Origin of the sequence: Nonomuraea sp. NPDC050663, assembly GCF_044456985.1 — a bacterium.
Classification (GTDB): Bacteria; Actinomycetota; Actinomycetes; order Streptosporangiales; family Streptosporangiaceae; genus Nonomuraea.
In genome coordinates this window covers 56,190-110,485 of sequence record NZ_JBITGL010000001.1, presented here as the reverse complement: position 1 = coordinate 110,485, position 54,296 = coordinate 56,190, and the positions used below count along the sequence as shown (strand labels likewise).

Annotated in this window: 60 protein-coding genes and 1 tRNA gene (2 of these 61 cut by a window edge); 29 read left to right on the top strand and 32 right to left on the bottom strand. The window is 70.1% G+C overall.

The genetic code is table 11. From position 1 onward, the window contains the following. The 5 genes in view from ACIBH1_RS00575 to ACIBH1_RS00555 are tightly spaced (at most 31 nt apart) and all read left to right on the top strand, a layout consistent with a single transcriptional unit that may run on beyond the window. Positions 1–213 carry the 3' portion of a peptidoglycan-binding protein gene (locus ACIBH1_RS00575; protein WP_397311423.1) on the top strand. The gene continues 1,404 nt to the left of window position 1, outside the view, so only the last 213 of its 1,617 coding nucleotides appear in the window; its start codon lies beyond the left edge, outside the window; its stop codon occupies positions 211–213. After that, positions 206–871: an ABC transporter ATP-binding protein gene (locus ACIBH1_RS00570; protein WP_397311422.1), complete on the top strand. Its 666-nt coding sequence runs from the start codon at positions 206–208 to the stop codon at positions 869–871. Before ACIBH1_RS00575 ends, ACIBH1_RS00570 begins: the two co-directional genes overlap by 8 nt. After that, the gene (locus ACIBH1_RS00565) at positions 871–2,040 is read left to right on the top strand and encodes an ABC transporter permease (RefSeq protein ID WP_397311421.1); all 1,170 of its coding nucleotides are present in this window, start codon (positions 871–873) and stop codon (positions 2,038–2,040) included. The genes ACIBH1_RS00570 and ACIBH1_RS00565 overlap by 1 nt, the downstream gene beginning before the upstream one ends. 11 nt (positions 2,041–2,051) lie before the next feature. Then, entirely contained in the window at positions 2,052–2,666 is a 615-nt protein-coding gene (locus ACIBH1_RS00560; protein ID WP_397311419.1) for a GNAT family N-acetyltransferase, read from the top strand. 31 nt (positions 2,667–2,697) lie between these two features. After that, complete coding sequence (locus ACIBH1_RS00555; RefSeq protein WP_397311418.1) at positions 2,698–3,750, top strand: DNA alkylation repair protein; 1,053 nt, start codon at positions 2,698–2,700, stop codon at positions 3,748–3,750. 2 nt (positions 3,751–3,752) lie between these two features. Here the strand turns inward: ACIBH1_RS00555 and ACIBH1_RS00550 are convergent, their stop codons facing one another. Further along, positions 3,753–5,606: a GTP-binding protein gene (locus ACIBH1_RS00550; RefSeq protein ID WP_397311417.1), complete on the bottom strand. Its 1,854-nt coding sequence runs from the start codon at positions 5,604–5,606 to the stop codon at positions 3,753–3,755. A gap of 147 nt (positions 5,607–5,753) precedes the next feature. Here ACIBH1_RS00550 and proS point away from each other — a divergent pair, with 147 nt between their 5' ends. From proS to ACIBH1_RS00535, 3 genes are all read left to right on the top strand, one after another. Further along, entirely contained in the window at positions 5,754–7,166 is a 1,413-nt protein-coding gene (proS, locus tag ACIBH1_RS00545) for a proline--tRNA ligase (protein ID WP_397311416.1), read from the top strand. A gap of 220 nt (positions 7,167–7,386) precedes the next feature. After that, the gene (locus ACIBH1_RS00540; protein WP_397311415.1) at positions 7,387–8,601 is read left to right on the top strand and encodes a threonine/serine exporter family protein; all 1,215 of its coding nucleotides are present in this window, start codon (positions 7,387–7,389) and stop codon (positions 8,599–8,601) included. An 81-nt stretch (positions 8,602–8,682) separates the two neighbouring features. After that, the gene (locus ACIBH1_RS00535) at positions 8,683–10,599 is read left to right on the top strand and encodes a glycosyl hydrolase family 18 protein (protein WP_397311414.1); all 1,917 of its coding nucleotides are present in this window, start codon (positions 8,683–8,685) and stop codon (positions 10,597–10,599) included. Between the two features lie 256 nt (positions 10,600–10,855). On the opposite strand, the gene ACIBH1_RS00530 is transcribed toward ACIBH1_RS00535, so the two are convergent. Both ACIBH1_RS00530 and ACIBH1_RS00525 read right to left on the bottom strand, forming a co-directional pair. After that, positions 10,856–11,395: a GNAT family N-acetyltransferase gene (locus ACIBH1_RS00530; protein WP_397311413.1), complete on the bottom strand. Its 540-nt coding sequence runs from the start codon at positions 11,393–11,395 to the stop codon at positions 10,856–10,858. Positions 11,396–11,845: 450 nt separating this feature from the next. Further along, positions 11,846–12,463: a DUF6461 domain-containing protein gene (locus ACIBH1_RS00525; protein ID WP_397311412.1), complete on the bottom strand. Its 618-nt coding sequence runs from the start codon at positions 12,461–12,463 to the stop codon at positions 11,846–11,848. A gap of 425 nt (positions 12,464–12,888) precedes the next feature. Here ACIBH1_RS00525 and ACIBH1_RS00520 point away from each other — a divergent pair, with 425 nt between their 5' ends. Continuing rightward, positions 12,889–13,938, top strand: coding sequence for an ankyrin repeat domain-containing protein (locus ACIBH1_RS00520; RefSeq protein WP_397311411.1), 1,050 nt, complete (start codon positions 12,889–12,891; stop codon positions 13,936–13,938). An 847-nt stretch (positions 13,939–14,785) separates the two neighbouring features. Here ACIBH1_RS00520 and ACIBH1_RS00515 read toward each other — a convergent pair. From ACIBH1_RS00515 to ACIBH1_RS00495, 5 genes are all read right to left on the bottom strand, one after another. Continuing rightward, positions 14,786–14,857 carry a hypothetical protein gene (locus ACIBH1_RS00515; RefSeq protein ID WP_397312170.1) on the bottom strand — a complete coding sequence of 24 codons (72 nt, stop codon included), beginning with the start codon at positions 14,855–14,857 and terminating at the stop codon, positions 14,786–14,788. Between the two features lie 197 nt (positions 14,858–15,054). Further along, positions 15,055–15,127: transfer RNA gene (locus ACIBH1_RS00510), tRNA-Thr, on the bottom strand. Between the two features lie 21 nt (positions 15,128–15,148). Next, positions 15,149–16,081, bottom strand: a complete 933-nt coding sequence (gene rlmB, locus ACIBH1_RS00505) for a 23S rRNA (guanosine(2251)-2'-O)-methyltransferase RlmB (RefSeq protein ID WP_397311410.1) — start codon at positions 16,079–16,081, stop codon at positions 15,149–15,151. A gap of 10 nt (positions 16,082–16,091) precedes the next feature. Next, complete coding sequence (gene cysS / locus ACIBH1_RS00500; RefSeq protein ID WP_397311409.1) at positions 16,092–17,486, bottom strand: cysteine--tRNA ligase; 1,395 nt, start codon at positions 17,484–17,486, stop codon at positions 16,092–16,094. Positions 17,487–17,529: 43 nt separating this feature from the next. Further along, positions 17,530–17,916, bottom strand: coding sequence for a PPOX class F420-dependent oxidoreductase (locus ACIBH1_RS00495; protein WP_397311408.1), 387 nt, complete (start codon positions 17,914–17,916; stop codon positions 17,530–17,532). Positions 17,917–17,971: 55 nt separating this feature from the next. Here ACIBH1_RS00495 and ACIBH1_RS00490 point away from each other — a divergent pair, with 55 nt between their 5' ends. After that, positions 17,972–19,525: a DUF2637 domain-containing protein gene (locus tag ACIBH1_RS00490; RefSeq protein ID WP_397311407.1), complete on the top strand. Its 1,554-nt coding sequence runs from the start codon at positions 17,972–17,974 to the stop codon at positions 19,523–19,525. Positions 19,526–19,589: 64 nt separating this feature from the next. Here the strand turns inward: ACIBH1_RS00490 and ACIBH1_RS00485 are convergent, their stop codons facing one another. The 4 genes from ACIBH1_RS00485 to ACIBH1_RS00470 all read right to left on the bottom strand — a co-directional run bounded on the left by ACIBH1_RS00485 (position 19,590) and on the right by ACIBH1_RS00470 (position 21,422). After that, positions 19,590–19,865: a GlsB/YeaQ/YmgE family stress response membrane protein gene (locus ACIBH1_RS00485; RefSeq protein ID WP_181615765.1), complete on the bottom strand. Its 276-nt coding sequence runs from the start codon at positions 19,863–19,865 to the stop codon at positions 19,590–19,592. A 93-nt stretch (positions 19,866–19,958) separates the two neighbouring features. Next, positions 19,959–20,231, bottom strand: coding sequence for a GlsB/YeaQ/YmgE family stress response membrane protein (locus ACIBH1_RS00480; protein WP_397311406.1), 273 nt, complete (start codon positions 20,229–20,231; stop codon positions 19,959–19,961). Between the two features lie 220 nt (positions 20,232–20,451). Next, entirely contained in the window at positions 20,452–20,922 is a 471-nt protein-coding gene (ispF, locus tag ACIBH1_RS00475) for a 2-C-methyl-D-erythritol 2,4-cyclodiphosphate synthase (protein ID WP_397311405.1), read from the bottom strand. A 17-nt stretch (positions 20,923–20,939) separates the two neighbouring features. Further along, positions 20,940–21,422: a CarD family transcriptional regulator gene (locus ACIBH1_RS00470; protein WP_181615762.1), complete on the bottom strand. Its 483-nt coding sequence runs from the start codon at positions 21,420–21,422 to the stop codon at positions 20,940–20,942. A gap of 235 nt (positions 21,423–21,657) precedes the next feature. Between ACIBH1_RS00470 and ACIBH1_RS00465 the strand changes: the two genes are divergently transcribed. After that, positions 21,658–22,254, top strand: a complete 597-nt coding sequence (locus ACIBH1_RS00465) for a copper chaperone PCu(A)C (RefSeq protein ID WP_397311404.1) — start codon at positions 21,658–21,660, stop codon at positions 22,252–22,254. A gap of 134 nt (positions 22,255–22,388) precedes the next feature. On the opposite strand, the gene ACIBH1_RS00460 is transcribed toward ACIBH1_RS00465, so the two are convergent. Together ACIBH1_RS00460 and ACIBH1_RS00455 are read right to left on the bottom strand one after the other, a co-directional pair. Continuing rightward, a complete protein-coding gene (locus ACIBH1_RS00460) occupies positions 22,389–23,078 on the bottom strand; it encodes a response regulator (RefSeq protein WP_397311403.1) in 690 nt (229 codons plus the stop codon). Beyond that, positions 23,075–24,247 (bottom strand): sensor histidine kinase, encoded by a 1,173-nt coding sequence (locus ACIBH1_RS00455; protein WP_397311402.1) that lies wholly within the window; start codon positions 24,245–24,247, stop codon positions 23,075–23,077. The genes ACIBH1_RS00460 and ACIBH1_RS00455 overlap by 4 nt, the downstream gene beginning before the upstream one ends. 113 nt (positions 24,248–24,360) lie before the next feature. On the opposite strand from ACIBH1_RS00455, the gene phoU reads away from it, so the two are divergent. Both phoU and ACIBH1_RS00445 read left to right on the top strand, forming a co-directional pair. Next, positions 24,361–25,005 carry a phosphate signaling complex protein PhoU gene (phoU, locus tag ACIBH1_RS00450; protein WP_397311401.1) on the top strand — a complete coding sequence of 215 codons (645 nt, stop codon included), beginning with the start codon at positions 24,361–24,363 and terminating at the stop codon, positions 25,003–25,005. Between the two features lie 46 nt (positions 25,006–25,051). Further along, positions 25,052–25,573, top strand: coding sequence for a peptidoglycan-binding protein (locus ACIBH1_RS00445; RefSeq protein WP_397311400.1), 522 nt, complete (start codon positions 25,052–25,054; stop codon positions 25,571–25,573). 39 nt (positions 25,574–25,612) lie between these two features. On the opposite strand, the gene ACIBH1_RS00440 is transcribed toward ACIBH1_RS00445, so the two are convergent. Genes ACIBH1_RS00440 through mshA form a run of 4 tightly spaced genes read right to left on the bottom strand, consistent with a single transcriptional unit; the run spans position 25,613 to position 28,614 of the window. Next, the gene (locus ACIBH1_RS00440) at positions 25,613–26,134 is read right to left on the bottom strand and encodes a GNAT family N-acetyltransferase (RefSeq protein WP_397311398.1); all 522 of its coding nucleotides are present in this window, start codon (positions 26,132–26,134) and stop codon (positions 25,613–25,615) included. After that, positions 26,134–26,877 (bottom strand): phosphoglyceromutase, encoded by a 744-nt coding sequence (locus ACIBH1_RS00435; protein WP_397311397.1) that lies wholly within the window; start codon positions 26,875–26,877, stop codon positions 26,134–26,136. Before ACIBH1_RS00435 ends, ACIBH1_RS00440 begins: the two co-directional genes overlap by 1 nt. Positions 26,878–26,887: 10 nt before the next feature. Further along, on the bottom strand, positions 26,888–27,349 hold the full coding sequence (locus ACIBH1_RS00430; protein ID WP_397311396.1) for a YbjN domain-containing protein: 462 nt from the start codon (positions 27,347–27,349) through the stop codon (positions 26,888–26,890). After that, the gene (mshA, locus tag ACIBH1_RS00425) at positions 27,346–28,614 is read right to left on the bottom strand and encodes a D-inositol-3-phosphate glycosyltransferase (protein WP_397311395.1); all 1,269 of its coding nucleotides are present in this window, start codon (positions 28,612–28,614) and stop codon (positions 27,346–27,348) included. Before mshA ends, ACIBH1_RS00430 begins: the two co-directional genes overlap by 4 nt. Positions 28,615–28,686: 72 nt before the next feature. On the opposite strand from mshA, the gene ACIBH1_RS00420 reads away from it, so the two are divergent. The 8 genes from ACIBH1_RS00420 (at position 28,687) to ACIBH1_RS00385 (ending at position 34,225) form a co-directional block, all read left to right on the top strand. Then, positions 28,687–29,427 carry an SDR family NAD(P)-dependent oxidoreductase gene (locus tag ACIBH1_RS00420; RefSeq protein ID WP_397311394.1) on the top strand — a complete coding sequence of 247 codons (741 nt, stop codon included), beginning with the start codon at positions 28,687–28,689 and terminating at the stop codon, positions 29,425–29,427. 4 nt (positions 29,428–29,431) lie between these two features. After that, a complete protein-coding gene (locus ACIBH1_RS00415) occupies positions 29,432–30,208 on the top strand; it encodes a class I SAM-dependent methyltransferase (protein ID WP_397311393.1) in 777 nt (258 codons plus the stop codon). Further along, entirely contained in the window at positions 30,187–31,509 is a 1,323-nt protein-coding gene (locus tag ACIBH1_RS00410) for a serine/threonine-protein kinase (protein WP_397311391.1), read from the top strand. Before ACIBH1_RS00415 ends, ACIBH1_RS00410 begins: the two co-directional genes overlap by 22 nt. Before the next feature lie 53 nt (positions 31,510–31,562). After that, a complete protein-coding gene (locus ACIBH1_RS00405; protein ID WP_181615753.1) occupies positions 31,563–31,919 on the top strand; it encodes a BlaI/MecI/CopY family transcriptional regulator in 357 nt (118 codons plus the stop codon). Continuing rightward, complete coding sequence (locus tag ACIBH1_RS00400; protein WP_397311389.1) at positions 31,916–32,818, top strand: M56 family metallopeptidase; 903 nt, start codon at positions 31,916–31,918, stop codon at positions 32,816–32,818. The genes ACIBH1_RS00405 and ACIBH1_RS00400 overlap by 4 nt, the downstream gene beginning before the upstream one ends. Positions 32,819–32,882: 64 nt before the next feature. After that, positions 32,883–33,341 (top strand): helix-turn-helix domain-containing protein, encoded by a 459-nt coding sequence (locus ACIBH1_RS00395; RefSeq protein ID WP_397311387.1) that lies wholly within the window; start codon positions 32,883–32,885, stop codon positions 33,339–33,341. A gap of 3 nt (positions 33,342–33,344) precedes the next feature. Beyond that, entirely contained in the window at positions 33,345–33,770 is a 426-nt protein-coding gene (locus ACIBH1_RS00390) for a hypothetical protein (RefSeq protein ID WP_397311386.1), read from the top strand. A gap of 86 nt (positions 33,771–33,856) precedes the next feature. Beyond that, positions 33,857–34,225: a DUF2516 family protein gene (locus tag ACIBH1_RS00385; protein ID WP_397311385.1), complete on the top strand. Its 369-nt coding sequence runs from the start codon at positions 33,857–33,859 to the stop codon at positions 34,223–34,225. 4 nt (positions 34,226–34,229) lie between these two features. Here the strand turns inward: ACIBH1_RS00385 and ACIBH1_RS00380 are convergent, their stop codons facing one another. Continuing rightward, positions 34,230–34,907, bottom strand: coding sequence for an SGNH/GDSL hydrolase family protein (locus ACIBH1_RS00380; RefSeq protein WP_397311384.1), 678 nt, complete (start codon positions 34,905–34,907; stop codon positions 34,230–34,232). A 29-nt stretch (positions 34,908–34,936) separates the two neighbouring features. Here ACIBH1_RS00380 and ACIBH1_RS00375 point away from each other — a divergent pair, with 29 nt between their 5' ends. From ACIBH1_RS00375 to ACIBH1_RS00360, 4 genes are all read left to right on the top strand, one after another. Continuing rightward, positions 34,937–35,671, top strand: coding sequence for an alanyl-tRNA editing protein (locus ACIBH1_RS00375; RefSeq protein WP_397311382.1), 735 nt, complete (start codon positions 34,937–34,939; stop codon positions 35,669–35,671). 202 nt (positions 35,672–35,873) lie between these two features. Then, entirely contained in the window at positions 35,874–36,047 is a 174-nt protein-coding gene (locus ACIBH1_RS00370; protein ID WP_397311380.1) for a hypothetical protein, read from the top strand. A gap of 105 nt (positions 36,048–36,152) precedes the next feature. Beyond that, positions 36,153–37,166 (top strand): winged helix DNA-binding domain-containing protein, encoded by a 1,014-nt coding sequence (locus ACIBH1_RS00365; RefSeq protein ID WP_397311379.1) that lies wholly within the window; start codon positions 36,153–36,155, stop codon positions 37,164–37,166. A gap of 70 nt (positions 37,167–37,236) precedes the next feature. Beyond that, positions 37,237–38,811 (top strand): DUF2207 domain-containing protein, encoded by a 1,575-nt coding sequence (locus ACIBH1_RS00360; RefSeq protein WP_397311378.1) that lies wholly within the window; start codon positions 37,237–37,239, stop codon positions 38,809–38,811. Here ACIBH1_RS00360 and ACIBH1_RS00355 read toward each other — a convergent pair. Next, positions 38,808–39,428 (bottom strand): response regulator, encoded by a 621-nt coding sequence (locus ACIBH1_RS00355; protein ID WP_397311377.1) that lies wholly within the window; start codon positions 39,426–39,428, stop codon positions 38,808–38,810. The two genes, ACIBH1_RS00360 and ACIBH1_RS00355, sit on opposite strands and share 4 nt — an antisense overlap. After that, a complete protein-coding gene (locus tag ACIBH1_RS00350) occupies positions 39,425–40,465 on the bottom strand; it encodes a sensor histidine kinase (RefSeq protein WP_397311375.1) in 1,041 nt (346 codons plus the stop codon). Before ACIBH1_RS00350 ends, ACIBH1_RS00355 begins: the two co-directional genes overlap by 4 nt. Positions 40,466–40,641: 176 nt before the next feature. Between ACIBH1_RS00350 and ACIBH1_RS00345 the strand changes: the two genes are divergently transcribed. Further along, the gene (locus ACIBH1_RS00345; RefSeq protein ID WP_397311374.1) at positions 40,642–41,142 is read left to right on the top strand and encodes a heme-binding protein; all 501 of its coding nucleotides are present in this window, start codon (positions 40,642–40,644) and stop codon (positions 41,140–41,142) included. Positions 41,143–41,318: 176 nt separating this feature from the next. Then, complete coding sequence (locus ACIBH1_RS00340) at positions 41,319–41,903, top strand: ankyrin repeat domain-containing protein (RefSeq protein WP_397311372.1); 585 nt, start codon at positions 41,319–41,321, stop codon at positions 41,901–41,903. Between the two features lie 135 nt (positions 41,904–42,038). On the opposite strand, the gene ACIBH1_RS00335 is transcribed toward ACIBH1_RS00340, so the two are convergent. Further along, positions 42,039–42,953 (bottom strand): asparaginase, encoded by a 915-nt coding sequence (locus tag ACIBH1_RS00335; RefSeq protein ID WP_397311370.1) that lies wholly within the window; start codon positions 42,951–42,953, stop codon positions 42,039–42,041. Between the two features lie 50 nt (positions 42,954–43,003). Between ACIBH1_RS00335 and dtd the strand changes: the two genes are divergently transcribed. Then, a complete protein-coding gene (dtd, locus tag ACIBH1_RS00330) occupies positions 43,004–43,429 on the top strand; it encodes a D-aminoacyl-tRNA deacylase (RefSeq protein ID WP_397311369.1) in 426 nt (141 codons plus the stop codon). Between the two features lie 71 nt (positions 43,430–43,500). On the opposite strand, the gene ACIBH1_RS00325 is transcribed toward dtd, so the two are convergent. The 4 genes from ACIBH1_RS00325 to ACIBH1_RS00310 form a co-directional block, all read right to left on the bottom strand. Continuing rightward, on the bottom strand, positions 43,501–44,439 hold the full coding sequence (locus ACIBH1_RS00325) for a YgfZ/GcvT domain-containing protein (protein WP_397311368.1): 939 nt from the start codon (positions 44,437–44,439) through the stop codon (positions 43,501–43,503). 10 nt (positions 44,440–44,449) lie between these two features. After that, positions 44,450–44,863: a Fur family transcriptional regulator gene (locus ACIBH1_RS00320; RefSeq protein ID WP_397311367.1), complete on the bottom strand. Its 414-nt coding sequence runs from the start codon at positions 44,861–44,863 to the stop codon at positions 44,450–44,452. Between the two features lie 273 nt (positions 44,864–45,136). Continuing rightward, on the bottom strand, positions 45,137–45,430 hold the full coding sequence (locus ACIBH1_RS00315; RefSeq protein ID WP_397311366.1) for a DUF2470 domain-containing protein: 294 nt from the start codon (positions 45,428–45,430) through the stop codon (positions 45,137–45,139). Next, positions 45,427–45,906 carry an FABP family protein gene (locus ACIBH1_RS00310; protein ID WP_397311364.1) on the bottom strand — a complete coding sequence of 160 codons (480 nt, stop codon included), beginning with the start codon at positions 45,904–45,906 and terminating at the stop codon, positions 45,427–45,429. Before ACIBH1_RS00310 ends, ACIBH1_RS00315 begins: the two co-directional genes overlap by 4 nt. 45 nt (positions 45,907–45,951) lie before the next feature. Here ACIBH1_RS00310 and ACIBH1_RS00305 point away from each other — a divergent pair, with 45 nt between their 5' ends. Next, complete coding sequence (locus ACIBH1_RS00305) at positions 45,952–46,314, top strand: DsrE family protein (protein WP_181615733.1); 363 nt, start codon at positions 45,952–45,954, stop codon at positions 46,312–46,314. A 76-nt stretch (positions 46,315–46,390) separates the two neighbouring features. On the opposite strand, the gene ACIBH1_RS00300 is transcribed toward ACIBH1_RS00305, so the two are convergent. The 6 genes from ACIBH1_RS00300 to ACIBH1_RS00275 form a co-directional block, all read right to left on the bottom strand. Then, positions 46,391–47,230: a PHP domain-containing protein gene (locus tag ACIBH1_RS00300; protein WP_397311362.1), complete on the bottom strand. Its 840-nt coding sequence runs from the start codon at positions 47,228–47,230 to the stop codon at positions 46,391–46,393. 34 nt (positions 47,231–47,264) lie between these two features. Beyond that, positions 47,265–47,981 carry a type 1 glutamine amidotransferase gene (locus tag ACIBH1_RS00295; protein WP_397311361.1) on the bottom strand — a complete coding sequence of 239 codons (717 nt, stop codon included), beginning with the start codon at positions 47,979–47,981 and terminating at the stop codon, positions 47,265–47,267. Next, positions 47,971–49,248, bottom strand: coding sequence for a MurT ligase domain-containing protein (locus tag ACIBH1_RS00290; protein WP_397311360.1), 1,278 nt, complete (start codon positions 49,246–49,248; stop codon positions 47,971–47,973). The genes ACIBH1_RS00295 and ACIBH1_RS00290 overlap by 11 nt, the downstream gene beginning before the upstream one ends. 39 nt (positions 49,249–49,287) lie before the next feature. Beyond that, positions 49,288–49,884 (bottom strand): thermonuclease family protein, encoded by a 597-nt coding sequence (locus ACIBH1_RS00285; RefSeq protein ID WP_397311359.1) that lies wholly within the window; start codon positions 49,882–49,884, stop codon positions 49,288–49,290. A gap of 10 nt (positions 49,885–49,894) precedes the next feature. Continuing rightward, on the bottom strand, positions 49,895–52,771 hold the full coding sequence (locus ACIBH1_RS00280; RefSeq protein ID WP_397311357.1) for an ATP-binding protein: 2,877 nt from the start codon (positions 52,769–52,771) through the stop codon (positions 49,895–49,897). Positions 52,772–52,832: 61 nt separating this feature from the next. Further along, positions 52,833–54,296: the 3' portion of a hypothetical protein gene (locus ACIBH1_RS00275; protein WP_397311356.1), read on the bottom strand. The gene runs 462 nt beyond the window's last position; only the last 1,464 of its 1,926 coding nucleotides appear in the window; its start codon lies off the right edge, out of view; it ends in the stop codon at positions 52,833–52,835.

The window sequence follows — 54,296 nt, the reverse complement described above, 5'->3', positions numbered from 1 at the left end:
CGGATCTCGGTGGGCGCCACCGACGGCGAGGTGCTGACCGTGCCGATCGCGGCCATCATCACCGGCGCCGACGGCAAGGCGCGCGTCCGCGTGCAGCGCTCGCCGGGCGAGGTCGAGGAGGTCGAGGTGCGCACCGGCCTGGCCGCCGACGGCGAGGTCGAGGTCGACGGCGCGCTGAACGAGGGCGACCTGGTGGTGGTCGGTCATGGGTGAGCCGGTCATCGCGCTCGACGACGTCAACCGCTCGTTCGGGCCCGTCGTGGCGCTCTCGTCGGTGTCGATGCGCGTCGACGCGGGCGACTACATGGCGATCGTGGGGCCCTCGGGCTCCGGCAAGTCGACCCTGCTGAACATCCTCGGGCTGCTCGACCGGCCCAGCTCCGGTTCCTACCTGCTCGACGGCGTGGAGACCACGTCGCTGAAGGACGGCGACAGGACCAGGCTGCGCGGCAGGCGCATCGGCTTCGTCTTCCAGTCGTTCCACCTGCTGGCGCACCGGACGGTCGCGGAGAACGTCATGCTCGCCGAGGTGTACGGGAGACGTTCGCGCTCCGGGCGGCGCGAGCGTGCCGTACAGGCGCTGCGGCGGGTCGGGATGACGCACAGGACCGACTTCTCCCCCGCCACGCTGTCGGGCGGCGAGCGCCAGCGCGTCGCCATCGCGCGGGCGCTGATGGGCGAGCCCTCGCTGCTGCTGTGCGACGAGCCCACCGGCAACCTCGACAGCCGCAACACCGGCGCGGTGCTGGAACTGTTCGACTCGCTGCGGGCCGAGGGGCTGACCATCCTGGTGATCACCCACGAGGACGAGGTCAGCTCGCGCGCGGCCCGGCGCGTCAGGATCGCCGACGGCGCCCTGGTGGAGGAGTGATGGGCCCGCGCGACCTGTGGGAAGAGGCGCTGGCGGGCATGCTGGCCAGGCCCGTGCGCTCGGCGCTGACGACGCTCGGCACCGTCCTCGGCATCGGCACCCTGGTGATCACCCTGGGCATCGCCGCGACCGCCGGCAACCAGATCGTGGGCCGGTTCGACGCCCTGACGGCCACGTCGGTGATCGTCGAGACGCCCGAGGACCGCGTCGGCTGGAACGACGTCGCCGGGCTCACCCGCCTCAACGGCGTCGAGTCGGCGACCGCGCTGGCGCAGTCGGAGAAGAGCTCCAACCAGAGCGTCACCGCCAACGCCGTCATCGACCCCACGCGCGTGTCCGGCCAGACCCTCGCGGTCGTCGCCGCCGGGCCCGACCTGCCCAGGACCGTCAAGGGACGGATCCTGTCGGGCCGGTTCTACGACGAGGGCCACTCCGCCCGCCGCGACCGGGTCGTCGTCCTGGGAGCCGACGCGGCCGAGATGCTGGGCATCACGGACGTACGGCACGCGCCCGCGGTCTTCATCGGCGGCCGGGCCTACACGGTGATCGGCATCCTGGGCGGCTTCCGGCGCGAGACGTCTCTGGCCACCGCGGTGCTGATCCCGCCCGCGCTCGGCCCCGAGTTCGGGCTGCGCTCGGTCACCCGGGTGCTGATCTCCACCAGGCTCGGCGCGGCCGAGCTGATCGCCCGCCAGGCGCCCCTCATGCTCGACCCGCGCGGCGGCGCGGGCGAGCTGAGGGTCATCGCGCCGCCCTCGCCGACCAGGGCCAAGGACGGGGTGCAGGAGGACGTCAACGGGCTCTTCCTCATCCTCGGGCTGGTCTCGCTGGTCGTGGGCGCGGTCGGCATCGCCAACGTCACGCTGGTCACCGTGATGGAGCGGGTCAACGAGATCGGCCTGCGCCGCGCGCTCGGCGCGGGACGGCGCCACATCGCCTACCAGTTCCTCACGGAATCGGGCTTCATCGGCCTGATCGGCGGGATAGTCGGAGCCTGCCTGGGCATCGGCGTGGTCGTGGCGGTCTCGGCGGTCAAGACCTGGACCCCCGTCCTCGACCTGCGGCTGGCCCTCGTGTCGCCGCTCGCGGGAGCACTCGTGGGGTTGCTGGCGGGCCTTTATCCGGCACTGCGGGCCGCCCGCATGGAGCCCGTCGAGGCGCTGCGGTGAATACTGCGGGGGTGACCTTCAAGCTCTACGCGCCCACCCTGGAGGGCGCCCTGGTGCGCCTGGAGCCCCTCGACCGCCGCCACGCCGCCGACCTGGCCGTGGCCGCCGAGGTGGACCGCAGCTCGTACGCCTTCACGATGGTTCCCCGCGCCGACGACGTCGGGGAGTACCTGGACCGGCTGGTCGCCATGGCGGCGACGGGCCGGCTGGCCCCCTTCGCCCAGATCGACCGGTCCACCGGCCGGGCCGTCGGCGTCACGTCCTACTGGGAGCCGCGCTTCTGGCTCGACGCGGACACGCTGTCGGCCATCGAGGTCGGCTTCACCTGGCTGGCGGGCGACGTCCAGGGCACCGGGTTCAACACCGAGTCCAAGCTGCTGCTGTTCGGTCACGCCTTCGAGGAGTGGAAGGTGGTGCGCGTCGATCTGAAGACCGACGCGCGCAACCAGCGTTCGCGCGCCGCCATCGCGAAGGCGGGCGCGACGTTCGAGGGCGTGCTGCGCAACTGGTCGCGGTCGTGGGCTCCGGGCGAGGACGGGCGCTACCGTGACTCGGCGATCTTCTCCATCATCGACGCCGAATGGCCGCAGGTCAGGGCGCGGCTGCTGGAGCGGCTCGGGCGCTGAACTGTCGGTGCCGTCTGGCAGCCTACGGTGCGTGGCCCAGCCCTTGAAAGAGATGATCAACCGCCGGTCCGTGACCGTCCTGGCCGACGGCCTGGCGGCCGCGTGGCCGCAGTTCCCGCACGAGCGCTTCGTCGAGTCCGCCCTGTCGGAGCTGGAGCTGAAGGAGCGCATCAGGCGGGTGGCCGTGGCGCTCCACGAGTCGCTGCCGATGCCCTTCCCTTCGGCGGCTCCGCTGCTGCGCTCCGTCGCCGGCCGGCTCGACATGTGGAGCGGCTGGCCCGTCACCGACTACGTCGCCGCCCGGGGGCTCGACCACCTCGACGAGGCCATGCGGACCCTGGCGGTCCTGACCCCCTACTCCACCGGCGAGTTCGCCGTCCGTCCCTATCTGGAGCGCTACGGCGAGGCCGCGCTGGAGATCATGCGCGGCTGGGCCGGCTCGCCCGACGAGCACCTGCGCCGCCTGGCCTCCGAGGGCACGCGGGCGCGGCTGCCGTGGGCCACGCGGGTGGGCCGGCTCATGGTTCCCGGTCCCACCTATCCCATCCTCGACGCGCTGCGCGACGATCCGAGCGAGTATGTCCGCCGCTCGGTCGCCAACCATGTCAACGACCTGACCAAGGAGCATCCCGAGGCCGCCCTCGACCTGCTCGGGCGCTGGCGTTCCGAAGGCGGCTCCCACGTCGAGCGCGTGCTGCGCCACGCCCTGCGCGGGTTGCTGCGCTCGGGCCATCCCGGCGCCCTGGCCCTGGTCGGAGCGGCCCCGGGCACCGGGCGCGTCGAGTCGCTGACCGTCGACGACACCGTGGCCGTGGGCGACAAGCTGCCCTTCACCGTCACCCTGCGCGCCGACGGGCCCGGCCCGCTCGTCCTGCGCTACGCCGTGCGCCGCGAGGGCTCACGCCGCGTCTTCCACCTGGGCGAGCGGGTGGCCACGGCGGCGGGCGAGCTGTTCACCGTGGCCAGGTCCCACTCCTTCCGGCCCGTCACCACCAGGGTCGAGCCGCCCGGCCCCCGCGAGCTCGAGATCGTCGTCAACGGCCAGGTGCGGGCGAGCGCGCCCTTCGTCCTGGTGGAGCGGTGACCTCACCCGACCCTTCGCATCACGTGGAGCAGATACTCCTTGCGGTCCAGCGGGTTGTGGTCGGTCCTGCGCCGCGCCGGAGGAGCGCCCTTGACCGGCTCGTAGCGCGCGAAGTCGCTCTCCATCAGCCCCTCGCCGCGGGTGAGCGTCGGCAGCTCCAGCTGCAGCGCGTGCACGCGCCCGGCGGGGATCTCCCCCTCCACGACCGGCCCCGCGGTGTACGGCACGGCGTTCACCTTGGCCAGCGCCGGGAGCACCACGCCCAGGGTGTCGGGCGGCAGCTCCAGCCTGAAGCGGTGCACCGGCTCCAGCACCCGCGTCCCCGCCCGCTTCAGCGCCTCCATCAGCACCAGCGGCGTCAGCCCGCGGAAGTCGGCGCCGGTGCTCGACATGCTCTTGTCGAAGCCGGCGTGCATCGCGCTCTGCTTGGGCGAGTAGCCGCAGTGCGTCATGGTCACGACGCAGTCGGCGACCTGCCAGCCGTGCAACCCCTCGCGCAGGGTCTCGTGCACGGTGTCCTCGACCGTCTTGAAGAACGCGTACGGCATGTCCCCCAGCGAGACGCCGAGGCGGAAGGTGACCCCGGCGCCCGGCTCGGCCGGTTCGACGCGCAGGCCGACCGTGGCCAGGAACGGATTGTCGTCCTTGCCGTTGAACTCCACCGCCTCGCCGCCGCCCACCGGCCGCTCGACGCAGAGCGTGGTCGACTCGCGGAAGCTCACCTCGATGCCGAAGTCGTCGGCCAGGGTCGCCTGGATGACCTCCTTCTGCACCTCCCCGTAGAGCGACAGCGACAACTCCCTGCGCAGGTCGTCCTGGCGCAGGTTGATCAGCGGGTCCTGCTCGGCGAGCTGGATCAGCGCCGCCTGCAGCGCGCCCTTGTCCGGCGACTCGACGACGGTCTCCAGGGTGGGCGGCGCGAAGACCCGGCCGGTGGTGCGGGCGGCGCCCAGCGGGTCGCCGATCCTGGCGTCGTCGAGGCCCCACACCCTGCCGATGTGACCGGCGGGCAGCGAGCTGCCCCTGCCGACGACGTCCTGCAAGGCGGTGATCTTCCGGCCGCTCGGCAGCCGGTCGCGCACGTGGAGCGTCCCGGCGAACATCCGCACGTAGGCGATCTTCTCCCCGGCCGCTCCGCGCTCGATCTTGAACACCGTGCCCTCGACCTCGCCGTCGGGGTCGCCCTGCGCAGCGGGCAGCCATTCGCTGATGCCGCGCATCAGCTCCGGCACGCCCGCGCCGGTGATCGCCGAGCCGTAGAAAACGGGCATGACCTGCCGCGATCGGGTGACCGTACCTCCTTCGAGGTAGGCGGCCAGCGCCTCGTCGTCGTGCTCGGCCAGCAGCTCGGTCAGCTCGGCGGGGCCGTACGGCACGAACGCCGCCCGCCGCGTGCCCGCGTCGCGGATCCGGCCCACCGGCGCCGAGCCGGGGATGCCGAGGTCCGCACGCGCGCCCATGCGGTCGATCTTGTTGACGAAGACGACCGTGGGGATGCGCAGGCGGCGCAGGGCGCGCATCAGCACCCTGGTCTGGGCCTGCACTCCTTCCACGGCCGAGACGACCAGCACCGCCCCGTCGAGCACGCTGAGCACCCGGTCGACCTCGGCGATGAAGTCCGGGTGACCGGGGGTGTCGATCAGGTTGACGGTGAGATCGTCGATGGCGAAGGAGGCGACCGCGGACTTGATGGTGATGCCGCGTTGGCGCTCCAGCGCCAGGGAGTCGGTCTGGGTGCTGCCGTCATCGACACTCCCCAGGGAGTCGATGACACCGGCGGCGAACAACAGCCGCTCGGTCAGGCTGGTCTTACCGGCGTCTACATGCGCCAGGATCCCAAGATTCAGCGATTGCACTAGGCGTCAGGCCCTTGTCGTCGATGGATAGTCCTCGCGTCTCTCGCATCGACGTGCGCCTCATGCCCGTGCTCCCTTCGTCGCCGTTCAGTTGACCAGAGCGATAATTCGAGGTCAACCGGTTTTCCGCTCGCTATCCTCGCCCGCATGAACCGTGGTGTGACGCCCCAGAGTGAGGACTTCTCGGCCTGGTACAACGAGCTGGTCGCCAAGGCGCAGCTCGTCGACCGCGGCCCGGCCAAGGGCACCATGGTCATCCGACCGTACGGCTACCGCCTCTGGGAGCTGCTGCAGGCCGAGCTCGACCGCCGCATCAAGGACACCGGGCACGAGAACGCCTACTTCCCGCTGCTGATCCCCGAGAGCTACCTGCAGCGCGAGGCCGAGCACGTCGAGGGCTTCGCCCCCGAGCTGGCCGTCGTCACCCACGCGGGCGGCAAGGAGCTGGAGGAGCCGCTCATCGTGCGGCCCACCTCCGAGACCATCATCGGCGAGATGATGGCCAAGTGGATCTCCTCGCACCGTGACCTGCCCCTGCTGCTCAACCAGTGGGCCAACGTCGTGCGCTGGGAGATGCGCCCGCGCATGTTCCTGCGCACGACCGAGTTCCTGTGGCAGGAGGGCCACACCGCGCACGCCGACGAGGCCGACGCGATGGGCGAGACCATGCTCGCGCTCGGGCTGTACGAACAGGTCGCCCGCGACATCGCGGCCATTCCCGTCGTGCCCGGCGAGAAGACCCCCGGCGAGCGCTTCGCCGGAGCCGTGCGCACGTACACGATCGAGGGCATGATGCGCGACGGCAAGGCGCTGCAGTGCGGCACCTCCCACTACATGGGCGCCAACTTCGCGCGGGCCTTCGACATCGGCTACACGGCGGCGTCAGGGCGGCGGGAGCTGTGCCACACCACGTCGTGGGGCATGACAACCCGCATGATCGGGGCGGTGATCATGACGCACGGCGACGACAAGGGGCTGGTGCTGCCGCCCAGGCTCGCGCCGTACCAGGTCGTGATCGTCCCGATCCGCGACACCGCGCCCGCCTGCCACGAGCTGGCCGTACGGCTGCGCGCGGCCGGCGTGCGCGTCCACGTCGACGACCGGCCGCACCTGTCGCCCGGGTTCCGGTTCAACGAGTGGGAGCTGCGCGGGGTGCCGATCCGGCTGGAGGTGGGACCGCGCGACCTGGAGTCGGGCGCGGCGGTCCTGGCCCGCCGCCTCGCTCCTGGGAAGGAGAGCGTGCCGCTCGACACGCTCCCGTCGGCGCTCCCCGTGATCCTGGAGGAGTTCCAGGAGTCGCTGCTCCAGCGCGCCACCGCCTTCCGCGACGAGCACACGGTCACGGTCGGCACGTGGGAATCCTTCGCCGCGGCCGTCTCGACGGGCTGGGCGCTCACGCTGCACTGCGGGCGGCCGTCGTGCGAAGACCTCATCAAGGCGGAGACGGCGGCGACGCCGCGCTGCATCCCCCTGGCCGGCCCCGCGGAGAGCGGCACCTGCGTGCGCTGCGACCAGCCGTCGGCGTACGGCAAGCGGGTGATCTTCGGGCGGGCTTACTGAAGCAGGGCGGGCCTTCCGGAGCCGTCGGGGGCGTCACCCCGTCGCATCACATGAGGAAGCTGGGCAGGGTGTCGTTCGCGGTCATGACGACGCAGACGATCGCGAACACCATGAGGAGCAGCAGCAGGATCGCCTGGCCGATGCTGAACTTCTTCTGCATGATCATATTCTACCTGACGCCCATAAGTGACATCTTGATCACCACGGGTAAACACAGGCCGTGAAGGATGACGCGCGAGCGCTGCTCATCGACGTGGCCCGGTTGCTGCTGGCGGGGAGCGCCGAGGGTGTCTTCGTCGTGCGCGAGTCGGTCAGGCGGGTCGGCGCGGCCCACGGCCTCGACGCCGACCTGCTCGTCCTGCCCGACCAGCTCGTCCTGCGCATCGACGACGGCGCCACCAGCACCGTCGACGTCATCGAGACCATGCCCGGCCTGTCTCTCGACCGGCTGGAGCAGGCCAAGCGACTCGTCGCCGAGATGCACTCGGGCCTGCCCCTCGCCGAGGCCAGGCGGCGGCTCGACGCCATCCTCGCCGCGCCCCCGCCCTACCCCTGGTGGCTGCGGATCGTCGGCGTCGTCCTCTTCACCGCCTGCTTCGCACCGAGCCTGGTGCCGACCTGGACGGAACTGCTGACCACGGTGGTGCTCGGGGCGGTCATGGGCGTGCTCTTCGTCGCCTTCACCGGCCGCCGGTGGGAGCCGCTGCTGCCGCTCATCGGCTCGTTCGTGATCGGCTGCCTGACGCTGACGGTGTTCACCGACGCGGCCTACGCGACCGGGCCGGTGATGCTGATGCTGCCGGCGCTGTTCATCGTGATCCCCGGCGACTACCTGTCGGCCGCCTCCGCCGAACTGGCCGTGGGCCGCATCTCGGCCGGGGCCACCCGGCTGGTGTGGGCGAGCTTCATCCTCGTTCAGATCATCATCGGCGTGGAGCTGGCCGCCCAGGCCACGGGCGCCGGACGGCAGGCGCTCTTCGAGGCCTCCCAGCCCGGGACCCTGCCGTTCTGGTTCATCGTGCTGGCCTGGATCCCGTTCACCGTCGGCCTGGCGCTGACCTTCAACGCGAGCCTGCGCAACGTCCCGATCATGGCCGCGCTCACGATGGGCACCTACCTGCTGTACGCGGGCTTCGCCAAGCTCGGCGGCGATCTCGTCGGCACCCTCGTGGCGGGCGCGGCCCTCGGCGCCGCCGCGACACTGCTGGCCCGCTCGCCCGCCCTTCCTCCGCGGCTGGAGCTCGTGGTGGGCGGCTTCTTCACGCTGACCGTCGGCAGCCTCGGGCTGCGCGGGGTCACGGCGCTGATCGGCGGGCATCCGATCGTGGGGGCGCAGGACCTGTTCAGCTTCCTGCTGATCGTGCCGACGGTGGCCCTGGCGCTGCTCGCGGGTTTCCTGCTGGTTCGCCAGGGGGCCCTTGACTTGCCCCGGTGACTCGGGATACTTTCCGGCTAAATATAAAGGAAACTTTCCTAATAGTTTCCTTGCTCCCACCCCCTTCAGCCGGAGCAGAACATGAAACGACAGTTGATCGCCGTCCTCGGGGCCCTCCTGTTACCCCTGGGCACCTCCGTCGCCATCGCGCCCAGCGCCATGAGCGCCGTGCAGATGGCAGCCCCCGCGTGGGCGCCGTACACCTCGTATGCGGTCGGCGCGGCCGTCTCCTACAACGGAGTCGACTACACCGCCATCCAGGCCCACACCTCCCTGCCCGGCTGGGAGCCGCCGAACGTCCCGGCCCTGTGGCGTGCGGGTGGCGGAGGCGGAGGTGACACCCAGGCGCCCAGCGTGCCGGGCAACCTGCGCACCACCGGCAACAGCACGAGCAGCATCGCGCTGGCCTGGAACGCCTCGACCGACAACGTCGGGGTCACCGGGTACGAGCTGTCCCGCGGCGGCACCGTGGTGGCCACCGTCACCGGCACCACCTACAACGACACCGGACTGGCCGCCGGAACCAGCTACTCCTACACCGTCCGTGCACGCGACGCCGCGGGCAACTGGTCGGCGCAGTCCAGCCCGCTGAGCGCCTCCACCCAGCAGGGCAACGGCGCACCCGGCCAGCCCGGAACACCCTCCGTCAGCGGGGTCACCAACACCTCGATCTCCCTGTCGTGGGGCGCCTCCAGCGGAACCGTCACCGGCTACCGCGTCTACGAGGGCACCACCGTGCGGGCCACGGTGACCGGCACCAGCACCACCATCTCCGGCCTGGCCGCCTGCACCTCCAAGACCTACACGGTCAAGGCCTACAACTCCGTCGGCGAGTCGGCCGCCAGCGCCGCCGTCAGCGGCACCACCGCCGGCTGCACCGGCGGCGGCAACAAGCTGCTCGGCTACTTCGTGCAGTGGGGCGTCTACGGCCGCAACTACCACGTCAAGAACATCGACACCAGCGGCTCGGGCAGCAAGCTGACCCACATCAACTACGCCTTCGGCAACGTCCAGGGCGGCCGCTGCACCATCGGCGACTCCTACGCCGACTACGAGAAGGCCTACACCGCCGACCAGAGCGTCGACGGCGTCGCCGACACCTGGGACCAGCCGCTGCGCGGCAACTTCAACCAGCTGCGGAAGCTCAAGGCCAAGTACCCCAACATCAAGATCCTCTTCTCCTTCGGCGGCTGGACCTGGTCCGGCGGCTTCGGCCAGGCGGCACAGAACCCGACCGCCTTCGCCGACTCCTGCTACAACCTGGTCGAGGACCCGCGCTGGGCCGACGTGTTCGACGGCATCGACATCGACTGGGAGTACCCGAACGCCTGCGGCCTGACCTGTGACACCAGCGGCCCGGCCGCCTTCAAGAACCTCATGCAGGCGCTGCGCAACCGCTTCGGCTCCAGCAACCTCGTCACCGCCGCCATCACCGCCGACGGCAACAACGGCGGCAAGATCGACGCCGCCGACTACGGAGGCGCCGCGCAGTACATCGACTGGTACAACGTCATGACGTACGACTTCTTCGGCGCCTGGGCCGCCCAGGGCCCGACCGCCCCCCACTCGCCGCTGACCAACTACGCCGGCATCCCGACCCCCGGCTTCTACTCGGACAACGCCATCCAGAAGCTCAAGTCGAAGGGCGTGCCGTCCAGCAAGCTGCTGCTCGGCATCGGCTTCTACGGCCGCGGCTGGCAGGGCGTCACCCAGTCCGCACCCGGCGGCACCGCCACAGGCCCCGCACCCGGCACCTACGAGCAGGGCAACGAGGACTACAAGGTCCTCAAGACCCGCTGCCCGGCCACCGGGACCATCGCCGGCACGGCGTACGCGCACTGCGGGAACCAGTGGTGGAGCTACGACACCCCCTCGACCATCGGAGGGAAGATGGGGTACTCCAAGCAGCAGGGACTTGGGGGTGCGTTCTTCTGGGAACTGTCGGGTGACACGACCAACGGAGAGCTCATCAACGCGATGAAGGCCGGCCTCGCGTAGAGGTTGGATGTGACCTTACGGGCGCGGCTCCTTCGGGGCCGCGCCCGGCTCTTTATACGGGCGCCTATACGGCTGGCGCCGGGGTGTCTATGCGGGCTGCCCATAACGTCGAGAACATCCGACGACGAGAGGAGCACCGTATGAACAGCGACTTCATGTGGAGTCCGGCCAGCGTCGACTGGGGCGCACCCAGCCTCGAGTGGAACTAGTCACCCCTCGCTGTGCCGGGCCCAACCACCCGGCACAGCACCAGGCTCTAACCCTGATCCAGAACGCGCGTCATCCAAATCGAGTCACCGCGCTCCGCATCCTCCGTGACGCGCTCACTCCGCTGGAACCCGACCTTCTCCAGCACCCGGAACGACGGCGCGTTCCACTCCCGAACCGTCGCCCACAACCGCCTGCGCCCCGTCCGGATGGCCGCCTCCACCACAGCCCGAGCCGCCTCCGTCGCGTAACCATGCCCATGAGCGCGTCGCGCCAGCTCGTAGGCGATCTCGGGCTCGTCATAGGTCGCCTGGCCGACGATCAGACCGCAATAGCCGATGAACTCGCCAGTGGCACGCAGCTCAATCGGCAACAACCCGAGACCGGGCTCCTTCGCCAGGGGATCGTCCAGAATCCAGGCGCGGAAGTCGTCGACGGTCGGACGTCCATCGGCGTCGATCTGGCGCAGGGCTCGCCGGTCTCGTTCAAGCCACAGGCCGCGATACTCCACGGCATCGGCCACCACCCACGGCCGCAACCGCAGCCGCTCGGTCACCAATTCTGTGGGCAGATCCCCGTATGTCGCCACACGGCCAACTTATCCCAGCAGGCTCTGCGGCATCGCAGGCACCGTTCGTAGGCTCGTCAAGCGCTGAAGCCCAATGCCACTGCGCCGCGATCCCTCCCATGTCGGCAAAAGTTCCCTCCAACGCTCAGCTTCGGCAGATCCTTAGATGTGGCCGACCACCCCGGGCAGTCCCGTCGAAGAACGGCTGGCCCTTCGAAGGTGCACTGCCGTACCGGATCCCCTGAGAACCTCGCGCTCGCCCACCGGAAGCACACCGGAGGGCGACATCCCGGCGAATCCACACTCGCCGCGACCGTCGCCGACCACGGCACGTATGGCCGCTGAACTGCTCACCATCCCGGCGGCCATAGCCGCCATGCTTTTGCGCGCTGAACGCCGGCCTGGATGACGGCCAGACGAGCTCATGACACGCGATGAGCAGAACTCTCCCGGATAAAGGTCCTGCGCGCTCTATCGACCCATCAGAAAGTACGGCGCTTCGCTGGTCCACCCCTCACTCAACCTCACTCCTGTGGCGAGTTCAATGGCGGTCAGAGCGGCCGCCCAACAGTTCTCCCCCTTCTCCCAATCGAAATAGGGCAGCACAGCCTGCACCTGTGGCCACCGAGCCCAACCTGGCAGCCCCATTGCTTCCTCGGCGTACAGGGCGTTGAAGGAGAGCACCATTTCACCGTCAGCGGCGAAGCCGATCGAGTTGACGGCATTGACGTTCCAGTAGGCACTGTAGGCTCGCCCACCCGAGCTCAGCCGTGGAAGAACCGGTGGATAGACACCCCGAAATCCGTTGTACTCGAAGAGCGCTACGTACCGATCCGAACACTCGACGAGCATCGCCCAAGGGGCGCTATCCGACAGATAGAGGAAGGTTTCCTCATGCTCGAAGGTGTCCGTCTTATGGACCTCGTACCGTCCCGCCTCGCTTACCCGATCAGCAGTCTCCGTGAGGCTCATCGCAGACCCGTCGTGAGGCAGGACCACCGTCCAGCAGATGGCCACTCCCATCCAGCTGTCATCTAACAGTTGCCTGTAGTGCAGGTAGGTCTCCCGCACCACCTCAGCATCAACCACGCTTGACCTCCATCGACCAGGGCGATTGGAAAGATCATCGCAGCAAGGTCTGACAGAAGCCGGAGAGGTTACCGTTCGAAGATCACAAAGGCCCTCTCGGATCATCCGGAAGGGCCCCAGAGCAGCAGAGCCGGGAATCGAACCCCTGCGCTCCTGCTTGCAGGTGAGGATGAGATCGTTCGCGGATGTCCACGAACCTCCGACTTCCCCGTTTGCGCGCCTCATGAGTGCCTGCTCATCCATGAGAGTCGACGGCCTTTGTTAGCATCCGCGTTAGCAAGATCGCCATGCCTGGAATCGCGGGTCTGTCCCCGAAGCCGGACCAACGTGAACAACCAAATCTCCGATCCTCGCAAGATGCCACAAGTGGCTGTCCCGCAGGCCATGATCACTTACGTACATGTCCCTGCATTTCAGGAGTTGCCATGTCTGCTGCCGATGACCTCGGATGGTTGATCGTCGGCCATGATGGATGGACAGATCTTGACCTGATCCGCGGCCGACTCGCCGCAGGCACGGATCCCAACTCCGGCGTGAACATCTTTGATAAGCCGCTGCACATCGCGGCTGAGCGTGGATCGCCTGAAGTGGTCGCCGAGCTGGCCTTGCGCGTCGACGACGTCGATGCCGAACATCGAGGCCGCACCGCCCTCTGGATGGCCGTCTTCGCAGGCCGCACCGACAACGCCCGAGCCCTCGTCGCGGCGGGAGCGGACCCGTGGCGCCTCATGATGGATGGCTGGTCTCCCGGCCGCCTCAGTCTGGCCGGCCCTACTCCCGGCCTTTTCCCCATCCCCTCACCAGACATCGGTCTCTCCCCGGCCGAGGCTTCCGCCGCGGCGGAAGCCAAACGTCTGATTTCCGCACTAGGAGACGTCTATTTCGACGGCCTGAGCCTGGCCTGCGTTGCCGGCGTCAGCGCAGCCGAGGCGACGGCTCGGCTGGAAGCCTCCCCCGCCGGCAACATAGACATCGACGACTTGTACGAGGCCTGGTACAACGTCCCGGACGCCGATTTGATCGTCGGCATCACTGGCGTACCCGGCGGCTGCGTAATCACCCAACCCTGGGGATACACCCTCGACACTCCCGGCCTCGTCAAACGCCTTTCGGCGGGCACTGTCTGCTACAGCATGTACTCCAATCCCAAGGGCGGCATCAGCGGACACGTCACTCGAGACGGCGTGTTCCTAGCTTGGGGAGACGCATACTGCCTACATGACTCCTCCGGATGCCCCTGCCGAGGAGATCCTCGCCGCCTACCTCTACAGCAACCACCCTCCGGCGTTTTGCTGCGCCGGTACAGGCCTGCGCCTGGCCGACGCCCTGCCGATCACAGGCTCATCTGCCGCCTGGCTACGACTGCCCGAGCGGGACTACTGGGCCTGATGTATGAAGTAGGTGCGATGCAAGACCCGATTCCAACTGATCGGGCCGTTGCCCACGTGCGAGTCAGATCAACTTCGAACCGGTAACACTCGTCGATGCGAACGCCGGTGGGAACGTGCTGCCGATCGCGGATGCCATCTGGTGCTGTGAGGTGCGGCAATGGAGATGCCCGCAGGTCGATACGCGGCGTCCGGGCGCCCAAGAGAGACAAATGGGGCCTTGAAATACCAGGAATCGGCAGACCGAAGTAGCCCCGCCTCGACGGGGAAGCGACCGTCAGGCGGGTAGGTTCCGTCCCTGATCCGGACGCGCAGTTCGTTGGGGACCTGGATCCATACCCTTGCGACTCGCCTGGACATCAGCCACGCCGGGACCGCACACGGGCGTGGACCTGCTTCTACGTGCGGATACGAGCAGACTCGACTATGAACGAGCGTGGACGAGCACGCCTTCCCGAAAGGGTGCGAATGCCGGCGCCAGGTCAGCGGACAGCTTCAGCACCCGTCACACCTGCGCCTCGCTCCTGGCAGCCCTCGACGTCCACCCGCGCGTGGCGATGCGCATCCCTTGCCACTCGCAGATCTCAGTGACCATGAACGTTTACACCCAGATCCCCAACCCAGAAACCTGAAGGCGCTCAACAGGCTCAACGACAGCCTGCAATAGCCAACGCTCCAACCGATCGAGATCCCTGGTGAGAACCGTCTCCCAGAACCTCGGTAGGTGGAGGGACGGGCCCACAACGCACCTTCCTATGGCAGGTCGTCGAAGAATCGTGCGACGTCATAGTTGGCAATCAGTCTGGCCAACCCCAACGGGGTCTGCCCATGCCGGTTCACCTGGCCGGGGTCAGCTCCCCTGGCTCGCAGCAGCTCGATCAGCTCCCCACGACCGCGCGAGTTGAATACCGCCCTCCACAGTGCGTCGGTGGATTCAGTCAAACCTCAGCAGCAATTCAGCGATGCCTACGGCATACTCCTGAGCCGCTAGATGCAACGGCGTCAACCCACGCCCGTCCGTTGCATCTGGATCCGCCCGGCGCCGATGAGCCCCTCAACTGCCTGGCGGTCCGCCCTCACCACTGCCAGGCGAAGCGGAGTCCTACCATCACGGTCACGCAGCATGATCCGCCGTCGAATCCGTTGCTGTACGGAGATCACAAAGGCCCTCCCGGATCATCCGGAAGGGCCTCTGAGCAGCAGAGCCGACTAGGGGAATCGAACCCCTGACCTTCTGTTTACAAGACAGATGCTCTACCGATTGAGCTAAGTCGGCACGGCCTAACAGTCTAGCCACTCACCTGCGCCGCTGACGAGCGACCTCGTACAACGCGATCCCCGCCGCGACGCCCGCGTTCAGGGACTCCGCCGCCGCGAACATCGGGATGCGCGCCACGTAGTCACACTGCTCCCGGACCAGTCGCGACAGCCCCTTGCCTTCGGAGCCGACCACGATGACGAGGGGCTCGCCGAGCAGTGACACCTCGTCGAGGTCGACGGTTCCGTCGCCGTCGAGGCCGACGACGAAGATGCCGGCCTCGCGGTATTCGCGCAGGGCGGCCGTCAGGTTGGCGGCGCGGGCGACGCGCATGGTGGCGAGGGTGCCGGCCGAGGTCTTCCAGGCGCCGCCGGTGACGCCGGCGGCGCGCCGGGAGGGGATCAGGAGGCCGTGGGCGCCGAAGGCGGTGGCGGAGCGGGCGATGGCGCCGAGGTTGCGCGGGTCGGTGACGCCGTCGAGGGCGACGATCAGCGGGATCTCGGCGGCGTCCTGGGCGATCTCGATGAGCTCCGACGGGTGCGCGTAGTCGTAGGCCGGGATCTGGAGGGCGATGCCCTGGTGGACGGCGCCTTCGGTGAGGCGGTCGAGCTTGTCGCGGCTGACCTCGAGCAGGGCGATGCCGCGCTCGGCGGCGAGCTTGAGCGAGGCGCGCACGCGGTCGTCGCTGTCGAGGCGCGCGGCGACGTAGAGCGCCGTGGCGGGCACTCCCGCGGCGAGGGCCTCGGCGACCGGGTTGCGGCCGCCGATGTATTCAGGCGCGTCGTCGGACTTGCGCTGGCGCGGCGCGGACGAGGGGCGGGAGGCCCCGCCGCGCTCCTCACGCGCGATGCGCTCGGTGCGCGACTTGTCCTTGTACCAGTGGCGCGCTTCCTTCGGTGGCGTCGCGCCCTTGCCTTCCAGACTGCGACGTACTTTTCCGCCGCTGCCTTTGAGCGGACCCCGTTTCCTCATGGCACCAAGGTTACCCGCGTGAAAGCTGCCAACGAGCCCCATGGGGGGTGTCCTCGACGGTGATGCCGGCGGCGGTGAGTCCGTCGCGGATGGCGTCGGCCGCGGAGTAGTCCTTGCGGGCGCGGGCGGCGGCGCGCTGCTCGAGGGCGACCTTGACGAGCGCGTCGACGACGGGAGTGAGGTCGGAGCTGTCGCCGCGCCACTGGGCGGAGCGCGGGTCGAGGCCGAGCACGTCGAGCATGTTCTGGGTCTCGGCGAGCAGGCGGGCCACGGCCTCCTTGTCGCCGCGGCTCAGGGCCACGTTGCCTTCCCTGACGACCTCGTGGACGACGGCGAGCGCCTGGGGCGTGCCGAGGTCGTCGTCGAGCGCGTCGACGAAGGCCTGCGGGAGGGGGGCGTGGGCGTCGACGTCGTGGATGACCTCGGCGGCGCGGGTGACGAAGCCCTCGATGCGCTGGTAGGCCGCGGCCGCCTCCAGCAACGACTCCTCGGAGAAGTCGATGGAGGAGCGGTAGTGGGGCGTGGCCAGGTAGTAGCGCAGCTCGGCGGCGCGCACCTTCTTGAGCAGGTCGGGGATGAGCAGGGAGTTGCCGAGCGACTTGCTCATCTTCTCCGTGCCGATCTTGAGCATGCCGTTGTGCATCCAGTAGCGGGCGAAGCCGTCGCCCGCCGCCTGGGACTGGGCGATCTCGTTCTCGTGGTGCGGGAAGATCAGGTCGAGGCCGCCGCCGTGGATGTCGAAGGTCGGCCCGAGGTACTTGGTGGCCATGGCGGAGCACTCGAGGTGCCAGCCGGGACGCCCGGGGCCCCAGGGGGTGGGCCAGGTGGGCTCGCCGGGCTTCTCGCCCTTCCACAGGGCGAAATCGCGCGGGTCGTGCTTGGCCGAGTCGTCGTCGCAGTCGGCCGCGGCGCGCATGTTCTCGAGCTTCTGGTTCGACAGCGAGCCGTACTCCGTGGCGTACGACCGCGTGTCGAAGTAGACGTCGCCGCCGGAGGCGTAGGCGTGGCCGCGGTCGATCAGGCGCTGCATCAGCGTGATCATCTCGGGGACGTGGCCGGTCGCGCGCGGCTCGACCGTGGGCGGCAGGCAGCCGAGCTGGTCGTAGGCCCAGGTGAAGGCACGCTGGTTGCGCTCGGCGATCACGAACCACGGCACGTCGTCGGCCGCGGCCACCCGGATGATCTTGTCGTCGATGTCGGTGACGTTCCTGCAGAAGGTCACGTCGTAGCCGGAGCGCGTGAGCCAGCGGCGCAGCACGTCGAAGTTGACGCCCGAGCGGATGTGACCGATATGCGGCGGAGCCTGCACGGTGGCACCACACAGGTAGATCGACACCCGGCCGGCCTCGACCGGGACAAACTCGCGGACTGTGCGGGTGCTGGTGTCGTAAAGGCGCAGGCTCACAAAGGCAAGGCTAACGCCTCGCGCGACGTCGCATGCTGATTTGTCAGCCTCGTAGCGTCACCTTCTCGGGCGTCAGGCGCACGATCACTCTCTCATTGCCCTGCGGTTCCTTCCAGTCCTGTCCCGAGTACTTCCGCGACAGCTCCTGAATGAGCGATCCCGTCGGATCGTCCTCCATCGTCACCTTTCCACGCACTTCGACGTAGACATAGGGATTGTCGGAATCGATGATCAGAATGCTCGCGCGCGGGTCACGCACGAAATTGCGGTGCTTGCGACGGCCCTTGACGGTCGAGAACAGGATGTCGTCGCCGTCGGTCCGCACCCACACCACCGTGGACTGCGGCCCGCCGTCGGGATTGATGCTCGTCACGGTCGCGTAGCTGGCCGCGTCGAAGTACTTGCGCGCGCCCGCTGACAGCTCGGCCATGTGATTCCCCCTTGATCGGTTTCCCACCCCATTCTTCTGTAGGCTCGAAATCGCCATGGACGTGACTCCCCCTTCCACGCTGCGCCGCCTGGGTGTCGCCCTCGCCGGGCTCGCCGTCGCCGCACTCGCCGGCACCGCCTGCGCTCTGTCCTTCCACGACCTGCGCGACCTCGCCCTCAGCGGCGGGGCCTCGCCCGACCTCGCCTTCCTCTATCCCGCCGGCTTCTCGGCGCTCCTGCTCGTCGCCCTGCTGGCCGTACTCCTGCTGAGCGCCGGCGGGCTGCTCGTGCGCGCGCAGGCGGGGCTGGTGCTCGTGCTCCTCATCGTGGCCGCGGGCGCGGCCAACGTCGGGGCGGTGGTGGGGTTCCGTTTCGACGTACGGCACGCGGCCGTGGGCGTCGCCGTGGCGCCCTGGGTGATGCTGGCGATCGCGCTGTGGTTGTGGCTGGTGATCATCAAGCACGTGCAGGAGCGGCGCAGCTCGCGAGCCGAGGGTACGGCGGAGCAGGATCTGGTGCCGTTCGAGGAGCGGAAGCAGCAGGCGATTCCGGCGCTGCCCTGGGAGGACGAGAAGGAGTCTGTGACGGCGGCCGCCGCGCCGTTGGGGCGTCAAGTGCCCGAGCCCCGGCCGGAGCCGCTGCCGGATCCGGAGCCGGAGCCGGTGCCTGAGCCGATCCCGTTTCCGAGCAGGCCGAAGCCGAGGAAGCCCGAGCCGCTCCCGGAGCCCGAGCCGACACCTGTGCCGATCCCGGTGCCGGGACCGGGGCCTGACCCGATGCCTGACCCGGTGCCTGACCCGGTGCCCGACCCGGTGGAGCCGGTGCCAGGGCGGCCGGTGGAGCCCGCGCCGGTGCCCCAGCCGCTGCCTGAACCTGAGCCGACGCCGGAGCCCGAGCCCACGGTGCCGCCCGAGCCGGAGCCGCTGCCTGAGCCCAAGGCTGTGCGCGAGCACGCGGCGCTGCACGCGTCTGAGCTTGAGGAACGGCATGCGACGGAGCCGGAGTGGGCACCGGAGCCGCAGGGAGCGCGTGAGCGTGAGCTTGACGTAGACACGGAGCCGTGGGCGGTCGCCGAGACGCGGCAGGAGGCGGACGCCGAGCACGAGCATGAGCCTGCCGCGTACGCCGCGCAGAACGGCGGGCCGCACGCCTCCGACCAAGACCACGACGCCGAGCCGCACGCCGACCATGACGCCGGCCATGACGCCGAGCCGTACGCCACGGACCGCGGTGGGTCGCTGCCGGAGACGGCCCCGGAGGCGGAACGCGCCCCAGAACCCGAGCCGGAGACCGAGCCCGACCCGCAGCCGGGCCAGGAGGCCGAGCCCGACCCGCAGCCCGACCCGCAGCCCGAGCCCGACCCGCAATCCGAGCCCGACCCGCAACCCGAGCCCGACCCTGAACCCGAGCCCGTGCGCAAGGCGGTGCGGTGGGGTGACCGGGTGAAGCCTGCCGCGTCCGACAAGCTCGTGCATCCCGCCGATCCCGACAACCCCGACCCCGAGCACGGCCCCGATGCCGCCGACGAGGTGCCCCGGGCCCGCAGGCCGTACAACGAAGCCCCGTCCAGCCGCCTGAGGAGCACCCCCCTCCCCCCGGGCGACGAGTAAGCGACGCCGCAACGCAACAGGCCCGCCCCCACATCATCGTGGGAGCGGGCCTGTAGCGCTTATGTCACAGGCGACTACCGCGACCGCGACGGAGGCCGGCCACCAGGCCGACACCGATGACCGCCAGCACCACCTGCATGACGAGCTCGATCCAGTCGATGCCCGCCGTGTTGGAGACGTTCATCGCCTGGGCGATGAACGTACCGATCAACGCCGCGACGATGCCGACGACGATCGTCAGGATCCATCCGATGGCCTGGCGGCCAGGGATGAGCAGACGGCCGATCGCACCGACGACGGCGCCGATCACGATTGCGCCGAGAATGGATTCGATGGTCATGAAAACCTCCCCGTGAGGGTGACACCTTCACTCCCACGGCCAGCGAGCTACCCGCTCACCAACAGTTATGCGCGACCTTCGAAAATCGGCTGGTCAGACGCCGGATTTCCCTCCTGAGCGCGGCATGGCGACGATCAGGATGGCCAGCACGGCGCATCCGATCTGCAGTCCCCACTGGATCCAGTTGATGCCTCGGGTGTCGGAGACGCCGAACAGGTACGCCAGGAACGTGCCGACGAGCGCACCGACCACGCCCATGAGCCAGGTCATCGTCAGCGAGATGTTCTGCTTGCCCGGAATGAGCAGCCGCGCGATGGCGCCGATGACGATGCCGAAGACGATGGCCCAGATGATCGATCCGATCATTCGTATCCCCCCTCACATGCGGAGATACCCTGATCGGCCAAGAAATACGCCTGGGTGAAGGAGGACGGCGGCCCGTACCGCGCCAGTGACGAACCGCCGCCCCCGAACTCGGCGGGCTTCCAGTACGAAACTGGTCGGCACCACCCGCCGGGATACCCTCAACGCATCCCGTTAGATGACGCGCCATTCGGGCGATTGGTTCACGACGAGGGTGTTCGGTTCACGATGCGGGCGATTGGTTCACCACGAGCGCGTTGGCGATCGCGCCGAGGCCTTCGCCACGGCCGGTGAAGCCCAGCCCGTCGGTGGTGGCGGCGCTGAGGCTCACAGGAGCCCCCACGAGCTCCGAGAGCACCTTCTCGGCCTCCTGGCGCCGGGGAGCCAGCTTCGGGCGGTTACCGACGACCTGGACCGCCACGTTGCCGATCAGGAAGCCGGCCTCCCCCACGAGCCTGACGGTCTCGGCGACCAGGACGGCGCCGGACGCGCCCGCCCATCGGGGGTCGGACGTGCCGAAGACCGCGCCCAGGTCACCGAGACCGGACGCGGACAGCAGAGCGTTGCAGATCGCGTGGCAGACGACGTCGGCGTCGGAGTGGCCCTCGAGGCCCGTCTCGCCGGGCCAGTGCAGCCCGGCCAGGTGCAATTCGCGACCAGATGCGAACGGGTGGACGTCGATGCCGACGCCCACCCGGGGAAGATTCGCGTTCAGGAGTTGAGAACCTCGTCGAGCAGGGCCTCGGCCTTGTCCTCGTTGGTCTTCTCCGCCAGCGCGAGCTCGCTCACCAGTATCTGGCGAGCCTTGGCCAGCATTCGCTTCTCGCCGGCGGAAAGGCCGCGCTCGCGGTCCCTCCGCCACAGGTCCCGAACGACTTCGGCGACCTTGTTCACATCTCCAGAAGCGAGCTTCTCAAGATTGGCCTTGTAACGGCGCGACCAGTTGGTCGGCTCTTCCGTGTGCGGCATGCGAAGAACATCGAAAACGCGCTCAAGGCCTTCCTGGCCGACAACGTCGCGCACGCCGACGAGTTCTGCGTTTTCCGCCGGCACCTGGACGGTAAGGTCGCCCTTGTCGACCTTGAGCACCAGGTAGGTCTTCTCCACACCCTTGATGGTCCGGGTTGTGATTTCTTCGATCCTGGCAGCCCCATGGTGGGGGTAGACGACTGTGTCGCCGACCTGGAAAGTCATGTGACAAGTACCCCTTCCGCTGTACTCCAGGGTACCACGCGTCCAGAGTCTCCCGGAACAGTGAAATCACCATAACTGCAGGTCAAAGCCGCATATTTGGGCTTGACATCCCAACAACTCTATGAATCGCAAACCCTGACATAGCTAATGACCTGCAGGGGTGCGGGAATGACCATGGAATCGGGTGGATAAGGTGGGCGCTGCCAACTCCTCTCCATGCTAAGGAGACTCCCTCGTGACCAGCCGACGCTGGATTATCGCCGCCGCCGCGCTCCTGGCAGCCCCGGTTCTGGCCGGCTGTTCCGCCGGATTCCATGCCAACACCAACCAGCCGTACATGCCGGTCGAAGGCGCGGCGCTCATCGACCACGCGGCGGATCTGCCGACGTACGGCGGCAGGCAGGGCCTGACCATCCCCCAGGTCTTCATCCTCGGCCCCGACGCCGGCGCGCAGCTGGCCCAGGGCGGCAAGGCCCCGCTGTACCTGAACGCGCTCTCCTACTCGGGCGACACCCTCCAGGCGGTCACCGCCGAGGGCCTGGGCACGGTCACCCTCGCCAGCCCGATCCAGCTTCCCGCCAACCAGCTCATCAACACCGGCAAGCCGACCCCGCAGGTGATGATCGACGGTCTGGCCAAGCCGCTGCACGGCGGCGAGAGCTTCAAGGTCACCTTCCAGTTCGCCACGGCCGGCGCCGTGACCCTGGACGTGCCCGTGGTGACCCGTAGCCGCGAATACACGGCCTACCCGATGGCTCCGGGCGCCACGCCCGCCCCGACGCCCACGGCGAGCCCTACGCCCTCTGAGGGCCACTCTGAGGGCGGTCACTAGACAACCTTCTCGGCAACCCCGGCGCGGGCCGGGCGCCGTAAAGAAGACTTCGTCCTCTGGCACAGCGCCGACGTCAACGAAAGAGCGGCCGGTTCCGCGAAGGAACCGGCCGCTCTGCCGTACTCAAGACCTGATCACTCGTTGGGCTCGAACTTGTACCCCAGCCCGCGCACGGTCAGGATGCACCGGGGGTTCGACGGGTCGGCCTCCACCTTGGCCCGCAGCCGCTTCACGTGCACGTCGAGGGTCTTGGTGTCGCCCACGTAGTCGGCGCCCCACACGCGGTCGATCAGCTGCCCGCGCGTCAGCACCCGCCCGGCGTTGCGCAGCAGCACCTCGAGCAGCTCGAACTCCTTCAGCGGCAGCTGCACCTGTGAGCCTCGCACCGACACGATGTGCCGGTCCACGTCCATGCGCACGGGCCCGGCCGCCAGCACGGCGTTCTCCGGCTCGTCGGCGACGTCACCCTGGCGGCGCAGCACCGCCCTGATCCTGGCCACCAGCTCGCGCGAGGAGAAGGGCTTGGTCACGTAGTCGTCGGCGCCCAGTTCGAGGCCGACCACCTTGTCGATCTCACTGTCCTTGGCGGTCAGCATGATGACCGGCACCTTGGAGCGCTGCCGCAGCGAACGGCACACCTCCGTTCCCGGCAGGCCGGGCAGCATCAGGTCGAGCAGCACGAGGTCGGCGCCGCTGCGGTCGAAGATGTCGAGCGCCTCGGGCCCGGTGCCCGCGACGGAGACCTCGAAGCCCTCCTTGCGGAGCATGTAGGACAAGGCGTCGGAGAACGACTCTTCGTCCTCCACAACAAGCACGCGAGTCATAGGGCCGCCTCCAGGGGTTTGGGTACTGCCACCGCGGTGCCGCCGAAGGCGGGCAGCCGCAGCGTGAACGTGGATCCGGAGCCTTCCTTGCTCCAGACCGTCACCTCGCCGCCGTGGGCGGCGGCGACGTGCTTGACGATGGCCAGGCCGAGTCCGGTGCCGCCGGTGGCGCGCGAGCGTGCGGCGTCGACGCGGAAGAACCGCTCGAAGATGCGCTCCAGGGCCTCTTCCGGGATGCCGATGCCCTGGTCGCTGACGCTGATCTCGACCGATTCCCCGGCCGGTCTGGTGCTGACGACCACGCGGGTGTGCTCGGGGCTGTAGGCGATGGCGTTGTCGATGAGGTTGCGCAGCGCGGTGGCAAGGAGTTCCTCGTCGCCCCACACGCGCAGGCCCTCGAGCCCGCCCGAGACGAGCGTGATGTCCTTGCCCGCGGCCTTGGTCGTGGAGTAGTCGATGGCCTCGTGCACGACCTCGTCGATCAGCACCTGGCCGGGCGTCGGGATGGGCTCGGCGCCCTGGATGCGTGACAGCGTGATCAGGTCCTGCACCAGGTAGGCGAGGCGGGCGGCCTCGTGCTGCATGCGCCCGGCGAAGCGGGTGACCGCCTCGGGGTCGTCGGCGGCGTCCTGGATGGTCTCGGCCAGCAGGCTCAGCGCGCCCACCGGGGTCTTGAGCTCGTGGCTGACGTTGGCGACGAAGTCGCGGCGCACCGCCTCGACCCGTCGCATCTCGGTCTGGTCCTCGGCCAGCACGAGCACCTGGCCGTGCGAGCCGAGCGGCGCCACCCGTACGGCGAAGCTGGTGGTCTCCTGGCCGAAGCGGTGCCCGGCGACCTCGATCTCGCTCTCGCGGATCTCGCCGTCCCTGCGCACCTGCCTGGCCAGCGCCAGCAGTTCGGCCGCCATCAGCCGGTCGCCCTTGACGAGCCCGAACGCCCGCGCGGCCGAACTGGCCCGCAGCACCCGGTCGTGGGCGTCGAGTACGACGGCCGACGACGGGAGCACCGCCAGCACCGAGGCGACGCCCTGCGGCAGCGCGCCGACCTCCGTGTCGTGCGAAGGCTCGGTCCGGTTCGGCGTCTCGATCTGGTTGCGGTAGAACAGCACAGCGAACGCGCCCACCACGAATCCGGCCAAGGCGGCCAAGCTCATGGCCATCTCACTCATGTCTTCGATGGTAGGTGGGTATTTCCGGGACACCGACCCATGACCTGGACCCTTCCCGCAAAGTTCACTTAGCGGTTGGGGGTCGTTCATCGCCCGGCACGTACGTTGAGTCCATGCGTGACGCCTACCATGAAGAACTCGACGCCCTCACCGGGCGTCTCGTGGAAATGACCCGCCTGGTCCGCTCGGCCATCTCCCGGGCGACCACGGCCCTGCTCGACGCCGACCTGCAGCTGGCCGAGAGCGTGATCTCCCGTGACGAGGAGGTCAACCGGCTCTTCGCGGAGATCGAGGCGTCCGTCTTCGAGCTCATGGTGCGCCAGCAGCCCGTCGCCATCGACCTGCGCATGATCATCACCGCTCTCCGCATGGGCACCGACCTGGAGCGCATGGGCGACCTGGCCGAGCACGTCGCCAAGGTCGCGCGCCTGCGCCACCCCGAGTCCGCCATCCCCGCCGACATGCGCCCGACCATCCTGGAGATGGGCCAGATCGCCGAGAACATCGTCAGCAAGGCCGGCAGCTGCATCGCCCGCCGCGACGTCGAGTCGGCGCTGGAGCTGGAGCACGACGACGACGCCATGGACCGGCTGCACCGCAAGCTGTTCCGCGAGATCCTCGGCAAGGACTGGAAGCACGGCATGGAGCCGGCCATCGACATCACGCTGATCGGCCGCTACTACGAGAGGTACGCCGACCACGCGGTCCGCATCGCCCGCGACGTCGTCTACCTCGTGACCGGCTCGCGCCCCTCCTGAACATTCGCCCCCGGATCGGCGTCAAAGCCAGCAAGGGGGTGAAGTCATGAAAAGAATCATCGCGATCCTCGTCGTCGCCGCAGGCCTGCTCGTCCTGGCCCCGGTGGCGGCCCAGGCGGCGCCCACGTTCCCGTACCCGGTCCTGCGGCGCGGCGGCGAGAGCGGCCCGAACGTGCTGATCCTGCAGCATCTGCTGCGCGGCCAGCGCGACATGTGGGTGAAGGCGATCCCCGCCGACGGGGTGTACGGCAAGCGCACCGAGGAGTTCGTCAAGGCCTACCAGGGCCTCGTCGGGCTGCCGCAGGACGGCGTGGCCGGCGCGCACACCTGGACGCGCCTCATCGCCGACAACACGTTGCGCCGGGGCGACAGGGGCGAGGAGGTACGCGCCTTGCAGTGGGGCCTGGTCAAGAACGGCCACCTGATCCGAGAGCAGGTGGACGGCGCCTTCGAAACCGACACGGCGCGCGAGCTGAAGCGTTTCCAGCGGTTCACCGGCATCTCGATCGACGGCATCGTCGGCGTGCAGACCTGGCGCGCGCTGATCACCTGGGGCAACAACGACTAGAAGCAGTGAAGGGCGCGAGCCGCACCGGCTCGCGCTCTGTCATCTCTGCTGGTGGTCGTCGCGCGTGATCGCGTACAGGACCTGGTCGTGCCAGCGCCCCTCGCGCCACTGCGCCTGCCGTACGACGCCCTCGCGGGTGAAGCCGGCCTTCTCCAGCGTGCGCTGCTCGGCGACGTTCTCCACGTCGGTGTTGGTCTGGATGCGCTGCGCCCTGGTGTGGTCGAACAGGTAGGCGACGATCTGGCGGTGCGCCTCGGTGCCGATGCCGCGGCCGCGGAAGTCGGCCAGGACGCGGATGCCGATCGCCCAGCACCACGAGGTGCCGGGAGGGCCCCACAGGAGCTTGGACCACTCGATGCGGCCCGCCACCTTGTGGCCGTCGCAGACCGTCAGGACGCCGCCCTCTTCGCCGAGCATGCCGTCCTCGGCCAGGCGCCGGCGCGGCGCGACGGGGTTGCGGTATCCGAACCACTGGTGGACGCCGGCGCCGTCCTGGCCCTGGAACTCGGCGTCGAAGACGTCGAGGTCGTGCGGCTCGACGGGGCGGAGGATGACGCTCATCAGCGGCCCTGGTTGGCGACGGCCTCGATGGCGGCCTTGGCCGCCTCGGGGTCGAGGTAGCGGCCGCCGGGCGTGACCGGGCGGTAGTCGGCGTCGAGCTCGTAGACGAGCGGGATGCCGGTCGGGATGTTGAGGCCCGCGATGGCCTCGTCGGAGATGCCGTCAAGGTGCTTGACCAGGGCGCGCAGGGAGTTGCCGTGCGCGGCGACCATCACGACCTTGCCGGAGGCCAGGTCGGTGACGATCTGGTCGTACCAGTACGGCAGGGCGCGGTCGATGACGTCCTTGAGGCACTCGGTGCGCGGCATGAGCTCGGAGGGAAGCGACGCGTAACGGGCGTCGCCCGCCTGGGAGTACTCGTCGCCGTCGGCGATCGGGGGCGGGGGCACGTCGAAGGAGCGCCGCCACAGCATGAACTGCTCGTCGCCGAACTCCGCCCGGGTCTGGGCCTTGTCCTTGCCCTGCAGCGCACCGTAGTGGCGCTCGTTGAGCCGCCACGAGCGCCTGACCGGCAGCCACTGCAGGTCGGCGGTCTCCAGGGCCAGGTTGGCGGTGCGGATCGCCCGGTTCAGCAGGCTGGTGTGCACCACGTCGGGCCGGATGCCGGCCTCGATCAGCAGCTCACCGGCTCGCCGCGCCTCGGACTCGCCCTTCGCCGACAGCGGGGCGTCGACCCAGCCGGTGAACAGGCCTTTGACGTTCCATTCGCTTTCGCCGTGCCGTACCAGCACCAAAGTAGCCATGAAGGCCATCCTAGGGAGCCGCGAAGCGGGCGAAGGCCTGGAGGTTGGCGGTGGACTCGCCGTTCTTGAGCCGCCAGGCCCACTCGCGCCGGATGGAGGAGGCGAAGCCCAGCTCAAGGGCCTTGTCGAAGCCGTCGTCCGCGTAGGTGAGGACGCAGCCGAGCAGGCGGTCGATCTCATCAGGCGAGATGGCCGTCAGCGGGACGCGCCCCACCAGGTACACGTCGCCGATGGGGTCGAGGGCGAAGTGCACGCCGTACATGGAGCCGTTCTTGGTCAGCAGCCACCTGTAGAACTCGGTGTGGTTCTCGTCGGGCTGGCGGCAGAAGAAGGCCTCGACGTGCAGCGCCTGTTCCCCGACGATGAGCCAGGTCATCGTGGCGAGCTTGTGGTGTCCGGGCAGCTTGACCAGGAAGTGGCCGGGCCGGGGCTCCTCGAACGAGACGTCGAGCTCTTTCAGGATCTCCCTCATACGGCAACCCTAAGAGACGCGTTGGTGACGGCTCCCGCGTACACCTCCATGAGGCGCGCGGCGGTGGCCGACCAGCCGAAGGCGGCGGCGTGGGCGCGTGCTCCTGACGACAGCCCGTCGCGCCAGCGCGGGCTGGTGACGAAGCGGGTGAGCACGGAGGCCCAGTCCTGCGGGTCGTGGCTGTCGACGAGGACGCCGGAGACCCCGTCGCGTACGGCGGTGCGCAGGCCGCCCACGGCGGCCGCGGCGACGGGGGTGCCGCAGGCCTGCGATTCGAGGGCGACCAGGCCGAACGACTCGTTGTAGGACGGCACGACGGTCACGTCGGCGGCGCGGTACCAGTCGGCGAGCTCGTGCTGCGGCGCCGGGGGCACGAGCCGTACGACGTCGGAGATGCCCAGCTCGCAGGCGAGGTCGACGAGCACGTCGGGGCGGGCCAGGCCGTTGCCCGACGGCCCGCCGACGCACGCGACGACCAGCCGTTCGCGCAGCGAGGGGTCCTCGATGAGCATGCGGGCGGCGGCGCGCAGCAGCACGTCGGGGGCCTTCAGCGGCTGGATGCGTCCGACGAAGAGCAGCACGTGCGCGTTCTGTGGCAGTCCGAGCCGGTGCCGGGCGGCGCCCTGTGAAGCGGGCTGGAAGACGGTGAGGTTGACGCCGGGGTTCACCACGGCGACGCGGTCCTCGGGCGCGCAGTAGAGCTCGCGCAGTTCGAGCGCCTCGTCGGCGGTGTTGGCGACGAGGCGGTCGGCCACCTCGACGACCTGCTCCTCGCCGAGCACGCGTGCCTGCGGCTCTGGCCTGTCGCCCTTGGCCAGGAGCAGGTTCTTGACCTTGGCCATGGTGTGCATGGTGTGCACGAGCGGCACGCCCCAGCGTTCCTTGGCCAGCCAGCCGACCTGGCCCGACAGCCAGTAGTGGGAGTGGATGACGTCGTAGCGGCCGGGCTCGTACATGGCCTCGGTCCGCAGCACGCCCGACAGGAACGCGCACAACTGCGCGGGCATGTCCGCGCGGTCCAGTTCCTCGTACGGCCCCGCGGTCACGTGACGCACGGAGACGCCGGGCGCGAGCTCGACGACGGGCGGCAGGTCCCGGCCGGTCTGCCGGGTGAAGATCTCGACCTCCACCCCCAGCTGCGCGAGCCGTTTTGCGGATTCGACGATGTAGACGTTCATGCCACCCGCGTCGCCCGTGCCGGGCTGATCGAGTGGTGACGTGTGCATGCTGATCGTCGCGACCCGGTTCACGCGTCTGCGCCGCACCGGACATCACCTCCAAAAGGTTGCTAACCAACCAGGTCAACGCGACATTCCCGGCACATTATGGTTGGCCCCATGAAGAAGACGGCTGTGGTGACCGGCGCCAGCAGCGGGATCGGCGAGGCGACCGCCCGCAGGCTGGCCGCTGAGGGATTTCACGTGGTGGCGGCGGCCAGGCGTGGTGACCGCCTGGAGAAGCTCGCGTCCGAAATTTCGGACATCACCCCCTTTGTTCTCGACGTTACGTCACAGGAATCCGTCGACTCCCTGGCGGGGTCCCTGGAGCGCGTCGACGTGCTCGTCAACAACGCCGGAGGCGCGATCGGCCTGGAGTCCGTCGCCGAGGGGCGCATCGACGACTGGCAGCGCATGTACGACACCAACGTGCTCGGCTCCCTGCGCATGACCCAGGCCCTGCTGCCCAAGCTCGTCGCCACCGGCGACGGCGTCCTCGTCATGCTGACGAGCGTCGCCGGGCTGGTCTCCTACGAAGGCGGCGGCGGCTACTGCGCCGCCAAGCACGCCCAGACCTCCATGGTCGAGACCCTCCGCCTGGAGCTGGTCGGCCAGCCGCTGCGCATCATCGAGATCGCCCCCGGCATGGTCCAGACCGAGGAGTTCTCCCTCACCCGCTTCCGCGGCGACTCCGAGCGCGCCCACAAGGTCTACGAGGGCGTGCCGGGACCGCTCGTCGCCGACGACGTGGCCGACGCCATCGCCTGGACCGTCACGCGGCCCTGGCACGTCAACATCGACCGGCTCGTCATCCGGCCGCGCGCCCAGGCGGCGCAGCACAAGGTCCACCGCGAGAATTAGTCCCATGGCCAAACCGGTCGGGACGATCACGCGCGGCACCACGGGTGTCAACCGGCTGCGCCGTGCCGACCGGTGGATCATGGCCGCCCACGGACACCTGCTCAGGACCGCCGACCGGCCCCTGGTCGTGGACCTGGGCTACGGCGCCTCCCCCATCACGACGCTCGAGCTCTTCCAGCGCCTGGGAGGCGCCCAGGTCGTCGGCATCGAGATCGACCCGGCCAGGGTCGCCGTCGCCAAGCCGTACGAACGGCCCGGCCTGAGCTTCAGGCTCGGCGGGTTCGAGCTGCCCGTCGACCGGCCGCCCACCCTGATCAGGGCCTTCAACGTGCTCAGGCAGTACGGCGAGGCGGAGGCGTGGTCGTACTGGGAGCTGCTCACCGGCAAGCTCGCCCCCGGCGGGATCCTGGTGGAAGGCACCTGCTCGGAGACCGGCCACCGGGCCGTGTGGGCGGGACTCGACCGCGAGGGGCCGCGCACGCTCACCTTCTCCGCCCGCTTCGACGCCTTCGAGCGGCCCTCCGACCTGGCCGACCGGCTGCCCAAGACGCTCATCCACCGCAACGTGCCGGGCGAGCGCATCCACACCTTCCTGCGCGACTGGGACCGGGCCTGGGCGCACGCCGCGCCGTACGAGAACCACGGACGGCGGCAGCGGTGGCTGCGGGCGACCGGGCTGCTGGCCCAGGAGTGGCCGCTCTTCCGCCACCCTCCGCTGGGCGGCCGGGCGCGATGGCGGCTCGGTGAGCTGAGCGTCCCATGGAGCTGCGTCTCGCCGTGAACTCGGCGATGATGGCGACCATGCAGTTATCCGAGGTCGCCGGATATCGGGTGGTACGCACGCTGGGTGAGGGCGGGCAGGGATCGGTGTACCTGGGCGTCTCGCCCGACGGTCAGCACGTGGCCATCAAGGTGCTGCACGCGACCGTCGCCCGCGACGAGGCCGCCCGGCGGCGCTTCCTGAACGAGGCCGGGCTCATGCGACGGGTGGCTCCCTTCTGCACCACCCGGGTCCTCGACGTCGGATTCACCAGCGGCGTGCCCTACATCGTCAGTGAATACGTGCCCGGCGAGTCGCTGGAGAGCCTGGTGGCCAAGCAGGGCCCGCGGCGCGGGTCGAGCCTCGACCGGCTGGCGGTCGCGACGCTGACCGCGCTGCAGGCGATCCACCAGGCGGGCGTCGTGCACCGCGACTTCAAGCCGAGCAACGTGCTGATGGGCTCGGAGGGCCCGGTCGTGATCGACTTCGGCATCGCCAAGGCTCTGGACGCCGCCTCGACCACCACGGCGATCATCGGGACGCCCGCGTTCATGTCGCCCGAGCAGATCACCGGGCGCGACATCGGGCCGGCGTCGGACATGTTCGCCTGGGCGGCGACCCTCGTGTACGCCGCGACAGGGCGCTCGGTCTTCGGGCGTGAGACGACCCACTCGGCGATCTACGCCGTCATGCACGAGCACGACGACCTGCCCGACATGCCGGAGCCGTTCCGCCGGATGGCGCTCGACTGCCTGAACAAGGACTGGCGGGCCAGGCCGGGCGCCGGCGACCTGCTGCGCTTCCTGACGGGCACCCCCGCCCCCGCGCCGGTGGGTCACACCCTTCCGCCTCCCGTCCCAGCCCCCAGGCGGTGGCTGATCCCCACGGTCGTGGCCGGGGTCGTCGTGGTGGGCGGAGCGGCCGTGCTGCTCTCCGTCGACCGGGGCGGAGGGCCGGGCGGCCAACCCGTGAACGCGGTGATCAGCTTGGCCTCGGGCTGGCGGCTGACCGTCACCGGCCTGGAGGTCGAGCGCGACGGGGTGCTCCTGCGCATCCGCTACGACAACCTCGAGAACCAGACCAACAGCCTGGTCTGCAGCTCCTCCACCGGGGGCTCCTACCTGGACTTCGGCGACAGCCGCGTCGCCGCATCGAGCACCTTCTGCTCCGGCCGGATCGGACAGAACATCTCCGTGGGTGCGAGGCAGAGCCTGGACAGCTGGGGCCGTTTCCCCGTGGCGGGGATGGCCGGGCGCGAGTTCACCGTGCAGTGGTTCGACTGGATCTCCACGGGCGCGAAGATCAAGGTTCCCGGCGGGTGAGATATGTCTCCCCGCCTGCCTGCTCGACGCTCTGTAGTACTACGCTGGTGAGTGTGAAGGGTCTAGGCGAGCTCGAACGCAGCATCATGGACATCCTCTGGGCGGAGAACACTCCTCTGACGGCCCGAGAGGTCGGCCGCCTCATCGCGGAACGCGATCTGGCGCCCACCACCGTCATGACCGTTCTGGACCGCCTGACCCGTAAAGGCTTCCTTGAGCGCACCCGCGACGGGCGGGCATGGCGTTACGAACCGGCGGAAAGCCGCGACTCCTACGTCGCCGAGCTTATGCTGGAGGCTCTCGACATGACGGGCGACCGTTCGGCCGCCCTCGCGCGCTTCGCCAAGGCCGTTTCCGGCGACGAGGCGGAGATCCTGCGCAAGGCGTTGTTGGAGCTGGAGGAAGAGTGATCACCGCGGCGGTGCTGGCCGCGCTGGCCCTGGGCTGCGCGCTCGGCGCCTGGCGCTTCACTTCCGCGCGGTGGACCTATCGCGCTCCTCGCGTGGCGATCCTCCTGTGGCAGGCGCTCGGCGTCGCCTGGGGGCTGGCCAGCGTGGGCGCCCTGCTGGCCTATGCCGTACAGCCCTACGACCAGGGCGTGCTCCAGGGTCTGATCTCCTTCGCGGGCGGCGGCTCGCCGGCGGCGTCGTGGGATCTTCCGCACCTGCTCGCGCTCATCGCCGGGTTGTCGCTGCTGGCCGTCCTCATCGCCGTGACCGTCTCCGCCGGGGTCCAGACCCTGCGTGCCCGGCGCCGCCACCGCATGCTGCTGGCGCTCATCGCCCGCGAAGACCCCGAGATCCCCGGCGTGCGCGTGCTCGACCACCCGAGCGCCGCCGCCTACTGCGTGCCCGGCTGGAACTCCGAGGTGGTCGTCAGCGCGGGCACGATGGAGTTGTTGTCGCAGGACGAACTGGCCGCGGTGCTCGCCCACGAGGCCGCGCACGTGCGCGAGCGCCACGACCTGGTGTTGCTGCCCTTCGGCGCGCTGCGCGCGGCGCTGCCGTGGTCGAAGGTGGTCGCCGAGGCGCAGGCGCAGGTCGAGCTGCTCATCGAGATGGCCGCCGACGACTGGGCCCGCCGTCACGTCTCGCCCCGCCGCCTGGCGACCGCGCTGCTCAGGTTCGGTACGGCAGGCGCGATGCCCGCCCCGCACGGCATGCTCGGGGCGCAGTCCCACGTGATGGCGCGGGTCGACCGGCTGATCAAGCCGGGGCCCGACCTGTCGCGCGGGATGCGCTACGGGATCCTCACGTTTTGCGTGATTCTCACCACATCTGCCCCGTTTTTGTGGGTAATCCCGCTCTGACCTGCGCTAACTGCTGCTAGCACTCCGTTTGCAATTGCAAGCACCGCGAGGCAGACTATGAGGCATGGCACTACCCAAGGTCGGCTCGATCGGTGAATACATCCGCGAGCAACGCCAGCAGGCGAAGATCTCTCTTCGCCAGCTCGCCGAGCAAGCGGGTGTCTCCAATCCGTACCTGAGCCAGATCGAGCGGGGCCTGCGCAAGCCGAGCGCGGAGATCCTGAACCAGATCGCCAAGGGTCTGCACATCTCCGCCCAGGCGCTCTACGTGCAGGCGGGCCTCATCGAGGACCGCGAGCCGCCGAGCGACGTGATCGCCGCGATCAGGGCCGACGCCTTCATCACCGGGCGCCAGCGCCAGGTGCTGATCGATATCTACGAGTCGTTCCGCAAGGAGAACCGCCCCACCGAGGGGCCGGATGACGCGGACGACGAGTCGCCATTGCCAGAGGAGCTTCTCTCCGCGATCGAAGCGGTCACCTCAAGCAACGGCACCCGTCACCAGTCCACCCAGGAGGGGTAACCAATGACGCTCGCCACCGAGGTCAAGAAGCTCACCGATTCCAAGCCGTTCTACGCCGTCGCCGGCGCCGGCGACTTCCTGGTCGAGAAGCTCCGCGAGCTTCCCGGCCAGCTGCAGAAGCTCAGCACCCAGGTCAGCACCGGCGAGCTGGCCCGCGAGCTTCCCGAGAAGAGCCGCGCCGCCGCCACCAAGGCCGAGGACCTCGTCCGCGACCTGCCCAGCAAGGCCCGCGTCTACGCCGACCAGGTCAGCTCCGCCGCGACCGACATCTACGAGGCGTCGGTCACCCGCGGCCGCAAGGTCGTCAGCAAGGCCAGCGGCGAGGCCGCGCTGGAGCTGGAGGAGGTCTCCGTGGCCGCCGAGCCGCCCAAGGCCGCTCCGGTGAAGAAGCCGCGCGCCACCACCACCAAGCCGACCACCAAGGCCTGACATTTCGGAAGAGCCCGTCCCCCTGGGGACGGGCTCTTCGCGTATAGGCTGGGGTTCGGTCGCAGCGAGGACGAGCGGGAGAGACGATGGGTCTGATCAACGGCGTATTCAACCTGCTTTTTCTGGTGCTCGCCGCCGTCATCTTCGGCATGTCGATCTACGCCTTCGCCCATGCCGCGCGCGTGCAGCCCAACGCCTTCCTCTCGGCGGGCAAGCTCAAGAAGCCGATCTGGCTGCTCATCACCGGCCTGGCCGCCCTCTTCTCCGGCGCGGGCGCCTACAGCTACCTGCTGGCCTTCCTCACCGTCGGCACGCAGCAGTTCATCGGGATCGGCCTGGGCCTGTTCTCGATCGCCGCGGTGATCGCGGCGACCATCTACATCGTCGACGTCAAGCCCGCCGTGAAGGGCATGGGCGGCCGCGGCGGCAACCAGGGCCCCTACGGCCCCTGGTAGGCCGTCAGCTCTTCAGCTCCTGCGCCAGCCACCGCGCCAGTTCGCGGTGGCCCGCCGCCGTCGGGTGCACGCCGTCGGGCAGGACGTGTCCCGTCCACCGGCGGCGCATCGGGTCCACGAAGTGCACACCCTCCCTCTCGGCCACCTCGGCGAGCGCGTCGCGCACCGCGAACGCCTTGGGCGGGGGCTTGCCCATCCACAGCGGCCCCACCATGACGATGCGGGTCTCGGGCCACTGGCCGCGCACCGCCCACAGCAGCGACGAGGCCGCCTGCCGTACTTTCAGGGTGGTCCACCGGCGGTCGTTGTGGCCGCCCGAGAGGATCACCAGGTCGGGGGCGGGGCGCCAGGCCAGCTCGGCCTCGAACGACTCCTGGAAGTTGCGGCCGACGCGCCCGCGGTTGACGTAGCCGGTGCCGCCCGCACCCGCGATGACCGGCTGCCATCGCAGCAGCCTGGCGGTCTCCGAGGCGTAGCTGCCCCAGGCGGGCACCGGGCCGGAGCCGACGGTGAAGCTGTCGCCGACGACCATCATCACGGGGGCGGCCTTCTGCATGACGGGCGTGGGCACGGGGTCGGCGGCGGATTCGCCGATGGCGTAGGTGCAGCCCGAAATGAGAGCACATATCGTCAACAGTGCGGCGGCCGGTCCCTGCGAACGGCGGGAAACAAGGCCGCGCATGACCACCTCGATAGCTCTAGGCTGCCGACATGAGCTTCGATCTCCACGGACGCACGCAACGGCTCGAACTGGCCGACCAAGGGTTGCGGACCTTCGAGGCAGTCGTGCTGGACGCGACGCCCGACGGGATCGTCTTGAGCAGGTCGGCATTCTATCCAGGAGGCGGCGGCCAGCCCGCCGATCACGGAGTTCTCCTGTGGCTGGGCGTGGAAACCCGCATCGTCGGCCTGCGCAAAGGCGACGATCTCTACCTGATTCCGGCAGAGGGCGACCCCATCCCGCCGGTGGGCACGACCGTCGAGGCGGCGGTGGCCGACGAGCGGCGCAGCGCGCTGATGCGCACCCACTCGGGGCTCCACGTGTTGTGCGGGGTCGTCTTCCGCGACTACGGCGCGCTGGTGACCGGCGGCAACATGGAGCCGTTCACGGCCAGGATGGACTTCAACTTGCCCGAGGTGCCGCCCGGCTTCAAGGAGGCCGTCGAGGCGGCCTGCAACGCCGAGATCCAGGCCGACAGGCGCATCGACGTCAAGGTGCTGCCGCGCAAGGAGGCCTTCGAGATCCCCGACATCATCAGGACCGCCACGAACCTGGTCCCCGAGGAGGTCGAGGACGTCCGCATCGTCGACATCGTCGGCCTCGACACCCAGGCCGACGGCGGCACCCACGTGGCCTCGACGAGGCAGATCGGCCGCATGCGGGTCGCCAAGATCGAGAGCAAGGGGCGCGGTTTCCGGCGCGTGCGCCTGGAGATCGGCGACTGACCGTGGTGGGTGTGTGAAGGGAAGGCGTGAAACCCACCCCGCGTGATGGGGTCGCCACTCTATGCTTCCCCTCGGGGCTGCGGCCCGGTCAGGGGGTGATCGGCCGGCAGCCCCCTTTCCGGGGGTGCGCGGAGTCCCACCCCCGCCTTCCTTTTCTCACCACGACGGGGGCCCGGTGACAACCTCTTCTTCGACTTCCTCTGTGTGCTCGACGTGCACGGGCGTGCTGCCCGCCGACCACCCCGAGGCGTTCACGCCGGAGCGGGCGCACCTGATCATGGCCCACGGCTACTGCTCCTGCCGCGCCGACGACGTCCTGACGGCCGGGGCCGATTCGCCACCGGCCGTTGACTCGTTGTCAATCGCCGCTTCGTAACCTGTTCCCCGTGTCTGGCCGTCGCGGTGCGCAGGCCGTCGACGGCCAGGCAACCAGAAGAACATGCGGAAAGAAACGTGCCGCAATCGCGCCTACCGTGGCAGCATGCGAGCACTGAACCGCACCTACCTGCACCGGCAGCTCCTGCTGGAGCGCCACTCGATGCCCGCGCTCGAGGCGGTCAGGCACCTGATCGCCCTCCAGGCCCAGGAGCCCAACTGGCCCTACCTCGGCCTCTGGACCCGCCTGCGCGACTTCCGCCTCGACGAGCTCACCGAGCTGATGGACGGGCGGCAGGCCATGCGCACCACCCTCATCCGCACCACCCAGCACCTGGTCGCCGCCGACGACCTGCGCTGGCTGCGCCCGACGGTCCAGCGGGTGCTGGGCCGCACGAGCCTGACGCCCTACTTCACAGGGGCCCTCCAGGGCATCGACGTCGACGAACTCGTCGACGCGGCGCGGGAGCTGCTGGACGGCGAGGTCATGACCCGCAAGGAGCTGGGCGCGCTCCTCGGCGAGCGGTATCCAGGGCGCGACGAGCGCCTCCTGGCCGCCACGGCCGAGCTCATCCTGCCGATGTACCACCCCTGCTGCACGTGGGGGCGCTGGGGCACGCGTCCGGGCCAGACGGTCGCGCTGGTCGGCGAGATGCGGGCCCCCGACGTCAGGCGCATGGTCGAGCGCTACCTGGCCGCGTACGGCCCCGCCACGGTGATGGACGTCCAGGCCTGGTCGGGGCTGACGAAGCTGCGCGAGGTGATGGACGAGATGCCGCTGAAGCGGTCGGGCACGCTCTACGACCTGCCCGACATGCCTGAGATCTCGCCTGACGTCCCGGCGCCCGTGCGGTTCCTGCCCGCCTTCGACAACCTGGTCCTCGCGCACAAGGACCGCACCAGGATCATCTCCGACGCCGACCGCAAACGGGTCATCCACGGCGCCGGCATGGTCAGGCCCACCTTCCTGGTCGACGGGTTCGTGCACGGCATGTGGGCGATCAAGGGCAAGGCCCTGCGCGTACTGCCGTTCAGGCCCATGCCCGACGAGGACGAGGTGTACGGCGAAGCCACGCGGCTGGCCGACTTCCTGGGACTGGCCAAGGTGGAGCTCACGTGAGTCCGATTGCTCCAATGGTGTTACGCATGGTCCCCCTGAGGTGGGTTGTACCCAGATACGATGTCCGGCCATGAGGGGAACACTCGCTGCTGTACTGGGGGCCTTGCTGGTGTCCCTGACCGCCGTACCCACCCCGGCCGCGGCGGAAGGCGCGCCCATCTCCGTCGAGGTGACGATGGAGCTGCGCAAGGACGGCGTGCTCCACGTCAAGGAGAAGATCACCGGCAGCGGCCCGATCAAGCGGACCATGCTCACCCGCACCCGCTACGACGACGACAACGACCGGCTCTACCAGGTCACCGGCGCCCAGGTGGAGAGCGTCACCGCCCCCACCACGCTGGAGTACGACGTCAAGGGCGCCATCGCCCAGGCCGGCGACATCGAGGAGCTGCGCTGGTTCGCCGTCAGCGGCTGGAACGTCCCCGTCGAGAAGGCGACGGTCAAGGTCACCGCACCCGCCCAGATCCAGAACCTGTCGTGCTTCGCCGGCGAGATCACCTCCGCCATCGGCTGCACCTCCGCCTCGATGGACCACACCGGGCTCGACGCCGACTTCGAGCAGCAAGGACTGGCGCCCGGCCAGACCCTGACGATCGTCGTCGGCTACCCCAAGGGCACCACCGGCGCCGCTCCCCTGCTGGACAAGCGTTTCTCGCTGGCGAGCGCCTTCACGCTCAACACCGTCACCGGCGGCGCGCTCGCGGGACTGCTGATCCTGCTGCTGGGCGGCATCGGCCTCGTCTACTGGACGCGCGGGCGCGACGCCCGCCTGTCGCACTCCGGCGAGGCGGTCAACCCGGTCCAGGACGGGCACTTCTCGCCGCCCGACGGGGTACGGCCCGGCCAGATCGGCACCCTCGTCGACGAGCAGGCTGACGTGATCGACGTGACCGCGACCATCGTCGACCTGGCGGTGCGCGGCTACCTGCGCATCGACGAGCAGCCCAGGGGCGCCTACGACGCGCCCGACTGGATGCTGGTCAAGCGGCCCAACGCCCCGGTCGGCTCGCTGCTGCCGTACGAGAAGCTGCTGTTCGACGCGATCTTCGACGGTCGCGACTCGGTGATGCTCTCCCAGCTCAGCGGCACCTTCGCGCAGAGCATCGGCAAGGTGCGCGACGCGCTGTACCAGGACGTCGTCACCCAGGGCTGGTTCGCCAGGCGTCCCGACACCGAGCGCACCCGCTGGACCACGATCGGGCTCATCGTCCTCGGCCTCGGCCTCGCCGCGACGGTGGCGCTGGCCTGGTTCACCACCTACGGGCTGATCGGGCTCGCCCTGATCATGGCGGGCGCGGCCCTGACCATCGGCGGGCAGTACATGCCGGCCAAGACCGCCAAGGGCTCGGCGGCGCTCGCCCACACGATGGCCTTCCGCGACCACCTGTTCTCCGGCGACCTTTCGGCGGTGCCGCAGCAGCAGCGGGTCGAGCTGTTCTCCCGCTACCTGCCCTACGCGGTGATCTTCGACGGCGTGGAGCACTGGTCGCGCGTCGTCGCCTCGATCACCCAGCAGGGCGACAACCTGTACTGGTACCACGGCCCCGCCGAGTGGGACCTGTCGAAGTTCGCCGGGTCGATGCGCACCTTCACCACGACCACCTCCGGCGCCATCTCCAGCACCAGGCAGCTGCGCTCGATCTAGAGCCTGATGAGGCCCCGCTCGACGGCCGCCGTGACCGCGGCCGTGCGGGTCTCGACGCCCAGCTTGCCGTACACGTGGTTGAGGTGGGTCTTGACCGTGGCCTCGGTGATGAACAGGGCGCGGGCGATCTCCTTGTTGCCCGCGCCTTTGGAGAGCAGCTCCAGGATCTCGATCTCGCGGGCCGTCAGCGCCGGGCCGGGGTCGCGCATGCGGCGCATCATCTTGGCGGCGACCTTGGGCGACAGCACGCTCTCGCCCCTGGCCGCGGCGCGGATGGCGGAGAACAGCTCGTCGGGCGGGCTGGCCTTGAGAAGGTAGCCGGTCGCGCCCGCGTCGATGGCCCTGACGATGTCGGCGTCGGTCTCGTAGGTCGTCAGCACCAGGATCTGCGGCTTGCGCGGCAGCTCGCGGATGCGGCGGGTGGCCTCCACCCCGTCGGGACCGTCGCCGAGCTGCAGGTCCATCAGCACCACGTCGGGCTCGCGCAGCGCCACCAGGCGAAGCGCGTCGTCGGCGTTCTCCGCCTCGCCGACGATCTCCATGTCGGGCTCGCCGTCGAGCAGCGCCTTGATCCCCGCGCGCACCACGGGGTGGTCGTCGACCAGGAAGAGCTTCATGCCGGAATTCTGGCAGCCACGGCCGTGCCCTCCCCCGGGACACTCTCGACCACCAGCGTGCCGCCGAGCTCGGCGACCCGGTTGCGCATGGCCTTGAGGCCGTAGCCGCGGCCGGGCGCGCTCGGCGCGTCGAGGTCGAAGCCGGCGCCGTCGTCGACGACGTCGAGCGACACCGCGTCGGGCAGGTACGACAGCGTGACCACCACCCGCGTCGCGTTCGCGTGCTCACGCGCGTTGGCCAGCGCGCCCTGCGCGATGCGCAGCAGCGCCGCCTCCGCCGCCGGGTCGAGGGGGTACGGCGTGCCTTCCAGGCGGAAGTCGCCGGGATTCAGCTCCGACAGAGCCTCGGCCAGCGACTGCCCGCCCAGGGCGGCGGGCGCCAGGTCGCGGACGAAGCGGCGGGCCTCCTCCAGATACTCGCCCGAGGCGCGCTCGGCCTGCCGTACATAGTCGCGGGCCTTGCCCGGATCGTTGTCCCAGACGCGTTCGGCCGCCTGCAGCAGCATGCGCTGGCTGGTCAGGCCCTGGGCGATCGTGTCGTGGATCTCGCGCGACAACCGCTCGCGTTCGAGCAGCACGCCCGCGCGGCGGATCTCCAGGAAGACCGCGATCGTCATCGCGGCCACGCCGATCGGGGCCAGGATCTGGCTCGGGTCGAAGCGGTCGCCCAGGTAGATCTGCACCGCCACCACGACGGCGGTCAGCACGGTCGTGGCCACGATCAGCATCCGCACGCTCAGCAGCCGCATGCACATGAACAGCAGCGGCACCGCGCACCACGAGAACGACGGCGCCACCTCGACCAGGATCAGCCAGCACACCAGGAGGCTGCCCAGCCAGAACAGCCGCACCTTGTGGCTGAGCCGCTGCCAGTAGAGGGTGCCCAGGGTGTAGATGAGGCCGAGCATCGCGGCGATGACCAGCGCGAGCACCGTCTGGCCGTCGAGCGCGTGGCGGAACAGCAGCCGCGAGGCGGACGCGATGAGCAGCAGGTAGAAGCCGGCGTTCATGACCCTGTTCAGCCACACGTTCTCCATCGGTCCCCCCTTTCTCCGCGCAGGTTAGGCCGGGTACGGCAGGCGGGCATCAACCGATCGGTTGAGATCCGCCTCCATCGATTCTCTCCCACAGCTCGATCCGTCTCCCGATGGCGTGGCCGGTCGCGGACGGCATCGTTAGGGGTGTCGAAACGACCTGACCAGGAGGAACACCAATGAAGCTCCGCATCGCCGCCGCTGCCGCCGCCGTCGCCGGTCTCGCCCTCGTGGGTGGCGCCGCCGCCCCGGCCATGGCCGCCCCCGACGCCAAGACCGTCACCCAGCAGAACGTCCTGACCGCCGACGCGGCCATGCGCATCGCCGACGCCGTGCAGAAGGAAGCGGCCAAGCAGAAGCAGCGCGTCACCGTCGCGATCGTGGACCGCTCGGGCGTCACCCGCCTGATCCTCAAGGGCGACGGCTCCGGCCCCCAGACGGAGGAGTCGGCCAAGCGCAAGGCGTTCACCGCCGTGTCCTTCGGCCAGCCCACCAGCAAGCTCGCCTCGAACCAGGCGCTGGCCTCCATCCCCGGCACCCTGCTGCTCGCCGGTGGCGTCCCCGTCGCCGTCGACGGCGCCCCGATCGCGGGCATCGGCGTCGGCGGTGCGCCCAGCGGCGACATCGACGAGGCCATCGCCAACGCCGGCCTCAAGGCCGTCCAGAACGGCCTGGGCTGAGCATGACCCCCTCGGGCCCCCGGCCCAGCCGTCGCGCCCTGCTCCTGGCAGGTCTCCTGCTGGGCGCCGCCGCTGCCTGCGGCGCCCAGCAGGAACGCGGGACCTCGGCCCCCGTTCCGAGCGCGCTGCGCGACAGCCCGAGCCCGGCCTCCGATCCGCCCATGAAAGGATCTACCGTGCTCAACCAACGACTGCTGGCCGCCGCGGCGGCCGGAGACGCCGAAGCGGTGCGGTCGGCCGTCAACGAGGGCGCCGACCTCGAGACGCGCAACGCCCAACGCCAGACCGCGCTCCTGCTGGCCGCGACCGCCGACCACGTCGAGGTGGCCGAGATCCTGGTCGCCGCGGGCGCCGACGCCGACGCGCTCGACCACCGCCACGACACCCCGTGGCTCGTCACCGGCGTGACCGGGAGCGTGGGCATGCTCAAGGCGCTGCTGCCCGCGCGGCCCGACATGACCATCCGCAACCGCTACGGGGGTGTCTCCCTCATCCCCGCGTGCGAGCGCGGGCACGTCGACTACGTGCGCGAGGTGCTCAAGACCGGCATCGACGTCAACCACGTCAACGACCTGGGATGGACCGGGCTGCTCGAGGCGGTCATCCTGGGCGACGGGTCCGGGCCCTACCAGGAGATCGTGCGGCTGCTGCTCGACGCGGGCGCCGATCCGGGGCTGGCCGACAAGGACGGGGTCACCGCTCTGGAGCACGCGCGGACCAAGGGCCAGCGAGAGATCGTCGCGATCCTGTCGGCCGCCTGAGACCAGCCGGCCCGTGCTCGGGCGGTGCGGGCTCGGGCGGTGCGGGCTCGGGCGGTGCGTGCCCGGGCGATCGGGCTCGGGCGATGCGGGCTCGGGCGATGCGGGCTCAGGCGGCGCGGGCTCGGGCGATCGTGCTCAGGCGGTGCGGACCCGCACCTCGCCCACCAGGCGGCCGCCGCCCAGCAGCGGTGTGGCCGCCAGGGCGTCGAGCTCCGGGGCGTCCAGGCCCAGCGACCGCAGCGCCGCCACGGTGACCGGGGTCCTGGCCCGCTGGCCGCCGTCGTCGATCTTCACGGTCCCGGCCCGGCCGTCGGCGAAGACGAACGCGTCGAACGCCTCCGCGCCCACCTTGGCCATCAGGCCCGGCAGCGCCCGCATCAGCTTCGCCTCGGGACGGTGCGTCCCCGAGGTCCACTCGGGGAACGCCGACATCGCCTCGAAGATGCGGCGCTCGTGGCTGCCCCGCTCCGACAGCGGGAAGGCGCGGAAGGCCCGCGTGACCCCCACCATGGAGACGAAGAACAGCGGCGCGCCGCACCCGTCGACGCCCGTCGCCGCCACCCGCTCGCCCGTCAGCTCCTCGACCGTGTCGCGGATGGCGCGCTGGAGCGGGTGCGACGGCTCCAGGTAGGTCTCGGTCGGCCAGCCGTTCAGCACGCAGGTGGCGAGCATGGCGGAGTGCTTGCCCGAGCAGTTCATGAACAGCCGCGACCTGGCGGTGACCGTACGGTCCTCCGGATAGTCCTCGGGGCACTGCAGGGCGCTCTCGTCGAGCCCGGCGCCCGCGAGGATCTTCCTGGCCCCGTCGACGTGGAACGGCTCGCCCGAGTGCGAGGCGCAGGCCAGCGCGAGCAGCTCCCCCTCGAGGTCGAGGCCGCTGCGCAGCATGCCGAGCGCCTGGAGCGGCTTCATGGACGAGCGCGGCGAGACCAGGGTGTCGACCGCCCCGTGCACCGCCACGGGCCTGCCGTCGGCATCCACGGTGAGCATCCGGGCCTGGTGGACCGATTCCACGAACCCCGACCGGACAACCTCGACAACCAGCGACATTTCTCGCCCTCCTTCGCCACGAGTCTATGGGTGGGCCAAAATGGGCTCTCATGCGAGCTGTGGTTCAGCGGGTGAGTTCCGCTTCAGTGGTCGTCGACGGTCAGCCGGTCGGCGCGATCGACGAGGCAGGTCTGCTGGTCCTGGTGGGGGTCAACCACACCGACACCCGCGCGGAGGCCGCCAGGCTCGCCGCCAAGCTGTGGGGGCTGCGCATCCTGCACGGGGAGAAGTCGTGCTCGGACGTGGGGGCGCCGCTGCTCGTGGTCAGCCAGTTCACGTTGTACGGCGACACGCGCAAGGGCCGCCGGCCGACGTGGCAGGCGGCCGCTCCAGGTCCGGTGGCCGAGCCGCTGGTGGAGGCGGTGGTCGAGGAGCTGCGCGGTCTCGGCGCGCACGTCGAGACCGGCTCGTTCGGGGCGGACATGAAGGTGTCGCTCGTCAACGACGGGCCGATCACCCTGGTCATCGACCTGTAAGTGCGCGACGCGAACTGCTCTGCCGGTCGGGCCGGTTCTCCGCCCGGAGGGCCTGGTGGGCGCGTGCCCGGTCAGCGGATGCGGCGGCGCAGCGACGGGTCGATCTGCACGTTGCGACCGGCGTCCGGCGGCACGATGACCTCCTGCGCCGCCGCCACACCCCCGGCCAGCAGCTGCGCGTCGACCGGAACGGTGCGCTTGACCACCGCCAGCGCGATCGGCCCGAGCTCGTGGTGCCTGGCCGCCGACCCGACCTCGCCCACCTGCTGCCCGTCGAGCTCCACGGGCGCGCCGTGAGCGGGCAGCGTGTCGACGCTCCCGTCGAGGTGCAGGAAGACCAGGCGCCGCGGCGGGTGGCCGAGGTTGTGCACCCGGGCGACCGTCTCCTGCCCCCGGTAGCAGCCCTTGGTGAGGTGGACGGCGGAGCCGATCCAGCCGACCTCGTGCGGGATCGTCTTGTGGTCGGTGTCGAGCCCCTGCCGCGGCCGGTGCCCCTCGATGCGCAGCGCCTCGTAGGCCCACAGCCCCGCCATCGGCCTGCCGAGGTGGTCGGCCAGCTCGGCGCGCGGCACCAGGAAGTCTTCGTCGGCGCTGGAGAGCACGGCCAGGTCGGGCTGCGCGGAGACCTCGACGCGCAGCATGAACCGCATCCGGTCGAGGTAGTCGACGAGAGCCGCCGAGCCGCCGGGCTCGACGTGGGCCAGCACGGCCTCGCCGTCGTCGACCATCGTCAGGTGGTGCTCGACCCGCCCCTGCGCGTCGAGGATGAGCGTCTGGGTCCAGGTGCCGGGCTGGAGGTCGTCGACCTTCTGGGAGCTGAGGTCGTTGAGCCACTTGAGCCGGTCGGCCCCGGCGACGCGGACGACCTCGCGGTTGCTGCGGTCGACGATCGCCTCGCCCTTGGCCAGGGCACGCTGCTCGGCGAACAGGTCGCCGTAGTGGGCCGCGACGTCGGCGTCGGGGGCGTTGGCCGCGACGGCGCCTGGGAGATCGAGCAGTGGGCTGCGCATGCCTTCCAGGTTATCGGCACTCCCGGCACTGCCCGAAGACGGTCAGGTGGCGGGCGTCGGCGGCGAAGCCGGCCGTCTCCTCCAGCCCCTTGACCAGCCCGTCGGCCGCCGACAGCGGCACCTCGCCGACCGACCCGCACGAGCGGCAGACCAGGTGGACGTGGTTGGCCTCGGAGGCGAGGTGGTAGGTGGGCGCGCCGTGGCTGAGGTGGGTGTGGGTGACCATGCCGAGCTCCTCGAGGAGCTCCAGGGTGCGGTAGACGGTGGAGATGTTCACCCCGCGCGCGGTCTCGCGCACCTTGGTGCAGATCTCTTCCGGTGTGGCGTGCTCCAGCTCCTTGACGGCCTCGAGGACCAGTTGGCGCTGGGGAGTGACACGGTAGCCCTTGGCGCGAAGTTCCTCGTGCCACGTCGTCTCAGCCATGCCCAGAGAATAATCGCTTGCCGCCCCTCGAACGCTTCGCATAGCTTCTGGGGTACGCGGAAAGGAGGTGGTCCTAACAATGGTGATTCATAGTTGGGCTAGCGAGGTGGCCGTCCGCTAAGGGCGCGAGTCGTCTCGCGCCTCTGAGGCGAAATCGAGACAGCCACCGGAGCCCCGGGTAGCTGGAGGACGGCGACGCAATGCCGTTCATTGGTCCATCCAGCCCGTCCATCCACGGACGGAGAGAGCCCGGGGCTCTTCATTTCTCCGTTTTCAGTGCTCGCCGCGGGCGGCGATGCCCAGCTTGTCGCAGGCCTCCTGGTAGAGCCGGACGACCGCGACCCGCACCTGCGGCCGCTCGGTAATCGTCTCGCCCCACGGCACCCGCACCTGCTCGCCGTCGGCGACGAAGTAGATCGCCTCGGCGTCGGCGTCGCTCATGACCACGTCGCCGGCCTCGGGCCTGCCGCCCAGGCCGCGCACGATGATGCGCGAGTCGTCGGTGTGGTCGTCGTTCATGTGCCGCTTGATCTGGTCGACCACCGCGGGCGTGAAGAGAGTGCTCATCCGACCTTCTTCAGTTCACCGGACATGTGAGAGGTCAGCGGGTGACCCACGGCGGCCATGTCGTAGGCCCACATGAGGTTGCCGTTGACCAGACCATACAGTCGATGTCCTGCTGTGTACTCTTTCGCGGTCTGGGTGCGGGCGACCACGTCGGTGCGCAGCTCGATCTTGTGGAAGACCACCTCGCCCACGTAGATCTCGACCACGCCGGTCGGGTGCGCGAGCACCACCTCGAGCTGGCGCTCCGGCTGCGCGCGCCAGAAGCCGGTCTCGGTGGCCAGCGGCCTGACCTTGGCGCCCGCCTCGTCGAGAAGCCACGTGCGGCTGGTGTAGGCCAGGAACGGCTTGCCGTTGTGGGTGAACTCGATCTCCTGGCCGAAGTTGAAGCTCTCGATCGTCGGGTATCCGCCCACTCCAGCGCCCTCCCAGCGGCCGATGAGGAAGGCGATGTGCTCGAGATCGGGATGTACTTCCATGGTGCCCAAGCCTAGCGTTCGGCCCAGGGCATTAGGGTTTACGGCATGGCACGATCACTGGTGATCAAAGTGACAGCCGGAGCCGACGCCCCGGAACGCTGCAACCAGGCCTTCACGGTGGCCGCCTCCGCGCTGGCCAGCGGCGTCGCCGTCTCGCTGTGGCTCACCGGGGAGGCGTCGTGGTTCGCCGTCCCCGGCAAGGCCAAGGAGTTCAGCCTGCCCCATGCCGCGCCGCTCGCCGACCTGCTCGACGCCGTGCTGGCCGCGGGGAGGGTCACGGTGTGCACGCAGTGCGCGGCGCGTCGCGACATCACGGTCGACGACCTGCTCCCGGGGGTCAGGATCGCGGGCGCCCCGGCGTTCGTGGAGGAGGTCGTCGCGGAGGGCGTGCAGGCGCTCGTCTACTGAGCGCGCTCGTCCGCTGAGCGCGCTCGTCCGCTGAGCCCGCACGTCCGCTGAGCGCGCTCGTCCGCTGGGGGCCCGTCTACGCGCGTCCCCAGAAGTCGTACGGGTCGGCCCCCGGGCGGAAGCCGAGCGCGCCGGCCATCTCGGCCGCCTCGCGGAAGCCGCGGGCCAGCGCCGACGGCTCGTGCGCGTCGCTGCCGAACGTCACCGCCTGACCGCCCTCCTCGCGCCACCACCGCACGATGGCCGCGTTCATCGGCAGCCGCGTGTTGATCTCCAGCGCCCGCCCCGACTCGGCGGTGGCCCGCAGCGCGTGGCGATACTCCTCCTCGAACGCCGTCAGGTCGAACGGACCCGCCTGCTCCGGCCAGTAACGCACCGGGTAGTCGATGTGCGTCAGCACGGAGAACACCTCGCTCCCCGCGACAAGAGCGGGGATCTCCGCCAGATAGGCCCGCATGACGTCCGTGGCCGCCCTGCGGGAGTACAACGCGGGCGGCTCGGTGAACCCGCCGTCGCCGGTCGGCAGGCAGTGCAGCGAGCCGATCACCCGGTCGAACGGCCCTGCCTCGAGCAACTTGGCGACGGCGTCGGCATGCCAGTGTGGTTCGCCCACCTCCAGGCCGCTCAGGATCCGCAGTCCGGGGAACAGCGACCGGCAGCGCTCGATCTCCGCCAGGTATCCGGCCGGGTCGAACCGGGGCGGGATCAGGTGGCCGTCGGGGGTGCACAAGGAGGAGAGGTAGCCGTCGGCGTCGAACTCACCCGGCTCGACGCTCCACACCGTGTGGTCGACGTGCTCGGTGAAGGCGATCGCCGGCAGGCCGATCTCCACGGCCCTGGCGCAGGTGGCCTCCATCGAACCGTTGCGGGCGTCCCACGACCACTCGCTGTGCACATGACTGTCAGCAGGCAACATTCACCGAACATAGCGGGTGGCCGTGGCGCGGAAATCACCGCGAGGCGACCGCCGACAGCCGCTCCCGCCGCAGCGCCTCGTAGCGCGAGTCGTCGAGCGGCGCCAGCTCCGAGCCGACCGCCCACCGCAGCAGCAGGTCGGCCAGGGCGGGGTTGCGGGCCAGGGCGGGGCCGTGGAGGTAGGTGCCCACGACGTGACCGGCGTGGCAGCCCTCGAAGCCGTCGCCGTTGCCCACGCCGGTGACCACCTTGGCGAGCGGTTTGACGCCAGGGCCGAGGCGGGTGACGCCCATGTGGTTCTCGAACCCGGTGAGGGTCGGCAGGTTGAGCGCGCTGTCGACCTCGGCGACCAGCTCGCCGACGCCGCGGACCGAGCCGCGGCCGCTGGAGATGTCGAGCAGGCCGAGCCCCTGGACGGGCTGGCCCTCCTCGCCGCCGAAGGTGGAGCCCATGATCTGGTAGCCCGCGCACACGGCGAGCATGGCCGCTCCCCTGGCCAGGGCGCGGTGCAGGCCGCCGTCCTTGCGCAGGCGCTGGGCGGCCAGGATCTGGGGGCGGTCCTCGCCGCCGCCGATCAGGTAGATGTCGCCGGTCTCGGGCACCGGGTCGGCCGAGCGCACGCGGATCGACTCGAAGGGGATGCCGCGCCGGGCGGCCCGCTGCTCCAGGACGAGCTGGTTGCCCTGGTCGCCGTAGGTGGACAGCAGGTCGGGGTAGATCCAGACGATGCGGACTGCGCTCTCAGACGGCACGGCCGAACTCCTGTCGGATCTGCTGGAAGGCGGTGTAGTTGGCGATCACGTCGACGTGGCCGGGAGGCTGCTGGGCCAGGGCCGCGGAGAAGGAGTCGCACAGGACGAAGGGGACGTCGGCGACGTCGAGCCGCAGGGCCAGGTCGAGGCGGCGCTCTCCGGTGACGAAGACGTTGCGCCCGCGCAGGATCCGGTAGTCGACGTCCCAGAGCCAGGAGGTGTCGCGCCCGTCGGGGCCCTGGGCGTTGACCGACAGGATGATGGGCGCCACGCGCACGGGCGGCAGGCCGGCGGCGGCCGGGTCGGGACCATCGGAGGTGCCGAGGGCCACGTCGAAGGCCTCCAGCCAGCCCGCCGGGTTCTTGGCCAGCAGCAGGCGGGCGTCGCGTGAGTCGCGGGAGACGGTGGTGTAGCGGCCGGCGACCGACTTGACCTCGCGAAGGCGCGGCAGGGCCCGCTCGACCGGCAGGCCGAAGGCCTCGGCGACGGCCAGCGCCATCACGGCGTTGGAGCGGTTGGCCAGACCGGGGAGCTGGATGTCGAGCTGCCAGCGCCGCCCCTGGCGGTCGATGGCGAAGGTGTCGTCGAGCACCCAGTGGGGCTCGGGCCGGTGGAAGGTGCACTCGCGGCACGCCCAGTCGGCGTCCTTGCGGTCGAGCGGGCCGCCGCACTCGGGGCAGCACCAGGAGTCTTCCTTCCAGCGCTGCCCGCCCGCCACCCAGGTGACGGAGGCGGCGGTGGAGGCGCCCCAGGTGACCAGGGGGTCGTCGCAGTTGGCCACGACGTGGGTGGGCTTGCCCGACAGGGCCCTGCGCCACTTCTGGGCCAGCAGCCAGATCTCGGCCGCGCGGTCCATCTGGTCGCGGCTGAGGTTCATCAGGCAGAGCACCCCGGCGCCCGTGGTGTCGAGGACCTCGGGGAGGTACTTCTCGTCGACCTCGAGCACGCCGTACGGGGCCTCCTTGCCCTGTGACAGCGCCGAGACGTGCCCGGCGGGCATGTTGGCGCCGAAGGCGTTGGTGGCGACCTCGCCCATCTCCAGCAGAGCGGAGACGATCAGGCGGGTGGTGGTGGTCTTGCCGTTGGTGGCGCTGACGAGGGCCAGCTTCTTGTCGCGGGCCAGCTGGCGGAGCAGGTCGGGCTCGAGCATGAGGCCGACACGGCCGCCGATCACCGATCCGTCACCGCGCCCGGTGAGGCGGGACAGGGTGGCGGCGCTGCGGCCCAATGCGCTGGCGAGTTGAGCCCGCAGGGGAAGCTGCGTCATGCTCATCGAGCATAGTCGCCGCGGGGCCCTCCGACGTGGTCAGCTTGCCCTCGGAGTGTGAACCGGTGGTTGCGGATTCGGACAGGAGCCCCATAGGCCGCGCTTCGCGCGCTGGGCGGCGGCCGCGGCGTCGGCGAAAGCCTTCTCGTATTCCACGTTCGGCCAGATGCGCAGCACGAAGGCGTTGCCCTGGGCGAGTTGCTCGCTGTTGACCAGCGTGCCCGAGGCGTTCCAGGCGTATCGCAGCTGCCTGCCGTAGTCGTCGATCCTGCGGTCGTCGAAGGCCAGCTTCACGGTCGATCCGCGCGGGAGCAGCTTGAGCAGCGCGGCCGTCGACTCGCGTGCCCAGCACTGCGGGGCGGGGTGCGTCTCGGGGGCGTCGAGGCCGATGAGCCTGATGCGCTGCTCCTGCCCGGCGTACGGCCCGGCGAGGGGTCTGACGACGATCGTGTCCCCGTCGCTGATCCACACGACCCGCGCGGCTTCCTGGGATCCCTCAGGGGAGAGCGGAACGGGTGTCGTGGCGCCCGCCGTACGGCCGGCGGTCTGCTCGGGCAGCACCCTCGTGCGGTAGAAGGCCGTGCCCACCACTGTCAGCAGGACGATGTACACCACAACGAGCAGGGTCGGTCGCACACCGTAACGATTACACCGTCGGCACGAAAGCGATCTCCGGCTCGCCGTCGTGGTCGAAGGGCAGCACGAACCGGCGCGGCCACGACAGCACGCTCTCCAGCCACCCCGCTCCCATGGTCTGTCCCACGTGCCGGATCCTGGCCGAGGCCTCCACGCCGATCGCGACGACGGTGATGTCGGCCAGGAGCCCGGCCGCCTCGTCGTCGCCGAGGATGGCCCGCCAGGCGAGCTCGCGGTTGCGCTCCATCTCCATCGACAGCGGATGGTGCCGCAACGCGCGGGCGCGGTGGCCGAGCAGCTCGGAGCCGTTGGCCGACAGCAGGGGGTACTCCATGGGCGGGGCGGGGCTGCGCAGGTCGGGCGCCGGGCGGCCGAAGGGGAAGAGCCTGTCGACCTCGTGCAGCCACCGGACCTGGGGGATCACCCACGCGTGGCCCGGCAGCGCGCCGCCCTGCTCGCCGGCCAGCAGCCGGGCGGCCACCTGCGCCACCTGCTCGGTGACGAGCGCCGGGTCGTACCAGCTGCGCAGCGCCCACGAGCGCCGCCGCACGCAGCGCTCGACCAGCGTGGCGAGCACGCACTCGCGCCGGCGCGCGGGGAGCTCGCCCCACATCCCGGCCAGCGCGCGCGGCACCCCCGGCAGCGACCGGTTGGCGACGTAGGCGAGCACGACGGTCTCCAGCCAGATCCGCAACCACGTCCACTCGGGCGCCTCGGCCATGATGTCGGCCTCGCGCAGCTCCATCAGGGTGCAGGCCTGGGTACGGCACGCGGAGCCGCACGCGCCGGAGCGCCTGCCGCGCACCGGCGGGGCGGGCGAGGGCAGGATGCGCTCCCGCTCCTCCCCCAGCGGCACCTGGATGCGCAGCGGCCGGTCCATGCCGTCGGCGAAGACGGCGGCGATGCCCGGCGGGAAGGAGACGACCTGGCGCGACTGCTCGTCGTCGAGGTTCATGGCCGCGCCCACCAGCAGCCGGTCGTCGGAGGCGGGCAGGCGGTGCACGATCTTCAGCGCGGTGTTCTTGACGACGTCGGGCACGAGCTTGGCCGGGATCTGCTCGGCCACCACCAGGCCCTCGCCGTATGCGCGGATCTCGGCGAGCATCCCGGCGAACAGCTCGACGGCGTGCGAGGCCGCCCTGCCCTGGCCGCGGTCGCGCAGCAGCCGGTGCGCCTCCTCGATCACGATCACGTGGCGCAGGGCCGTGGAGCGCTCGACTCGGGCGCGCATCCGCAGGTGCTCGACGATGCGGATGATGAGGGTGCCCATGAGGAAGGCCTTGTCCTCGTCGTTGGCGACGTCCTCGATGGCCAGCACGACGTTGCGCTGCAGCAGGCCGCCGATGTCGGCGGGGTGGCCGCCCTCGAAGAAGCGTCCGGCCGAGCCGACGCGCAGGCTGCGCAGCCGTACGGAGATGAAGCCCTCGACGTCGGCCTGGACCTCGCGCCCGTAGCCGATCTCCTTGATCACGTCCATGGCGTGCTGCTGCAGCTGTTCCAGGGTGGGCACGGTGGGCAGCACCTTGGCGCCCGGAGCGGCGCCGCCGGTGACCACGTCCCAGCCGTTGGCCTCGTAGACGCGCTGCAGGGCCATCGAGACGATCTGCGGGAAGGGCTCCTCGGCGTCGAAGGCGGCCATGAACAGCGCGCGGACCATGTCGATGTGCGCCTGGACCGGGTAGCCGGGCTCGGGTTCGAGCGGGTTGACGCTGAACGGCACGCTCTCGGGCGCCGACGGGCGGATCACGGTGACGGCCTCGGCGACGCGGCCGGCCATGTACCCGTATTCGGACTTGGCCGGCTCGATCGCCAGCCACGGCACCCCGCTCGCGGTGAGCTGCTCCAGCAGGTGCCGCACGGTCTGCGACTTGCCGGAGCCGGTGGCCCCTGTCACGAAGGCGTGCCGGTTGAGCGTGGCCAGCGGGACGCGGAAGGAGCCGACCGCCCGCTCCTGGCCGTCGAGGATCGCGCCCAGCTCCAGCTCGCCGCCGACGGCCTCGGAGGTCACGTCGAAGTGCCCTGAGTCGAGCACGCGCACCCCCGGCACCTCGCGGCGGGGCAGCCCGGCCAGGGCCGCCAGCGCTCCCGCGGTGGCGGCGAAGGGCACGGCTGCGCCGTCGCCCGGATCCTGCAGGGTCACGGTGAGCGCCTCGGGCAGGGCGTAGACCTGGGGGCCCGAGCTGCGCAGCCGGTACGGGTGCTGGCTCAGCTCGGCCGATCCGACCAGGACCGGCGCGATCTGGCGAAGCTCCTCGGCGGTGGCGGCGCCGGCCAGGACGCGCACGTTCCACAGCCCCGCCTCGCGGTAGGCGTCGAGCTCCTGCAGGCGGCGCTCGGCGCGCTCGACGTCGAAGCGGGAGCGCTCCGAGGCGTCGCCGTACTGCCGCAGCACGTTGAGCTGGGTGCGCAGGTGGGCGATCTCGGTGTCGAGCAGGTCGGTGGGCTCGGCGGCCACCAGCCAGGCGAAGGGCCTGGACATGAGCGTGACCAGCGTCGTCTCGAACAGCGACACCTCCGCGGGCTCGCCCGGCGAGGTCGACAGCGGGAGGGCCTGGCGGCCGGGGCACGGGCTCCAGACGAGGTCGGCCAGGTCCGCCAGCCGCTCCTCGTCCATGCGGACACCGCGCGCCCCTCCGGGGAACAGCAGCGGCTCGGGGCCGGTGGGCCGCTGAGCCCGGCGCGGATGCGGGCTCAGCGGCCCGGCGTTGGTGACCAGCTCGAGCGGAGCCCCGGAGCCTCGCGAGAACCAACCGATGACGAAGGGGCGCTCGCGCTGCGCTGCGGACAGCACGGCGGGCAGGATCGAGACGAAGTCCCATTCCACCGACGAACCGCGCGACGGCGCCGCGATCGACTGAATGAGATACCAGGGTCCGCTCAGTTGCATGTCATCCCCCCGCCGTCCAAAATCGCCCGTCGATCAAGTCACCACCCCGCACTTGACCCGTTCATGGGCGCTTGTTGCGCCAGTCGAGACGCGGCGGTGGGGGGCCGAGGTTGGGCGGGGGCTCGTCGGGGTCGGAGTCGGGGGCCAGGGAGAGCACGGCGTCCCTGACCTCTTCCAGCTCGCCGAGAGTGGTCTTGGGGAAGGCCAGGATGGCCGGGTTGGCGTCGGCCAGCCGGACCCTGCGTCCTTCCGCCGTGGCGTCGGTGACGATGACGGCGGTCGTCGGCAGCTGCTGCAGCTGGTGGGGTTCGACCAGGAACTCGCGCGAGCGCTGGAGCACGCGCTCGGTCTCGCCGATCGTGTCGACGGTGCGCCCCCAGGCGGTCGACTCGGCGATGTCCTCGCGCAGGTCCTCGTGGCGCGATTCCGACGGCTGCTCCTGGTGCTCGTCGGCGATGGTCGAGGTGTAGGCGCCGTTGAGCCCCGACAGCGTGGCGCCGATGGTCTCGGTGAGCTGGGCCAGCTCCAGCCGGTGCTCGGTGCCGACGTGCTCGCTGGCGACGCGCGCGTCCTCGGCGTTGCCCAGGCGCATGAAGGCGACGGCGGCGTGGCCGCGGCCGAGCCGCTCGCGGACGGTGGGGGTCAGGGAGCGGTAGGTCAGGACCAGGCCGGTCCTGGAGGTCTCGCAGGCGTCCATGAGCCGGTCGAGCACGTCGCCCCTGAGCTTGTCGGCGCCCGCCACGATGATCGTGTGATACCACGGCCGGTCGGAGGCGGGCGACTGGCGCAGGATGTGGGTGAGCGCGGTGGCGATGTAGGTGCCGAGCACGCGGTTGCCGAAGACGCCGGCCTGGCGGTCCATGCTCACCACGCGCAGCCGCGCGGGCGGCAGCCGTACGGACTCGGTGCCCAGGTTCTCGAGCTTGCGCAGCTGGGATTCCAGCGCCCAGGCCCGCTTGATCACCACCTGGTCGCTGACGCCCCTGCCGAAGAGCATCGACAGCTTCTCCAGCTGGGCCGCGCTGATCAGCCCGAACCTGATGTCGTCGCGCGGGTCGCCCACCTGGGCCAGGGCCCGCAGCGCGGCGTTGACCTGAGCGATGGTCACGTTCTCGCCGAGGACTTCGAGGACCCGCTCCAGGATGGCGTGGTCGAAGCTCAGGTCGGTGCGGTCCTCCTCGCTCACGCTCACGACGTGGGCGAGCACGTCGGCGAAGGCCTCCGGCTTGAGCGTGGCGCCCAGGTCGAGCCGGGGCAGGTCGACCGGGAGCACCCAGACCAGCGGGTCGTCTCCGCCGCGACGCGCGAGCTCGATCAGGTCGGTGGCGATCGCGCCCTCCGACAGGTCGAGGACGGTCAGGTGGCCGCCGGAGTACAGCCGGGTCGCGCCCAGCAGCGTGATCAGCGCCGACCAGCCGGGCAGAGTGCCGCCCGCGACGTCGACCCGGTCGATCTCGTCGGGTACGGCGACCGCGTACCAGGTCATCTGCTGCTCGTGACGGTCCTTGGTCTCCTGCCACTCCCG

Excerpts from the sequence above, each read along its gene's own strand:
- ACIBH1_RS00570 (WP_397311422.1), top strand. The coding sequence starts at position 206 with ATGGGTGAGCCGGTCATCGCGCTCGACGACGTCAACCGCTCGTTCGGG.
- ACIBH1_RS00430 (WP_397311396.1), bottom strand. The coding sequence starts at position 27,349 with ATGAGGGAGATCCTGAAAGAGCTCGACGTCTCGTTCGAGGAGCCCCGG.
- ACIBH1_RS00375 (WP_397311382.1), top strand. The coding sequence starts at position 34,937 with ATGAGCTTCGATCTCCACGGACGCACGCAACGGCTCGAACTGGCCGAC.
- dtd (WP_397311369.1), top strand. The coding sequence starts at position 43,004 with ATGCGAGCTGTGGTTCAGCGGGTGAGTTCCGCTTCAGTGGTCGTCGAC.
- ACIBH1_RS00380 (WP_397311384.1), bottom strand. The coding sequence starts at position 34,907 with ATGCGCGGCCTTGTTTCCCGCCGTTCGCAGGGACCGGCCGCCGCACTG.
- phoU (WP_397311401.1), top strand. The coding sequence starts at position 24,361 with ATGCGTGACGCCTACCATGAAGAACTCGACGCCCTCACCGGGCGTCTC.
- ACIBH1_RS00355 (WP_397311377.1), bottom strand. The coding sequence starts at position 39,428 with ATGAAGCTCTTCCTGGTCGACGACCACCCCGTGGTGCGCGCGGGGATC.
- ACIBH1_RS00455 (WP_397311402.1), bottom strand. The coding sequence starts at position 24,247 with ATGAGTGAGATGGCCATGAGCTTGGCCGCCTTGGCCGGATTCGTGGTG.
- ACIBH1_RS00360 (WP_397311378.1), top strand. The coding sequence starts at position 37,237 with ATGAGGGGAACACTCGCTGCTGTACTGGGGGCCTTGCTGGTGTCCCTG.
- ACIBH1_RS00495 (WP_397311408.1), bottom strand. The coding sequence starts at position 17,916 with ATGGCCGAGCTGTCAGCGGGCGCGCGCAAGTACTTCGACGCGGCCAGC.
- ACIBH1_RS00385 (WP_397311385.1), top strand. The coding sequence starts at position 33,857 with ATGGGTCTGATCAACGGCGTATTCAACCTGCTTTTTCTGGTGCTCGCC.
- ACIBH1_RS00470 (WP_181615762.1), bottom strand. The coding sequence starts at position 21,422 with ATGACTTTCCAGGTCGGCGACACAGTCGTCTACCCCCACCATGGGGCT.
- ACIBH1_RS00305 (WP_181615733.1), top strand. The coding sequence starts at position 45,952 with ATGGCACGATCACTGGTGATCAAAGTGACAGCCGGAGCCGACGCCCCG.
- ACIBH1_RS00365 (WP_397311379.1), top strand. The coding sequence starts at position 36,153 with ATGCGAGCACTGAACCGCACCTACCTGCACCGGCAGCTCCTGCTGGAG.
- ACIBH1_RS00535 (WP_397311414.1), top strand. The coding sequence starts at position 8,683 with ATGAAACGACAGTTGATCGCCGTCCTCGGGGCCCTCCTGTTACCCCTG.
- ACIBH1_RS00415 (WP_397311393.1), top strand. The coding sequence starts at position 29,432 with ATGGCCAAACCGGTCGGGACGATCACGCGCGGCACCACGGGTGTCAAC.
- ACIBH1_RS00280 (WP_397311357.1), bottom strand. The coding sequence starts at position 52,771 with ATGCAACTGAGCGGACCCTGGTATCTCATTCAGTCGATCGCGGCGCCG.
- proS (WP_397311416.1), top strand. The coding sequence starts at position 5,754 with ATGAACCGTGGTGTGACGCCCCAGAGTGAGGACTTCTCGGCCTGGTAC.
- ACIBH1_RS00565 (WP_397311421.1), top strand. The coding sequence starts at position 871 with ATGGGCCCGCGCGACCTGTGGGAAGAGGCGCTGGCGGGCATGCTGGCC.
- ACIBH1_RS00520 (WP_397311411.1), top strand. The coding sequence starts at position 12,889 with ATGTCTGCTGCCGATGACCTCGGATGGTTGATCGTCGGCCATGATGGA.
- ACIBH1_RS00335 (WP_397311370.1), bottom strand. The coding sequence starts at position 42,953 with ATGTCGCTGGTTGTCGAGGTTGTCCGGTCGGGGTTCGTGGAATCGGTC.
- ACIBH1_RS00460 (WP_397311403.1), bottom strand. The coding sequence starts at position 23,078 with ATGACTCGCGTGCTTGTTGTGGAGGACGAAGAGTCGTTCTCCGACGCC.
- ACIBH1_RS00410 (WP_397311391.1), top strand. The coding sequence starts at position 30,187 with ATGGAGCTGCGTCTCGCCGTGAACTCGGCGATGATGGCGACCATGCAG.
- ACIBH1_RS00320 (WP_397311367.1), bottom strand. The coding sequence starts at position 44,863 with ATGGCTGAGACGACGTGGCACGAGGAACTTCGCGCCAAGGGCTACCGT.
- ACIBH1_RS00315 (WP_397311366.1), bottom strand. The coding sequence starts at position 45,430 with ATGAGCACTCTCTTCACGCCCGCGGTGGTCGACCAGATCAAGCGGCAC.
- ACIBH1_RS00440 (WP_397311398.1), bottom strand. The coding sequence starts at position 26,134 with ATGAGCGTCATCCTCCGCCCCGTCGAGCCGCACGACCTCGACGTCTTC.
- ACIBH1_RS00490 (WP_397311407.1), top strand. The coding sequence starts at position 17,972 with ATGGACGTGACTCCCCCTTCCACGCTGCGCCGCCTGGGTGTCGCCCTC.
- ACIBH1_RS00395 (WP_397311387.1), top strand. The coding sequence starts at position 32,883 with ATGGCACTACCCAAGGTCGGCTCGATCGGTGAATACATCCGCGAGCAA.
- ACIBH1_RS00345 (WP_397311374.1), top strand. The coding sequence starts at position 40,642 with ATGAAGCTCCGCATCGCCGCCGCTGCCGCCGCCGTCGCCGGTCTCGCC.
- rlmB (WP_397311410.1), bottom strand. The coding sequence starts at position 16,081 with ATGAGGAAACGGGGTCCGCTCAAAGGCAGCGGCGGAAAAGTACGTCGC.
- ACIBH1_RS00350 (WP_397311375.1), bottom strand. The coding sequence starts at position 40,465 with ATGGAGAACGTGTGGCTGAACAGGGTCATGAACGCCGGCTTCTACCTG.
- ACIBH1_RS00420 (WP_397311394.1), top strand. The coding sequence starts at position 28,687 with ATGAAGAAGACGGCTGTGGTGACCGGCGCCAGCAGCGGGATCGGCGAG.
- ACIBH1_RS00435 (WP_397311397.1), bottom strand. The coding sequence starts at position 26,877 with ATGGCTACTTTGGTGCTGGTACGGCACGGCGAAAGCGAATGGAACGTC.
- ACIBH1_RS00445 (WP_397311400.1), top strand. The coding sequence starts at position 25,052 with ATGAAAAGAATCATCGCGATCCTCGTCGTCGCCGCAGGCCTGCTCGTC.
- ACIBH1_RS00290 (WP_397311360.1), bottom strand. The coding sequence starts at position 49,248 with ATGACGCAGCTTCCCCTGCGGGCTCAACTCGCCAGCGCATTGGGCCGC.
- ACIBH1_RS00325 (WP_397311368.1), bottom strand. The coding sequence starts at position 44,439 with ATGCGCAGCCCACTGCTCGATCTCCCAGGCGCCGTCGCGGCCAACGCC.
- ACIBH1_RS00300 (WP_397311362.1), bottom strand. The coding sequence starts at position 47,230 with ATGTTGCCTGCTGACAGTCATGTGCACAGCGAGTGGTCGTGGGACGCC.
- ACIBH1_RS00390 (WP_397311386.1), top strand. The coding sequence starts at position 33,345 with ATGACGCTCGCCACCGAGGTCAAGAAGCTCACCGATTCCAAGCCGTTC.
- ACIBH1_RS00310 (WP_397311364.1), bottom strand. The coding sequence starts at position 45,906 with ATGGAAGTACATCCCGATCTCGAGCACATCGCCTTCCTCATCGGCCGC.
- ACIBH1_RS00485 (WP_181615765.1), bottom strand. The coding sequence starts at position 19,865 with ATGACCATCGAATCCATTCTCGGCGCAATCGTGATCGGCGCCGTCGTC.
- ACIBH1_RS00480 (WP_397311406.1), bottom strand. The coding sequence starts at position 20,231 with ATGATCGGATCGATCATCTGGGCCATCGTCTTCGGCATCGTCATCGGC.